Source organism: Actinomycetota bacterium (assembly GCA_035697485.1).
Classification (GTDB): Bacteria; Actinomycetota; UBA4738; order UBA4738; family HRBIN12; genus JAOUEA01.
Genome location: DASSCU010000017.1, coordinates 112,303 through 169,973, shown reverse-complemented (window position 1 = coordinate 169,973; position 57,671 = coordinate 112,303). Strand labels below are relative to the sequence as shown.

Here is a 57,671-nt window from a genome sequence, read left to right as displayed (position 1 = left end):
GGCCGAAGGGCACCGTCGCACCCGGCGGCAGCATGCCGCGGAGCAGGGTCACGTCGCCCCAAAGCCGCGGACCGCTCGGCGCCCCGATCTCCAACAGGTGCATCGCGCCCATCACGACCGCCCACACGCCGAGGAACACCAGCGACGGCCGGAGCAGCCGGTCGAGACGGCTCCGCACGAACGCGCCGCTGTGCTCGCCGCGACGCATGAACGCCTGGTACGCGACGTAGTTTGAGAAGCCGCCCACGAAGAAGAAGACCGGCATCACCTGCAGGAACCAGGTCGCGAGCCAGAGGAACGACGTCGTGCCGACCGCGCTGTGCGTGCCGATCACGCCGTCCTGCCAGTAGATCAGCCCGATCAACCAGTGGCCGACCACGACGGCGATGATGCTGGCAGCACGCAGGAAGTCGACGACGCGGTCGCGCGAGGCGGGCGTCGTCGCGACCAGTTCGTCGATCTGCGCGCCCATCCCGCGATACTGCGATACTCGCCGGGTGAGTTCGAGCAACGACGCGACCGGATCCGGCCCCTGGCCCGAGCCCGACGAGGCCGATGCACGGGCCGAGGCGGAGCGACTCGGCGCCCGTGCGGCGGCGGTCACCGCCGATCTCGACGCGGCCGGCGACCGCGCGGTCGATCATCTCGACGACATCGACGACCACGTCGAGGCCTGGGACCGGCGCACCGACCCCCAGGGCTCCAGGGGTGTCTCTCTCGGGGTGGCGGGTCTGAGCGTCGCGTACCTGCTGATCCTGCCCGTGCTGCTCGCGATCGGCATCTACACCTACGTCACCGTCTACGCGATCGTGAAGGCGGTCGACGCGGGTCCGGACTCGGCCGACGCCGGGGTGGTGCTGCTCGGGGTCGTGGGGCTCGTGACCCTCTTCATCGTGCTGCTCGGCGGCGGCCTGTGGGCGATCGGCCGCGCCGCGGATCCGAAGAAACGCCCGAAGTACTGACACGGCCTTCGACAGAGGAAGGGCCGAGCCGACGGCCCGGCCCTTCCGGTCGTGACGTTCGGTCAGACGGCCACCGGACGACGAGGGACCGGCTCGACCGGCGTCGACGGGGGGATCGTCGGGACGGTCGGAGGCGTCGGTGCCGCCTCGGGCTCGACGAACCGTCCTTCCTTGCAGTCACGCCACTTCATGTACACGTACACCGGGATGCCGAGCATCAAGAGCATGAAGCCCTTGAACACGATGTCTGATCCGGCACCCGCGATCGTCCACACGGAGTAGGCGAACGCCAGCAGCGCGATGCCGCCATCGATCGCGAGCCGACGGCCCGCGAACCGGGCACGGTCGGCGAACAGCAGGTACATCTGCGCGGCCGCCGAGTACGCATACGGGATCAGCGTGGTCAGGGTCGCCAGCAGCAGGATGAACGTGAACTGGTCCACGAGAGACTTCGTGTAGTTCATCAGCATGAGCCCGGTCAACAGCAACGAGCTCACGACCAGTCCGAAGACCGGCGTGCCGGTCCGCCCCGACACCCTCGCGAACCGCTCGGGGAACAGCCCGTCGCGGGCTGCGGCGAGCGGCACACGTCCCGTGAGCAGGATCCAGCCGTTCAGGCACCCGAAGATGCTGACCAGCGCGACCATGGCGACCGCGTCGTCCCAATAGCCGGCACCGCCGAAGATCGCGGTGGCTGCGGCTGCGAACGGGCTCGCCGAATCCTGCAGCGTGGTGACGGGGATCACGCCCATGATCGCGACGGTCGCCAGGATGTAGACGAGGGTAGTCGCGATCGTGCCGATCACGGTCGCCCGCGGGATGTTCCGCTCGGGGTTCGCCACCTCCTCGGCCGGCACGGTGGCCGACTCGAGACCGATGAACGCCCACAGCGTCAGCGTGGCCGCAACCGTCACACCGCCCAGCAGGCCGTCGCCCATGCCCATCCCGTTCGGGGCGAAGGCGGTGTAGTTGCCGCCTTCGACGAAGAAGATCCCGATCAGGCCGATCGCGAGCAGCGGGACGAACTTGAGCACCGTGGTCACGGCCTGCACCCAGCCGGACTCGCGGACGCCTAGGACGTTGACGAGCGTGAGCAACCAGACCAGGCCGATCCCGACGAGCGCGCCGTAGATCGCGGTCTCGGAGAGCGCCGGGAAGAAGAAGGCGAGGTAGCCGACGAAGGCGATCGCGAGTACCGCGTTGCCCGCCCATGCCGCGATCCAGTAGCCCCACGCCGTCTGGAACCCGATGAAGTCACCGAACGCGCGTCTGGCGTAGACGTACGGGCCTCCCGTGCGTGGATACGCCCGGCCGAGGTTCGCGAACACCAACGCCAGAACGATGGCGCCGACCCCCGTGAAGACCCATGCGAGCAGTGAGCCCGCGCCATTCGTCACGCTCACCCCCGCCAACGCGGACGGCAGCGTGAACACCCCTGAACCGATCATGTTCCCGACCACCAGGGCCACGGCCATGAACAATCCCAAGCGGCGGAGTCTCCTCGTTCGACCGGCCGTCGTGACGCCGGTCGGAGCCTGCGTCGTCTGCATCTCCCTCACCCCTTCCGAGCTAGGGAAACCGATCCACCCTCACGCTACGTTCGCCCGAACATCCGGCACTGGGCAGCCGGGCCCGCCGCGTGCGGGACCACCGGACGGCCGCTTCACCCACCGCGGTACGCTGGTTCGATGCGCATCGCCTTCGTCTCCACGTGGCCCTCACGGCGCTGCGGCATCGCCACGTTCACGAGCGACCTGATCGAGGCCGTGCACGCCGCCGACGAGTCGGTCGTCTGCGAGGTCGCGGCGATCGACGAGCGGAACTCCGTGCGTGCCTACGGGCCCGAGGTCCGTTGGCGCATCCGGCAGGGCTCGCCCGACGGCTACGTGGCGGCGGCCCGGGCGATCGGCGGCTCCGACGCCGACGTCGTCTGCGTGCAGCACGAGTTCGGCCTGTACGGGCTCTGGAAGGACGAGGCGTGGGAGGGCGACACGTGGATCGAGGGCACGTACATCGACCACCTCACACCGTTCCTGCAGGAGGTCGGGAAGCCGGTGGTCGTGGCGATGCACACCGTGCTGCCCGAGCCCAGCGACGCGGTGCGCGACGCCGTCCGGTCGATCTCGGCGAACGCCGACCACCTGATCGTGATGGCCGAGACCGCCGTCGACATCCTGCGCGAGGTCTACGGGGTCACGACACCCACGACGGTGATCCAGCACGGTATGCCGCACATCGAGCCGCGCGGCCGGCGCAAACTGAAGGAGAAACTGGGCCTCGCGGGCCGACAGATCGTGGCGACGTTCGGCCTCGTGGGCCCGGGCAAAGGCCTCGAATACGTGGTCGAGGCGATGCCGTGGGTCGTGCAACACCACCCCGACGCGCTCTACCTGATCGCCGGCCAGACCCATCCCGAGCTCCTGCGTCATCACGGCGAGGAGTACCGGAACAAGCTCACGGCGATGATCGAGAGCCTCGGACTCGACGACAACGTGGCGTTCCTGAACCAGTACCTGCGGCAGAAGGACATCATCGAGCTGCTGCTCGCGACCGACATCTACGTCACGCCCTACCTCGATCCGAACCAGATCACGAGCGGCACGCTGAGCTACGCGCTCGGCGCCGGCAAGGCGGTCGTCTCGACTCCGTACCTGCACGCCGAGGAGGCGCTCGCCGACGAGCGCGGACTGCTCGTGGACTTCCGCGATCCCGACCAGCTCTCGACGGCGATCAATTCGATCCTCGACGACCACGAGATGAAGTCGCGGCTCGAGCACAACGCGTACGCCTACGCGAACGAGTTCACCTGGCCCAAGACCGGCGCCCGGTTCATCGAGGTCATGCGCGACGTGGAAGCGTCGACACCGGCGAAGCGTCAGACGCAGGCGAGGCCCGGTGAGTGGGTGGCCGTGCCGATCGGCGCCCGCTTGGCCTCCAACCCGCTGATCACACCCGCCGACGTGACGCCGTCGCAGCCAGGTATGGAGGTGATCTCGACGATCAACGCGGGCGCCGCCCGTGTCGGCGACGAGGTCGTGCTGCTGCTGCGCGTCGCGGAACGCCCGAGCAGCGACGGCGACCTGCCCGACGGCGCTCGACTCGTCGACCTGCGCGGCGATCATCCGACGCTCAAGCCCATGCCCGATGGACTCGACCTCAGCGACCTGATCGGCATGCCGTTCTTCGACACGTCGGGTGATGTTCCGCGCATCGTGCTCGGATACGTGCGCCGCGATGAACCCGGTGTCGACCTCGACGATCCCCGAACGATCCGCTACCGCGATCTCGCCGACGGCCACCTGGGCGACGACGGCACGACCGACTACCTCACGCACACGTCGCACCTGCGGGTCGCCCGCAGTGCCGACGGAGAGCGCTTCGAGGTCGACCCCGCCCCCTCGGTGCTGCCGGTGTCCGAGCTCGAGGCCTACGGCGTCGAGGATCCACGCGTCACCGAGATCGACGGTGTCTTCCACGTCACGTACGTCTCCGTGAGCCGGCTCGGCATCACGACGAGCGCGCTGCGCACCACCGACTTCCGCACGTTCGACCGTCGCGGGGTGATGCTGCTCCCCGATCAGAAGGATGTCGTGCTCTTCCCCGAGCGGGTGCATGATCGCTACCTGGCGTTCACGCGCCCGATGCCCGGATCGTTCAGCCGCGTGTTGGGTATCTGGCTCGCCGAGTCGCCCGACCTCACGCACTGGGGGAAGCATCGCCCGGTCGCATTGCCCAGGCCGGACATGTGGGACGAAGCGAGGATCGGCGCGAGCCTCACGCCGTTCCGCGTCGACGGTGGGTGGCTCGAGGTCTACCACGGGGCTGACCGCACGAACCGGTACGGCATGGGCGCGATGCTGCTCGACGCCGACGACCCTTCGAGGGTCCTGGCTCGCTCGTCGCACCCGTTGCTCGGCCCGGAGCTCGACTACGAGCGCTCGGGGTTCCTGCACGACGTGGTGTTCCCGAGCGGGCATGTGATGCTCGAGGAGGGCCGTATCCGCGTGTACTACGGCGCAGCCGACTCGAGCCTGGCGGCCGCGGACTTCTCGGTGTCCGACATCCTCGCCCACCTCGATCCGTGCTGAGGCAGCTCGCCCGGCTCACCCGCCCGCTGCCGGCGGCCGGGCAAAGTGCATTGGCGCTCGCCGTGTACACCGACCCCGCGGGCGAGCTCGTCGTTGCCAAAGAATCGGGGTTCGAGGGTGTCGCCTGTGTCGACGACGCGGCGCGCGTGCTCGACGTGCTCTGCGACGTCTGGGTGCGCACCCATGACTCCGAGGTGAAACGGTGGGCCCGCGGTCTGCTCGAGTTCGTGCTGTGGATGCAGGGCGACGACGGTCGCTGGTGGAACTTCGTCTACGACTGGTCGGGCACGCGCAACGAGAACGGCGTGACATCGTCGACGGGTGAGAACTTCTGGCACGCGCGGGCCTTGCTTGGCGTCAGCCATGCGTGGCTCACGTTCGGAGATCAGCGGGCGCTCGAGGCGATGCATCGGGGGCTCGACCATGCCGTCACCCTGCCGGCGCCGGCCGACGTCCGTGCGCTGCACGTGCTCGTGGGCCTCCGACTGCTCGAGGAAGGCTCGATCCCTGGCATCGCCCCCGCCCTGCATCGTTGGGCTGAGGAGATCGCCGACCGGCGCGTCGGCGACGTGCTCATGAACAATCCCGACGAACGCGGCGAGCCGCATCTGTGGGCGCACGTGCAGGAGGGGGTGCTCGCCGACGCGGGCCAGGTGCTCGGCGACGAGACGCTGGTCGACGTTGCGCGCGCGAGCGCGAAGGCGTTGCTCGCTCCCATCGTCCGAAGCGGTTTCCACCGTCCGAGCGTGACCCCCTACGACGTCGCGTGCACGGTGTTCTCCCTCGATCGCCTCTCGCGGATCGGCGACGGTGAGTGGTCTGAACTCGCCATGTTGGCTCGCTCCTGGTTCGACCAGGTCGACCGGAGCGGCCGACCCGTGTACGACCGGGAAGCCGGCAGGGTCGCCGACGGCGTGGACGAGGGACGGGTGAGCGAGAACTCCGGCGCCGAGGCCAACCTGGTGGCTGCCGAGGCCCTCTTCGAGGATGCACTCGGGTCCGTGCCGGCGGCCGTCACTCTGCTGCCGCGTCCCGCGAACGGATGATACGTACGTAGTCCTCAAGGACCGGCTACGCAGACGCCGATACGCCGACCATGAACGTGTCCAAGCGGTTCCTCACCCTGCTTCTGTCCGTGATCGTGCTCGCGCTCCTGGCCTCCGTGAGTCTTGCAGGACCCGGCTCGTTCGGAAGAGCAGACGGTGAGCGTGACGACGTCGTCGTCACCGATGACGGAGAGGGTTGCGACGACGGGACCACCGACGAGGGTGACGGGACCACCGACGAGGGTGACGGATGCGAGTCGGACGACGGTGACGACTCCGAGGGAGAGACCGACGCGGGTGAGCATGCGGAGGAGGGCGATGACGAAGCCGCCGAGCGGGAGGCAGCATGCCTCGACGCGGCCGGCATCGACTCATCCGAAGGAACGATCGAGGAGGACGGCGAGGCGAGGGAGGCGCACGGTCTCGACAACGCGATCGAGCACGTCCTCGCGAACTGCCTGAAGAATCCGCAAGCGCCGGGTCTGCTCAACGCTCTCCAGCGGCTCGCCGACAACCGCGAGCGCCACGGGGCGCACGAGGAGTGGAAGGCCGAGCAGCAAGCGGCCAAGGACGCGCGCAAGGCCGAGCAGCAAGCGGCCAAGGACGCGCGCAAGGCCGAGAAGGACGCCAGCACCTCGGGTCACGGCAAGGGGCTCGGCGGTGCCGGCGGGCACGGGAACCCCCACGACGGCGGTTCCCAGGGGAACGGCCACCACTGAGGCCGATCCGGGAACGGCGACGGGCCCCATGCGGGCGCGGCCCGTCGCCGTTCCGTTCTCCTTCCCGAAGGTCGGTCGGTCAGCCCGGCCGGTTCGCGTGTTCCAGGCGGAGCTGACCGCAGGCCGCGTCGATGCGCCGACCGCGCGTGTCGCGCACGGTGACGTTCACACCGCCGGCATCCAGCACGCGCACGAACGACTCGATGCGTCGCGGTCCGCTCGGGCGACTCGGCCAGCCAGGGGTCGGGTTCAAGGGGATCAGGTTCACGTGGGCGCGCAACCGGTACGCGATCGACGCGAGCTTACCGGCCTGTTCGTCGGCATCGTTGACGCCGCCGATCATCGCCCACTCGATCGACGGCCGGCGACGCGTGCGATCGCGCCACGCTGCGATCGCGGCTTCCAGCTGCGCGAGCGGATATAGGCGGTTGGGCGGTACGAGCTCGTTCCGGAGCTCGTCGTCCGCCGCATGCAGGCTCACCGCGAGGCCCACCTGCGGGTGGTCCATGCCCAGACGCTCGATCCCCGGCACGAGCCCTACCGTCGACACCGTGATGTGGCGAGCGCCGAGCCGCATGCCACGCGGCTCCATCAGCCGCGCGACGGCGTTGCGCACCGGCCGATAGTTCGCCATCGGTTCGCCCATGCCCATGAACACCACGTTCGTGAGCCGCTGCGGGGTCGAGTCGGGAAGATGAGCAGCCTCACGCCGGGCCCACACGACCTGCGCCGCGATCTCGCCGGCGGTGAGGTTCGACTCCAGGCCCATCTGCCCGGTCGCGCAGAACCCGCAACCCATCGCACACCCCACCTGCGACGAGACGCACACGGTCACCCGGTCGCGGTAGCCCATCAGCACCGCCTCGATCACGTGCCCGGCGGCACCGAGGCGAAGCAGCGCCTTCCTCGTCGCGCCGCGGTCGGCGGTGCGCTCGTCGAGCACCTCGACGAGGAGCGGAAGCTCGGCGGCCAGGCGCTCCCGGAGCGCGGGCGAGACATCGGTCATCTCGTCGTACCGTGCGGCCCGCTTCCACAGCTGGGAGTACACCTGCGCGCCTCGGAACGCCGGCTCGCCCCACGCGGTGAGACGCTCGGTCAATCCATCGATCGTCAGGTCATAGACGGTCATCCGCCGAGCGTACGGCACCCGCGAGCCGATCCACCCGCGTGTCGAGGGAGGCGTGCTCGACGCGTCCCGGCTAGGCTGCGGCCGTGCCGACCGCGTTGATCCGAGCCTTCCCGATCACCCGGCCCTTGGACCTGCGTCGCACGATGATGCCCCTTCGGCGTGGCACCGGCGACCCGACGATGCGGGTGGGAGAAGACGAGGTCTGGCGAGCGACGCGTATGCCTGAGGGACCCGCCACGCTCCACCTCACGAGGCAGGGCGACCGCCTGATCGCGGAAGCCTGGGGTCCCGGCGCCGACGCCGCCCTCGAGCAGGCGCCCGGCTGGTCGGGACTCCTCGACGACGATCAGGCGTTCCGCGCGCATCACCCGCTGGTCGCGGACCTGCACCGTCGCCTGCGGGGCGTGCGACTCACTCGAACCGCGCACCCGAGCGAGGCGCTGATCCCCGCCGTGCTGGAGCAGAAGGTGACCGGGCTCCAGGCCCGACGCGCCTACCGGCGACTCGCCCTCTCGCTCGGCGCGCCTGCTCCGGGGCCGGCCGATCTCGTGATGCCGCCCGATCCAGACGCGGTCGCGAGCCTCCCGTCGTTCCGCCTCCATCCGTTCGGCGTCGAGCGCCGCCGGGCCGAACGCCTGATCGGGCTCTGTCGCCGGGCGGTGCAGATCGACGCCCTCGTTGCGGTTCCACCCTCGACCGCGCGCGAACACCTCGAGACGTTCCCGGGTATCGGACCCTGGACCGCGGCCGAGGTGGCGCGCCTCGCGCTCGGCGACGCCGACGCCGTCTCGGTCGGCGACTACCACCTCCCCAACGTCGTGACGTGGGCGTTGGCTCGGGAACCGCGTGGCGACGACGCGCGCATGCTGGAGCTGCTCGCGCCGTACGCAGGCCAACGTGGACGGGTGCAGATGCTCCTCGAGGCGGCCGGCATCGAGGCACCGAAGTTCGGACCGCGCTCCGACGTCCGGTCGATCGATCGCATCTGAGCGCGACGATCCCAACGACGTGACTCGACCAGGAGGAGGACTGACCCCGCCGGCCAATCTCCTGCCCGACGTCTCGTGGTGCTATCCGTGTACCGAGCTTCATCGTGAGACCTCGGACGACGCCGGGCGACGGCGCCGCTAGGGTTGGTGGAATGGATGGCAACTCCCTGGTGGCCTTCGTTCGCTACCACGCCTGGGCGAACGATCGGATCCTGACGACCGCCGCCGATCTATCCGACGACGAGCTCCGGAAGGAAGGTGTGCTCGACCACGGGAGCGCCTTTCAGACCATCCGTCATCTCGTCGACGTCGACTGGAGCTGGCGCGAGTTCTGCATCGGCAACGACGTGGGCGAGACGTACGTGTGGGACCATGGGTTCACCCTCGAGGACCTCAGCGCCCTGCACGCGTTCTGCCTCGAGGAGGACGTGCGGCTCCGTAGGTTCGTCGAGTCGCTCGACGACGAAGCGCTGGCCGAGCCCTGGGGCACTGATTCTCGCTTCATGAGGCCACGGTGGCTCGTGGTCGCCCACATCATGAGCCATGGAACGCAGCACCGAAGCGAGCTTGCCCGGTACTTCACCGAATGCGGGCACTCCCCGGGCGATCTCGACAACCTCCTCGACGCGTTCGACCTCCCCTGGCCGGACACCACCGATACGCCGGGCACGTGACCACAGGTGGCGGAGGAACTCCCCATCCTCCCGACGCCGGGGGACGCACCATCGCTCGCGAGCATCTCGCTACCCTCTCACCGTGAGACACGACCGGGAGACGCGGGCTGGGGGGATCGTTGTCAGGCCGACCAGCGAGGCCGACCTCCCAGGCATCATCTCCGGGATCGCTTCGCGGACCCCGGAGCAACACCGCCGACGCCTCGACGACCACGAGCGCGGGACCGGCTTCACTGAGCTGATCGCATGGCGCGACGGGGTCGCCGTGGGCTTCGTGGGCCTCGGCTTCCACGACGACTCGAGCCCCGAGGAATTGATGGAGTCACGCGGGTACGCCCTGGTGACCGACCTCCACGTCGAGGTCCCGCACCGCCGTCAGGGAGCAGGAAGGGCACTGATGCTCACGCTCGAGGACGTCGCGAGAGAAGCGGGCGCCGCCGGCGTGATCCTCGACGCCGCGACGAGCGAGTCATTCGCCGCCGCCCGCGCTCTGTACCGCTCGCTCGGATACGCAGATCAGGGCGGGCCGTACCTCGGCGGATGGAGCGACCCGGACGTCCCGGGCCGACACCTCGTCGATGAGCTCAGGGTCTGGCTGAAGCCATTCTCGGCCGGACACGACCGGCGGGCCGGCGGCACGCGACATCGAGACCGAGGTACTGTCGCCACGTGACCTCAGGCTCCTCCTCGACGTCTCGAGTTCGCGTCGCGAACCAAGTGCGTGGTATGGCCGGACGAGCCTCCCTGAGAATGCTCCCCATGTCACCAGAAGAGAACAAGGCGATGTTGCGTCGCATGATCCACGAGGTCATCGTCGGAGGCGACCTCGAGCTCATGGATCAGTTGGTGGCTCCCGACTTCATCAACCACAACGTGGTGGGCACTGGCGAGACCAGCCAGGCCCTGGGCGTCGAGAACTTCCGACAGGAGATCCTGGCTCTCCGCTCCGCTCTGACAGACCTCGCCATCGATGAGGTACACGTACTCGCGGACGGGGACTACGTCATCGCACATGTTCGAGGTCGAGGACCCCACACCGGGGAGTTCGGGGGCGTCCCTCCGACAGGCAAGTAGATGTGGCGTCGATGTCCATCGTCCGTTTCGAGAACGGGAAGTTCGCGGAGCGTTGGAACCTGGTTGACCGATACGGACTGCTGCAACAATTGGGCGACTTCCCCCCACCGTAGGGGGCTTTCGGGCTGCGTAACGGGAACCGTCCGGGGCAGAGGCTTGTGCGTTCGAGAGAGCCTACGTGCGGAGAGCAGGCCACCCGGAGCCTCGGGAGCAGACCGGCTACGCTGGCCAAAGTGGTTCATCGATTGCTTCTGGACGTCTCGAGCCTCGCCTATCGCGCGTACTTCGCCCTGAAGGATTCCGTGCGCGCGCCCGACGGGCGGCCGATGGGAGCGGTGCACGGGTACCTCGGCATGGTCACGCGGCTGATCGTTTCCCGCAGGCCCGACTCGGTGGTGCACGTCTACGACCACGACTGGCGACCGACGGCGCGCACGCTGCTGTACGAGGGTTACAAGGCCGACCGGCCGCCCGAGCCCGAGGACCTCACGCCTCAGTTCGTGTTGCTTCGCGGAATGCTCGAAGCGACCGGCGCGACGCAGGCCCACTCACCCGACTGGGAAGCCGAGGATGCGATCGGGGCGTTGTGTGCCCGCGGCCGGGAAGCGGACCGGTACGAGATCGTCAGCGGTGACCGCGACCTGCTGCAGCTCGTGCACGATCCCGACGTTCGACTGCTCTACACCCTGAGAGGAGTGAGCGAGCTCCGCGAGTTCGACGAGGAGACGGTCTTGAAGACCTACGGGGTGCCGGCGTCGCGCTACGCGGAGTTCGCGATCCTGCGAGGCGATCCGTCGGACGGGTTGCCGGGCGTGCGAGGGGTGGGCGAGAAGACCGCCCGCGCGCTCGTGCAGGCCTACCCCGACCTCGACGCGATGCTCGCCGACGCGGCGAGTGACCGTCCGGCAGCCGGCCCGTTGAAGGGTTCACCGGCACTGCGTTCCCGCTTGCTTGACGCCGCCGAGTACCTCGATGCGATGCGTCGCCTCGTGCCGATCAAGTCGGATGCTCCGCTCGAGGTGTGGAACGGCGATCGCGACGACGCGGTCGCGAACGAGCTCGCCGAGGTCAACGGTCTGCGCGGTCCCGTGCAACGGCTCCGTGCGGCCCTCGCGGGCCCCGTCGGCGGCGCAGGAGCGACGACGGGACCCACCTGACTCGCGCTCAGGTACCGACGCCTGCGCTCGGGTCCAGCTTGTCGCCCTTCTTCCGCGCCGCTGCGTCGGCCAAGCGGGAGCGCAGGCTGCGCACCGGTGCTGTATCGCCGTCGGCGTTCCCGGCCTCGAACGCCTCGCCGGGCTCGGCGAACGCGACCTCACCGTCGGGGGCGGACACCGATCCCCCATCGAGCTCGGCGGCTCGCCGCTCCGCGTCGCGCATGCGCCCGGCCATCTCGACCTGTGCGCGTCGCAGCTGCTGCACCTCACGCCGCAGGTCGTTGAGCTCGTCCCCGCTCCCCTCGGAGGCCCCGCCCTGCGCCGAGGCGGGGTCCGCGGAACCCTTGGCGCGACGCACGGCGTCCACCGCCTCGGCCCGGGCGCGTTCGATCGCCGCGCGTGCCTCGTCCCTCGCGGCGGCGATCTCGGCGTCGGCCCGCTCCTCGGCCAGCTCCGCCCGCCGGGCGGCGTCCGCGGCCTCGGCCTTGTACGCCTGCGCCGACGCCGTGGCCTCGGCCACGCGGATCTCGAGCTGCTGGAGGGTCTGCTCGACGTCGGAGGCGTGCACGGCGGCCGCGGTCTCCGTCGCGGACTCGGCCGCCCGCTCGGCATCCTGGGCCCGCGCCTCCGCTTCACGCAGGGCCTGCTCCATCTCTTGGGACCGGGCGGCGCTCTGGGAGGCCCGCTCCTCGGCGGCGCGCACGCGCCCTTCGGCCTCGGCGAGGGACGCCTCGAGGTCGGCCAGCCGGGCGCGGATCTCGGCACGGTCGGCCTCCATGCGCTCGCGCGCCTCGGCGGTGGCGGCGTCGATCTCGGCCTGCGCGGCCCGGGTGTCGACCGACGCGGCCTGCGCCTCGATCCTGGCTGCCTGCGCCTCGTTCCGAGCCTCGTCGACCTCGGCCCTCGCGCCCGCGAGGTCGGCGGCAGCCGTCGCGCGGATCTCGTCGATCTCTCGCTGCGCTTGCAGCCGGGCTATGTCGAGCTCGGCTGCGGCCTGTGCCCGCAGCAGCTCATGCTCCGCAGACGCCTGGCTCCGGGCCGCTTCCACGTCGTCGCCGGCCCGCTCATCGGCCGCGGCCAACGCCGCCTCGAGCTCCGCGATGCGACCGCTGCTCGTCGTCAGCTCCTCCTCGAGCTCCTCGCGCCGGCGGTCGTGCGACGCCACGGCGGACGCGGCCTCCTCGCGCTCGGCGACGGCCGAGCGTTCCGCCTCCTCGAGCTGCGCCCGCATCCCCTCGATCTGGCCCGCGAGTTCCTCGTTGCGCGTCTGCTCGCGGTGGACCTCGACCTGGTGCTCGGCGAGCTCGGTCGCGGTAGCCTGCGCCGTCATCTCGGCGTCGGAAGCACGGGCCGCGGCCCAGTCCAGGCGCGACTCGAGGTCGGACACCCGGGCGCGGTCGCGCTCCGCCTCGACACGCGTGGTCTCGAGCTCGGCCTCGAGCTCCGCCACCGACGCTTTGGCGGTGAGGAGCTCGCCCTCGAGCTGGCCGACCAGTCGTTCGGCGTTGCTGCCGCTGGCGACCGCGTGTTCCAGGTGCGCCTCCGTCTTCGCGGCGCGGGCATCGGCCTCCGCCGCGCGAGATTCCGCCTCCGCGACACGCGTCTCGGCTTCGGCCACCCGCGACTCGGCCTCCGCCGCCCGTGACTCGTTCTCGGTCGCCCTCGCCTCGACCTCGCTCGTCCTCGTCTCGGCCTCGAGCGCTCGCGATTCCATGTCGCTCGCCCTCGCCGTCGCCTCGTCGGCGCGCGCTCGCGCCTCCCGCACCGCCGTCGCCGCTTCCTTCGCGGCCCGCTCCCGCTCCGTCGAGGTCTCGCGCTCCGCCAGGAGCTCGGCCTCCAGCACGGCGATGCGTTCGTCCCTGGCTGCCGCATCCCTCGCCGCGCCGGCGAGCCTCTCGTCGGCACCCGCGACACGCTCCTCGGCGTCGGAGAGCCGGGCCGCGAGCTCGGCGACCTTGGTCGTCGCCTCGGCCGCGCGAGCCTCCGCCTCCCGGAGACCCGCCTCGGCCCCGGCGGCCCTCGACTCGATCTCCGTGTGCCCGGTCTCGAGTTCGGCGATCCGACGTTCCCCTTGGTCGGCCAGGCGCCGGGCGTCCTCGAATCGTGCGTCGGCTTCTCGGGCTCGCCGCTCGGCCTCGTCCGCGCGCGTCTCGGCGCCGACGACTTTGGAACGCTCGGTCGCTGCCAGCTCGCGCGCCTCAGCGGCCTCACGCTCAGCCGTCGCCGCGCGCCGTTCGGCATCGGCCACCGCGGACTGATCGACGGACTCGGCCCGGCCCGCGGCGGCGAGCCGTCCCTCCGCGTCGTCCGCGCGTTGCTCGGCGGTCGCGGCCCTGCGTTCGGTAACAGTGATCTCCGCCCGCAGGGCAGCGACCTCACCCTCAGAGGCTCGGCCCTCGTCGGCGCCGGCCTGGGCGAGGCGAAGTCCGTCCGCAAGCTCCGCCGCGCGGGCGTTCGCTTCCTCGGTCGCCCGCCGCGCGTCGGCCAGGGCCTGGCTCCTCGCCCCCAGCTCGCGTTCCAGCGTCTCGAAGCGCTCCCCGGTCGCGCCGTCTGGCACGGCGAGGGAATCGGCGGCCCGCAGTCGGCCACGCAGCTCGTCGACCTCACGCTCCGCCTCCTCGAGACGGCGCGCCGTCTCAGGATCGGGCCTCGGGGCGACGGTCACGGCGGCCCGGGACCGGAGGCGATCCATCTCGGCCTCCGCATTCTCGAGACCGGTCTCCGCCCGCGTGGCCCGTGCCCGCGCCTCACGCTCTCTCGCCTCTGCCTCGCGGGCTCGCTGTTCGATCTCCTGCGCGTGTTGCTCGGCGACCTTCGCACGCTCCTCGGCCCTGTTGACGGTCTCGTCGGCCCTGGCCCTCTGCTTGGCGAGGGCGATCTCCCGGCTCGGCGAGATGAAGCCACCGGTTCGCGATCCCGCGCCCGGCAGCCACGCCACGACGACGAGCAGCAGCGTCACCCCTGCGCCCAGGAGCCCGATCGTGCGCACCAGCGACCAGGGAGAGGCAGCGCTCGTGACGATGCGCTCGTATCCCTGATCCACCTCGACCGCGCCGAGCGCCCCGTCCTGTCCGAAGCGAAGGGGCACGAAGGTCGAGAACACCTGCCCGTCCTCGGTCGTGATCGAGTTGAGCCTCCCGCTCCCGCGGGTGGCGGCGTAGACGGCATCGAGGTCGCTGCTCACGGCGTCCGGCTCGTCGGCCGCGTCGGTCGTGAAGAGCAGATCGCCCGATGGGGACCACACACGCACGCGGAACGCCGTGCCGTCCGCCAGCACTCCGCGCCGGAGCCTGGCGAGCAGGTCGCCGGCGACCGCTCCGTCGACCGTGTCCTCGACGTCCTCGGCAACCAGTACGGACGCGACCCCCGCGTTCGCGAGACCCTTCGCCGTGACCTGGGCCTGCGACTCAGCCTGCTCGAGCGCTCGCGATCCGAAGACCGTGGCGCCCGCCACGAGCGCGAGGCAGACCAACGCGAGGGTGACGAACGTCCGTCGCCCCCTGCGGATCGCATTCAACGTGCGGTCACCACTCACGCTCGGAGAACCTCGCCACCTTCACGCTCGCCAGAACCTGTCCCCCTCCCATCGGCCTACGGCGTCGCACTCCTGAGCACCGGCGGAAGATTCGCCGAAGGACGAGGTTCGTTGCGACGACACCCCCGGCCACCTACGCTCGCCGCGACCCATGACGTCCCCCGCATCCCGACGCCCGCCACGAGCGACGTTCCTCGTCGTGATCGCGGTGCTCGCGCTCGCCGCGTCGTCCTGCCAAGGCCCAGGTCGGTCGGGATCGCCGGTGTGTCGTCGAGGGTCGCCGCGGATCACCGTCTATCAGGGACCGGACGGCGACTGCATCCCTCGCCGCCGCGTGGTGGGCTACCGATGCGAGGGGACCGACCCGGTCGTGGTGTTCGACGCAGGCAGCGCGTCGGAGCGCCGGTTCCTCGGAGGGTCGTTCACGGTGCCGGTCCCCGCGTTGCCCCCCAACGCACAAGTGGTCGGCGTGGGCGACGGCGCGCAGCTGGTCGAGGTACCCGACGACCCGCGTCGGCTCTACACGGTGCGTGGATCGTCGGTCTGGAGATGGCTCGCGTTGCCGGACCGGTCCTCGCTCGGCGTCGCGCCGCAAGCGTTCATGCTCGGCGATTCCCTACTCGACGGGGGCACACCGGCGATGGTGGCCGCCCTGCCCGATTGGTCGCTCGAGATCGACGCCTCGAACGGGCGAGGGTCGGTCTCGGGGGCCGCGATCGCCGAGGCCCGAACCGCCGACGACCAGGTGGTCGTGGTCGAGCTCGGTACGAACGATCGTGGCGTCGATGCGTTCGCCGCCAACGCCGCCCGCATCCTGTCGGCCTTCCGCAGGGTCCCGCTCGTGCTCTGGCAGAACGTGGAAGGCCCTCCCGACGTCGTGCCCGCCGACGAGATCAACGGCGCGATCGAGACCCAGGCCGGGCGCCGCCCGAACGTCGCGATCGCCGACTGGGACGACGACGTGCCCGAGGAGTACCTGTCGGACGGCGTGCACCCAGACGCTGAGCATCAGGACGCGATGGCCACGTTGGTGGCGCCGATGTTGCAGCGGTGGTGGGTCGCGGCGACCGAGCAGCCAGCGTGCGACTGACCTCGCCCGCCTCGGCTAGGTTGGCACCCGTGAGCGAGGCTTCCGACCGCGCGAGCCGACCCGACGCGAACGAGAGCGCGATCTCGCGACATCTCGAACGCGCCCGGGCGGGACTAAAGCGACTGTCTCCCGAGCGAGCCTTCGACGAGATGCGCGGCGGAGCCCTGCTCGTCGACACGCGGACGTTCGAGCAGCGACGTGTGCAGGGGGACGTGCCCGGCGCGCTCCGTATCGATCGCACGGTCTTCGAGTGGCGGCTCGACCCGACCGGCCCATGGTGCCTCCCCGAGGTAGCGGGCGTCGACGCCCGCATCATCGTGATGTGCCGCCAGGGGTTCAGCTCGAGCCTCGCCGCGGCGTCGTTGCAGGCGATCGGCCTCACCCGGGCGACCGACGTCATCGGCGGCTTCGAGGCCTGGCGCGATGCCGGGCTGCCAGTCGTACCGTTCGCGGATCCCGGCGACCCGGACTGACGGTCCCGACGGCAGGCGTCACCCCGCCGGCGGCAGCGTCTCGGGTTCGGGATAGGCGGGCTCGCGTCGCGCCGCACGCACCACGATGAACGCGGTCGCCGACACGACGAGCGCGCCCCCGACGGCGGTGAGCAGGGTGATGCGTTCGTCGAGCAGCACCCACGCCGCCACGGATCCGATCACCGGCTGGGACTGCAGCAGCAGCGAGCCCAGCCACGCCTCGACGTACCGGTGCGACCAGGCGACCGAGAGGTGGCCCATCAGGCCGGGCACGATCGCGATCAGCACGATCCACGCCCAGTCCGACGCATCGGGAGGCCGCAGCGACGTGTTGGTCACGAGCGACGTGAGCGTCACGACGATCGCCGAGACGAGCATCACGTTGGCCATGTAGTCGACGGCGTCGACGGTGACTCGTGCCCGCTTGGAGAAGAGCCAGTAGGCGGTCCAGGTGAGCACGCTGAGCGCGGCGGCCGCGTCGCCGACCGGGCTCCAGCTGGGCGAGCCCGCCGACCCGATCGCCACGAAGGCGACGCCCACGAACGACGAGGCGATCACGAAGGTGTCGCGTCGGTCGAGCCGTTCACCGAACCACCGGACCGCGCCGAGCGTGATGAACACCGGCGCGAGCGCCCCGATGATCGTCGCGTTGGCCACGCTCGTGAGGCGGAATGCCGTGAAGGTCAGCACGATGTCGCCGGCGAAGAAGATTCCGCCGAAGGCACATGCTTTGAGCGAGGCCCAGGACGGGCGCCGGCCGGTCGCGAGGAAGATCACGGCGTACAGCGCGACCCCGATCCACAACCGATAACTCGCGAACGCCAGCGTCGGCATCTCGACCTGCTTCAGCACCAGCGGCACGAGGCCCCACACGACCGTCGTGAACGAGAGCAACGCGATGCCGAGCGTCCGTCGTGACGCCTCGTCCGTGGCCGTCGCGCCCCCAGTCGACACCCCCCGACGCTAGCAGCGGCGATCGATGTATCTCGACCCGCGAAGCGCAGGTGCTCGCCTGCGGACGGCCGGAACCCACGGCCCGTCGACGATGCGTGGGACCATGGCCGCATGGCGCTGGTCCGACCCGACGGCCGCATCGGCCTCGGCTGCATGCCGATGAGCTTCGGCTACGTCGACGCCCCGAGCGAGGACGATCCCTCGGCGGTGATCGAGCGGGCGCTCGACCTCGGCGTCGCGATGTTCGACACCGCCGACGTGTACGGACCGTTCACGAACGAGGAGCTCGTCGGCCGGGCCCTCGAGGGCAGGCGTCACGAGGCGACGATCGCGACGAAGTGGGGTCTCGTCGTCGGCCCAAGCGGCGGGTACCCGCTCGCCCGCGATGCGAGGCCCGAACGGGCCGCCGAGGCCGTGCGGGCCTCGCTCGAGCGGCTCCGCACCGACATGATCGACCTGTACTACCTCCACCGCGTCGACGAGCATGTGCCGCTCGAGGAGTCGTGGGCCGCGATGGCCTCTCTCGTCGCGGAGGGCCTCGTCGGGGCGATCGGGCTCTCGGAGGTCGGCGTCGACGAGCTCGAGCGCGCCCACGCGATCTACCCCGTGGCCGCCGTGCAGTCCGAGCTCAGCCTGTGGACCCGAGACGCGCTCGACGAGGTCGTGCCCTGGTGCGCGAGCCACGGCGCGGCGTTCGTGCCGTTCTCACCGCTGGGGCGCGGCTTCCTCACCGGGGCCATCACCGGTGGTGGGTTCGACGCCAGGGACTTCCGCGCCTCGAACCCACGCTTCACCGACGAGGCGATCGCATCGAACCAGGTGATCGTGAGGGTGGTCCGGCGGGTGGCGGAGCACCACGACGCGACGCCGGCACAGGTGGCCCTCGCGTGGACGCTCGCACAGGGCCCGCACGTGCTGCCGATTCCCGGCACGAAGCGCGCACGCTTCCTCGAGGAGAACACGGCCGCCTCCGGACTCGCGCTCACCGACGACGACCTGGCCGAGCTCGACGGCGCCCCACCGGCCAGCGCCCCTCGATACTGATCGCATGGTCGAGACCCCGGCGACGCGCGCGGTTGCCTCGACGGGCCTCGAGGTCCGCATCGTGGCGACCGAGATCCCGTCCAGCGCCGAGGAGAGCGCCGCACTGCAGGGCATCGACGTCGACCACCTGCTGCGCACGATCGTGGTCAGGCGCGGCCCCGACGACTACGTGTTCGTGCTCGTGCCCGGCGGCCGGCAGATCGACTGGAAGCGGCTCCGGGCCTCCCTCGGCGAGCGGCGACTCTCGCTCCCCGATGCGACCGAGGCCCGAGCGGCAACCGGCTACGAGCGCGGCGCGATCACACCGTTCGGCGCTACCACCGCGTGGCCGGTCGTCGCCGAGGCGTCGATCCGCGGGCTCGGCACGGTCGCGATCGGGGCCGGCGCCCGTGGCGTCAACCTGCACGTCGACGCGGTCGCGCTGCTCGACGCCCTCGGCGCGGCCGAGGCCGATGTGACGACCCCGGCGGTCGATCCGGCGCCGGGCGGAGACGCGCCGAGCGCTTGACCCTCTGCCTCCTGCACGAGAGGCTCACGCATGCCGACCCGGGTGCCACGAGCGTGCGGGGACCTCTCGTGACCGGCGGCGCCCGCCGCGTGGTCGCCGGCGAGGAGGTCGACTCCCTGCTCGATGCGCTCGCGTCGGGAAGCACCGAGCCCGCTTCGGGCGCCTTCGCGGCCCTCGCCGCCGCCTCGGGAGCGGCGCTCGTCACGGCCGTCGCGCGGCGGACGCTCCGTCGCCTCGCCGACGACGACCCGCACGTCGCGCGTCTCACCGAGATCGCCGCGGAGGCCGACGCAGCCCGTCCGACCTTGCTTGCCTCGGCCGACCGCGACGCCGAGCTCCAGCACGAGCTCGGGGTCGCCGCGCGCATGCGCCAGGACTCCGAGAAACGGCGCACCGCGCGCCTCCTGACGCTGCAGTCGGTGCTCGAGGATGCGGTCGACGCGCACCTCGATCTCGCCCGACGATCCGTGCTGCTCGCCGGGCTCGCCGAAGAAGCCACCTCCGTCGCAGACCCGAACGCGGCCGCCGACGGACTCGCGGCCGTCGCGGCGTTGCACGCGGCGGCGGTCACGGCCCTCGCCACCGTCGAACTGAACGCCTTCGCGATCGTCGACCCGGCCCGGCGCGACGAGCTCACGGCGACGTGTGCAGCGCTCGGGGAACGCGCGGCGAGCATGCTCGACGATGCCCGGACGGCCTTCGGCGGCCGCGTGGACCCTGGCCCGGACTGAGCCACTCAAGCGATGGGGGCGAGTCGCGAGTCGACGATCCGGCGCATGCCCCGCAGTACCTCGTCGGGCAGCGGCGGCACCTCGTGGGTCTGCCAGACGTCGAAGACGCGGTCGCGAGCCTTCGTGCGCAGGGTCTTGGCTCCGGCATCGCTCCACTCCTTGCGGCCCTCCCACGACAGCACGTGTGGCGTCCAGAGCTCCCGGAAGTGCTCGAGGGTGTGGTCCTCGCCCAGGAACACCTCCCCGGGACCGACCGCCCGGATCACGTCGAGCGCGATCGTCTCGTCGCTCACTTCGATCGGCTCGACGGCCGCCCGGGTCATGCCGACGAGCTCGTCGCTGATCACGAGCAGCTCGGGCGAGAAGAGCAGGCCGCCCTCGACGCATCCGGCATCGAACACGAGATCGACCCCGCCGAGCACCGTCCCGAACCCGTAGAAGCCAGCCTCGAGGGCCGCCTGCTCGTCGGCATCTTTCGAGTCTCCCCCGAAACTCATGCCGACCGACGGCAGCCCCCACCACCGACAGAGTTGCGCCATCGCGACCATGAAGCGCAGCCCATCGGGTCCACCGGCCGTCACCGTGCCATAACGCATGTCCATCAGGAACGGCACCGTGCCGCTGATGAATGGCGTGCCCGGGTTCCGCAACTGACTCAGCACGAGTCCGATCAGGGTCTCGGCCGCCGACACGACGAGGGTGCCCGCGATCGTCACCGGGCCGGTCGCCCCCACCTGCGGCGCCGCCTGGCAGGACGCCGGCAGGCCGCGATCCGCGGCGAGGAACAGCTTGTCGAGCGTCTCGGGATTGAACAGCAGCGGCGACACCGAGTTGAGGTACGGCATCACGAACGGGCGGCGCCTGAGCTCATCCGCACCCCCGGCGACCAGCTCGGCCATGTCGTAGATGTCGCGGAGCTCGGGCTCCCCGGCGATCAGCACCATCAACGGCTTGGTGGTGTTCGTGACCATGCGGAAGAACTCCTCCTGGTTCACGATCTCGAGCGGCAGGTCCTCGCCCGGGCGCGTAACGCCCGGAGTGGCGACGAAGTCGAGGTTCGGGAGCGCATCGGCGAGCAGGGTCGACTCCGCGGTCGCCTCGAGCGTGAAGTCCTTCACCTGCCGGTCTCGGGGGTCGAGGTAGTTCAGGTTCGTGACGCCGGCGCCCACGTACACGTTCCCCGCGCCGAGGTCGAGCGCAGGCTCCCCCGCGCGATCGAAGATCGTGAACCTCGACGGGGCAGTCTCGAGGGCCCTGGCGACGAGCTCGCCGGGGATCCGCACCAGGTCGTCGCCTTCCTGCGTCGCCCCGTTGCGGACGAGCAGCTCGCGTGCCGGCTCGGTCATGATTCGCGCGCCGGGATCGAGCAGCACCTCCAGCGCAGCGTCGTGCAGACGCTGCAGCTCGGGATCGGTCAACGGGTTCAGTCGTATGGCCGTCATGGGCGAAGTCTGACCTCGCATCCCGAGCGCGGGAACGGCGCAGGACCCGTGCCGCGCGGGGCGTTCGGCCCGCGAGCACGCAAGATAGGTCGATGCCCGCCCGCGAGGACCGCTCCTCGACGACGCTCCACGGTTCCTGGCTCGACCGACCGTGGGGCCGCCTCCGCGTGTGGCGGGCAGGCCACGGTCCGGCAGTGGTGGCGGTGCACGGCCTCGGCGGATCGGGCCGCTACTGGCAGGGCCTCGCCGACCGCATCGGCGGTCGCGCGACGATCGTCGCGCCCGACCTACCGGGCTTCGGCCGCTCGGACGCGCCCGAGGACCCGATCGACCGGGCGCTCCTCCTGGAGGACCTCGACGCTGTCGTCGCGGCCTTCGTCGGCGAGGGGCCGGTGCGCCTGGTCGGTCACTCGCTCGGCGGCGTGCTCGCGGCGCTCTGGACGTCACGGCACCCCGATCTCGTCGTGAAGCTCGCGATGGCAGCATCGCCGTTCCCCGACGGCACCGCGATGGACTTCCGCTCGCAGGCGGACCTGCGGCCGTCATCCACGCGGCGTGCGGCGGCTCGGGTGGCACGCGCCGCGTGGCCGGCGCTCGCGGTGCCGATCGGACTCGCGCGCGGCTATCCCACCGAGGTGGTCGTCGACTTCGGCCGGCAGTCGGTCCGCGCGCGCGCATGGACGATGTGGTCGCTGTGGTCGGATCCCGACCTGGAGCAGGAGATCGAGGGACTCCGGGCCGTCGACGGATCGACGGCCACGTTGCTGATCAACGCCCGCGACGATCGAACGGTGTCGACCCGGGCGCAGGCGGCCTGGGCGCGGGTGCTGCCGCACGCCGAGCGGCGCATGCTCGACGACGGCGGGCACCAGTTCCTGCTGCGTTCGGGGTTCCAGCCGGTCGCGAGCTGGTTCGCTCGGGACGCCGTCGCGGGCTAGGCTGGATGCCATGGCGACCCAGGCTGCGCAGCACCACCTCGTGCTGATCCTCGCGCGCGACTTCGCCTCCCGCCTCGCGACACCGGTCTTCCTCGTCGACGTCCGCGGCACGGTGATCTATTTCAACGAGGCCGCCGAGCGCGTGCTCGGTCGCCGCTACATCGAGGGTGCCGGCATGGCGGCGGAGGAATGGGGCACCTTGTTCGCCCCGTCGGACGACGACGGCAACCCCGTCGGGCTCACCGATCTTCCGCTCGCCGTGGCGATCCGCGAACGCCACCCCGACCATCGCATGATGCGGATCCGCAGCGTCGACGGCACCGAGCGTCGCATCGAGGTGACCGCCTTCCCGCTCTTCGCCCACGAGGACGAATGCCTGGGCTCGATCGCGATCTTCTGGGAGACCCCCGAGGACGCGGAGCGATAGGTGCAGGTGCGCATCTGGGGGTGCCGGGGCTCGATCGCTGCGCCCGGGCCGGAGACGATCCGCTACGGCGGGAACACGTCGTGCGTCGAGGTCCGGGGCGACCACGGCGAAGTGATCGTGCTCGATGCGGGCACCGGCGCACGTCCGCTGGGTGAGTCGCTGATGGGGGACGCCGACCCCACGCGCAGGGTCGACCTGCTTCTCACCCACTTGCACGTCGACCACCTCGAGGGCCTCGGGATGTTCGCGCCGATCTGGTCGCCGGAGATGGAGCTGCACATCTGGGGGCCGCCCTCGCCCATCGCCTCGCTCGACGAGCGCATCGCCACGTACTTCTCGCCGCCGCTGTTCCCCGTGCACCTGACCGAGGTCCCCGCACGGGTGAGCTTCCACGACGCGCCACGCGAGCCGTGGACGATCGGGTCGATCGAGGTCTCGGCGCAGCCGATCCTGCACCCGGGCGCCACCGTCGGGTACCGGCTCGAGTCGGACGGCCGCACGCTCGCGTACGTGACCGATCATGAGCCGGCGCTCGGCACCGATCTCGACGCCGCCGGCACGAGCTGGATCTCGGGATACGCGCTCGCCCACCGCGCCGACCTGTTGATCCACGACTGTCAGTACACGGTGGAGGAGTACGCCGCGCACGTCGGCTGGGGCCATCCGAGCGTCGCCCACGTGGCGGCGTTCGCACGCCGGGCCGAGGTGGACCGTCTCATGATGTTCCACCATCACCCCGACCACGACGACGACCAGCTCGATGCGATGCGCGGCGAGGTGCTGTCCGGGTGGCCCGTCGAGCCCGACCGGTGCATCGTGGCTGCCGAGGGCGCCGAGATCGACGTGTGACACGCCGCGTCAGACCACGGCTGCGTGCATGCCGACCCACGACCGGAGGCTCGCGCGCCACAACGCCCGCTCGTGGTACTCCCCCTCGCGCGAGAGCTCCCCCATCCCCGCTGCACGGAGCAGGGTTCGGAGCAACGGCGCCAGCTGGTGACCGTAGAGCTCCATGCACGCGTGGGGATGCACCCCCGGCCACGAGTAGCACGACACGACCCACCGCCGGTGAGCGCGGTCCACCTCCTCGGGCACGTCGTTCCACGCCGGGTCGTCAGGCCCGAAGGTCCACCGGTCGAGGTTGCCCTGCGGGATGCCCTCGATGCCGCGCACCGTTGGCGGGGATTCGTGCAGGAGGTACGGATCGACCACGAGGTCGCAGACGACGGCGTGCTCGGGCAGGCGGGCGAGCCACGCGTTCGGCACCAGGGGCACGCTCGGGTCGTGCCGCTGGGTCGAGTCGACGAGCACGTCGGTGACGGACAAGCGCTCCTTCATGTACTCCGCGCGCCCCGTGAGGTTGCGGCCGACCGTGGTCACCTCCACCCCAGGAAGGTGCGCCAGACGCTGGGCGCGCTCGAGGCTCCCGTACTTCGTCGCCGCCTCGACGGCGTCCTTGCCGATTGCGCCGGCGCCGAGCACGGTCACCCTGATGGGCCGCCGTGTGGGCTCCGCGAACTCCGGCCACTGGCGCTCCAACACGTCGAACGCGGCCTCGAGCCCGTTCCACGCGACGTCACGGCCGTCGACCACGAGCCGATGGCCGATGTCGTCGGTGAGCAGGTCGAGCGAGATCGCGTCGAGGCCGAGCTCCATGAGCCGCGCGACCCGGCGCGGCCGGGTCGGGAAGTGCAGCATCGACACGAGCACCGCGCCTCGCCGCATCAGGTGCAGCCGGTCCTCGGGAGCACGCAGCACCAGCACCACGTCCTGGGCGAAGGCGTCCTCGTTCGATCCGACCGCCACGTTCGGACCCACGCCCAGGTAGTCCACGTCGGAATAGCCCATGCCCGAGCCGATGCCGCCCTCGACGACGATGCGGCCCCCGAGGTCGACGACCGCGGCGACGAGGCCCGGCAGGAAGTCGCGCCGCTCGCCCGCTTCCTTGTGCATGCGCGGCAGACCGAGGCTCGGCACCGTCACGCGAGCCACCTCCTCAGCTCCGCGTGGGCGACCGCCCGCTCCTGCGGATCGGCGCTTTCGACGTCGAGCCGGTCGACCGGCACACGGAGCGCGACGGCGACCACGGGCTCGATCTGGCGACCGTACACGCGCATGCAGTCCGCCGGCTCGATGCCCGGCCACGCGTAGCACGACAGGGCGAGTCGCCGCTGCCGCGTGTCGATGCCGTGATCCAACTCGTCCCACGCGGGATCGTCGACGGGGAAGACGTACCGGTCGAGGTTCCCGTGGGGGACGCCTTCGATGCCCTTGGTGCGCGGCGGATCCACCGTGAAGTCGTACGGGTCGACGGCGAGGTCCAGGATCACGGCGTCGGCCGGCAGCGCCGCGATCCACGGGTTCGGCACGATCGGCCGGGTCGCGTCGAGACGCTGCGTGGCATCGATCAACAGGTCGGTGACCTCGAGGCGGCCGAGCAGGTAGTCCTCGTGCCGCGTGAGGTCGAAATCGACGACGGTGACCTCCACTCCCGGCACATCGTGCGCGGCCAGCTCGGCCCGCAGCTCCGGATCGCCGTAGCGCGTCGCGGCGCGGACCGCATGGGCGCCGACCGCGCCGGCACCGAGGCATGTCACGCGCAACGGGCGGCGACTGGGATGGGCGAAGTGCGGATGCATCCTCGCGATCTCCACGAACGCGAGGCGCACGCCGTTCCATCCGACCGCCTCCAGGTTCTCCACCTGGCGCCGACCGAGGTCGTCGACGACGCCGTCGAGCGAGATCGCGCGCAGCCCGAGGTTCGCGACCAGCCGGGTGCGGCGCGGTCGCGTGGGGTAGTGCAGCATCGTGATCAGCAGCGCCTCCGGACGCATCGAGCGCAACGCGGCCTCGCCGGGGCAGCGGATCACCGTGACAACGTCGCTCGCCAACACCTCGGCGTAGTCGGCGAACCGCACCTTCGAGGAGGCCGTGAGGTACGCCTCGGGGCCGAACCCCATGCCGCTGCCGTACCCGTGCTCGAGCACGATCTCGCCCGCGCCTGCCCGATCGGCCGCCGCGACGAACTCCGGCAGGAAATCGCGTCGCTCGCCGGCCTCCATGTGCATGCGAGGAAGGCCGACGACGGGCGGCGCGATCCCCTGCGGCGTACCGTCGGTCGAAACCATCGCTCCTCCTCGACTCCCACCCTACGAGGGGGCCACCGCCGGCCGGACCGGACCTCGGACCCGGCGGTCGAGGGGCCTATGGCTCAGCCACCTACACTCGAGCGGTGAGGCCCGACGAGACGACCCCCGCCCCGCCGCCATCGGCGGGCACCGCTCCGTGGCGCGAGGTCTTCCGCGGCCGCCGGGGCCGGCTCACGGCAGGGCTCTTGCTGCTCGAAGCCTTGGTCGCGGTGCAGGTGCTCATCGTTGCGACGATCATGCCCGACGTCCGAGGTGACCTGGGCATGGTGCAGCTCTACGGTCTCGTGTTCACGGCCTCGAGCCTCGCGACGATCGCCTCCATCCCGATCGTGGGCCGGGCGATCGACCGGTTCGGCACGAAGGCCGTGCTCGTCCCCGTGCTCACGATCTTCGCCACCGGCCTGCTCGTGTCGGCGACGGCGCCGACGATGCCGGTGCTTCTCATGGGGCAGTTCCTGCAGGGCGCCGGTGGGGGTGGGCTCTACGCGTTGTCGCTCGGGACGGTCGCGAAGACGTACCCCGACGCGCTGCGACCGAGGGTGCTCGCCCTGCTCGCCACGATGTGGATCCTGCCGGGGCTGGTCGGCCCGCCCGTGGGCGCCACGATCGCCAGCACGGTCGGGTGGCGCTGGGCGTTCGTCGCACCGATCCCCGTGCTGCTTGCGACGTGGGCGATGATCACACCCGTGCTCGATCTGGTACCGCGCCCCGAGTCGAGCGGGCCCGCGATCTCGCTGCGCTGGCCGATCCAACTCATGGTGGGCGCCGGGTTCGTGTTCGCCTCGATCACGGCGTTCGCATGGTGGGTGCCGGTCGCCGTGGCCGTCGGGCTGGCGATCGGGGTGCCAGCGCTCCGCCACATCGCTCCGCGGGGCACGTTCCGGGCCGCTCCGGGACACGGTGCGATCGCGGCGAGCGCGTTCCTGCTGTCGGTGTCGTTCCTCGCGATGGACGCGTTCCTCACCCTGATGCTGACGAGGATCCGAGGGCTCTCGCTCGGCGCGGCCGGGCTCGCGATCACCATCGCGACGGTGACATGGGCGCTGGGCGCCCTCTGGCAGTCGAACCACGCCGGCGACCGCCCGCTCGGATGGCTCGTCGGCGTGGGCACCACGCTGCTGTTCGTCGGACAGGCCGCGGTCGCGAGCACGTTGTGGCTCCAGGTACCGCTCGCGGTCGCCTACCTGGGGTGGGGCGTGGTCGGGGTCGGCATGGGCATCGCGTTCGCCACGATCCCGCTCGCAGCGATGCGGGTCTCGGAGTCGGGGGAGGAGGGCGAGGAGCTCTCCGCCGTGCTGCTGATGGACATGCTGGGCGTTGCGACCGGCGCCGGGCTCGGCGGCGCGGCGATCGCGCTGTCCGACGCGCTCGATGCGCCCCTGCGCGCCGGGCTCGGCGGCGCGTTCGCGCTCGCGCTCGCCGCCGCCCTCGCGCTCCTGGCCATCACCCCCCGCATCCCGTCGGGTCGGACGACCGCGTCCTCGGAGACCGCTTAGGCTCGCACCGTGGCGAGATCGATCCGTGTCGGCGTGCAGCTCCCCGAGGTCGAGCGCGAGGTGCGGTGGCGGGAGTACGTCGCGATGGCCCGGGCGGCCGAGCGGGTCGGGTTCGACTCGGTCTGGGTGGGCGATCACCTGCTCTACCGCGGGGACGGGCGGCCCGAGCGAGGGCCGTGGGAGGCGTGGACGACCCTCGCCGCGATCGCGGCGGCGACCGAGCGGGTGGCGCTCGGTCCCCTGGTCGCGTGCGCGGGGTTCCACGCGCCCGCGATGCTCGCGAAGCAGGCAGCCACCGTCGACGAGATCTCGGGCGGACGGTTCGTGCTCGCGCTCGGCGCTGGATGGAACGAGGTCGAGTTCCGGGCGTTCGGCTTCCCGTTCGACCGGCGAGCCTCGCGGTTCGAGGAATCGTTCGAGGTGATCCGTCGCCTCGTATCGGGGGAGCGGGTCACGATGCGCGGCGAGCACGTGCAGGTCGACGACGCGGTGTTGTTGCCGCAGCCCCTACGCCGGCCCCGGCTGATGATCGGAAGCACGGGCCGCCGGGTGCTCACCGCGGCGCTCCCCCACGTCGACGCGTGGAACACCTGGTTCGACTGGTACGGAAACTCCCCCGACGGGTTCGCGATGCGCAACGCCGAGATCGACGCGATCGCGCGCGACGTGGGCCGCGACCCCGCTGGGATCGAGCGCAGCGTCTGCCTGCTGGTGGCCCTCGACCCGAGCACCCAAGAACGCCCGCTCGACCCGAGCGCTCCGCCGGTCACCGGTCCGCCGGCCGCGATCGCGGAGGCGATCGAGGCGATGGGGCGGGCCGGCGCCGACGAGGTGATCCTCGTCGTCGACCCGATCACGGAGGCCTCGATCGAGACGCTCGGCGGGGCGCTCGGTTCGCTCGGCTGATCGGGCCGGTCAGGCCCGGGCGATCACGCGGGCCGCGACCGGCCGATCGAACGCGATCACGTCGACACCGGCCGGGTGATCGCGATCGAGCCACGCGAACGCGAGGCCCGGACCGCCGGCGCGTCCCCCGCTCGTGACGTAGCCGATCGTGCGGTCGCCCGCGCGCACCGGTTCCCCGCCGCTCACGATGCCGTCCAGTTCAAGCCGCACGAGCACCCGGGAGGCGGCGTCGCCCTCGCTGGCTTCACGAGTGAATCGGGTGAGCCCGGCGGGGCCCGGCGCGTGCTCCGCGGTCACGTCGACGCCCGCTGCCGGATATCCGGCCTCGAGGCGCAACGTCTCGAACGCCCGACGTCCGGCGGCGACGAGGCCGACGCCACGGCCCGCCTCCCACACGAGGTCCCACAGGTGCAGCCCGAGATCCGCGGTCGTCGTGAGCTCCCACCCCGGCTCGCCGACGTAGGAGACCGACTGCGCGGTCACCGGCACCCCGGCCACATCGAGCTCGCGGACCCGGAACCGGCCGAACGCGAGCGAGCCGGCGCCACCGTCCACGAGCGGACCGAGCACGTCGGTGGCCTGCGGGCCCCACAGTCCGAGCGCGCACGTCGCCGTCGTCACGTCCCGCACGTCGACCGACCCGTCGTCGGGAGCCGCGCGCTGCAGCAGCGCCACGTCGGCGGGTGTGCCCAGGCCGACGGTCCACCGATCCGGCGCCAGGCGCGCAACGATCGCGTCGGTGAGCACGGTCCCGCGAGGACCGAGCACGAGCGTGTAGGCGACCGAGCCGGCCGGCCGATCGAGGTCGGCGCTGCTCAACTCCGCCAGCCACGCGAGCGCGCCGTCGCCCGCGACCTCGAGCCGCCGCAGCGGCGTGAGGTCGAACACCCCCACCCCCCGCCGCGTGGCCACATGCTCGGCGACCGCGATCGGCGACCACCATCGCGCGTGCCAGTCGTCGCGGGTGGCGATCTCGAGGCCGAGCCGGCCGGCGAGGTCGGCGTTGGCCTCGTACCACGCCGGTCGCTCCCACCCCTGACCCTCGACGAACACCGCTCTGAGCTCGCGTTGGCGCCCGATCCACGGGCTCACGCGCATCGGCCTCGGACGATGCACCGGCTCGAGCGGATGATGCACGTCGTAGACCTCGTCGTGGTTCGTGATGCTTCGCGGCACGAAGTACGCGGTCGACCGCTGGAACAGCTCGAACCGGTGCACGTCGGCCTCGTGCACGTCGACCTCGGGCTGCCCCTCGACGATCCACTCCGCGAGCGCCCTCGCCACCCCGACCGAATGCGTGATCCAGACGGACTCGGCGACCCAGAAGCCGCGCGCCTCGAGCGACTCGCCGATCAGCGGGTAGCCGTCGGGCGTGAACGAGAACACGCCGTCGAACGCCTCGGCCACGCCGACGGGCCCGATGCGAGGCATCAGCTCGACCGCCGTCTTCCAGGAGCTCTCGAAATCCTCTGGCGTGAACGGCAGCGTCGCGGTCGCCGGTGCTCCGACGAGGGTGTCGGCCGGGTCGATCGGCAGCGCGCGGTGCTGGAACGATCCGATGCCCACCCGGTCGTCGTGCTGACGGAAGTACAGGTCGCCCTCGAGATGGCGCACGATCGGCGTGGCGGCCTCGACGCCGGGCTCGCCGAAACCGTCGACCGGACCGGTCTGCGCGTAGAGATGCGCGAGGGGGAGCATCGGCAGGCGCAGGCCGACCATCGACGCGATCCGAGGGCCCCAGATCCCTGCGCTGCAGACCACCACGTCGGCCGGGAGCCGCTCCCCGTCGGCGGTCCGAACCCCGGTCACCCTGCCCCGCTCCACGTCGACTGCGACCACCTCGCGATCTCCCAGGAACCGAGCGCCCCGCTCCGTCGCACGTCGCGCGCGTGCCTCGGTCGTTCGGGCCGCCTTCGCGAGCCCGTCACCCGGGATGTGGAACCCGCCGACGATGCGCTCCGGATCGATCAGCGGGTGGAGAGCGACACACGTCTCGACGTCGACGATACGAGCCTCGACGCCCCACGACTCGGCCCACCCCCGCTTGCGCCGCAGGTCCTCGAGCCGCTCGTCGGTCGTCGCCACCTCGAGCGCGCCGACCACATCGAAGCACGGTCCGTCGACATGCTCGAGCGAGCGCATCAGGTCGACCGTCTCGATCGCGAACCGCGCCATCATGCGACTCACGCTCGTGCGCGAGACCAGTCCGGGCGCGTGGAACGTCGAACCTCCGCTGTCGAAGAGCGGACCGCGGTCGAGCACGCTCACGTCGGGCCACCCTCGAGCCGTCAGCTCGTCGGCCACCGAGGCACCGACGATGCCGGCGCCGACGACCACGACGTGCGCGACGTTCGCCATCGCGGCGATGCTACCGGGAGTCCGATCCGTTCAGGAAGCGCGATCGCGGACCCCGCGGATCCTCCGCACCGCCGATCTCTCCTTGCCGGGAACGACGCTCCGACGCTACCGTCGTTCCATGCGCCGTCGCGTCCGCCCGCTCATCATGTTGGTGTCCACGGTCGTGGCGCTCTCGCTCGCCGTGCCAGGCGTGGCGTCCGCTCGGAAGTACGCCCTCGGCGATTCGGTCATGCAGGGAGCCACGCGGGAACTCCGTGCTCGGCATTTCGCGGTCGATACCTCGACGAGCCGGCAGTTCGCCGACGCCCCGCAGATCATCCGGCGACTCGCGAGGCGTGACCGGCTTCCTCGCAAGGTCGTGATCCACCTCGGCAACAACGGCTACATCGACCCCGCGGATTGCCGGCGCGCGGTGAACAACGCCGGCAACCGGCAGGTCTTCCTCGTCACGCTGAAGGTGCCGCGTGGCTGGCGACGGACCAACAACGAGCGGCTGCGGACCTGCGCCCGCCGGCACGGCGCCGACATCATCGACTGGTACTCGTTCTCGAGATCGCACGACTCGTGGTTCTACGACGACGGGTTCCACCTCACCTCCGTCGGTCAGCGGAAGTACGCGAGGTTCCTCAGCCGCTCGACGTGAGATCGATCGCGCCACCTACCGGGGTCGCGCGGCAGAGCGTGTACCGTCGTTGATGCGCGTTCGGGTCGATCGGAGCGCGGCCGAGCTTGACGGGGCGCTCGAAGACTGCAAGGGTATGACCTTCCTTTGACCTAGGCCTTTTCGCCTACGCAAGTCGCGTGTTTCCCCCGCGCCCGAGGTGAGGCCGAAGCCGCCCGCAACCCGAGGAGGGCTCATGCTGAAGCGCGTCATCATCACGGCGTTCGTCGTCACCGGCACCATCACCGCGGTGCTCGGATCCGGGACCGCCTCAGCGGCTCGCCGACCGTGCGACGTGCACATCGAGGCGCCGGCGGATCTGAACCAGCGATTCAGGAAGGAACCGGTCGGAGCCGTGATCTGCGTCAGCGGCACGTTCCGGATCGACTCGTCGCTCGAACCTCGTGACGGTCAGGTGATCCGTGGTCACGCAACGATCGTCAACGCCGGCGGGGTGGAAGACGGCTTCTACCTCGCACAGGCCGAGGACGTCAAGATCGCCGGCCTCGAGATCATGGGCTTCAACACCCGCGGCGTGCGATGTGGGGCCGGCACCCGTCTCGTGCGATCGGTCCTCCATCACAACGCGCAGAACGGCGTCGGGTGCAACCTCGACAATCGGGCGGGCTCGCACATCATCATCGCTCACAATCAGGTCTACGCGAACGGCGACCCCTCGATCGAGGGGAACACGTCGGGAGGTATGAAGTTCGTGCGCAGCGGTCTGCCTGGCGCCCGACCCGGCAACTCCGTCTCGGTCCGTCACAACGAGGTCTGGGGCAACATCGGCAACGGCATCTGGTTCGACATCAACTCGGCAGGCGACCTCATCGCCCGCAACGAGGTATGGGACAACACCCGCAGCGGGATCCGCTACGAGATCAGCGCCGGGCCGGGCATGATCCGCCGCAACGTCACGCACGGGAACGCGTGGTACGGCATCTGGATCACGTCCTCGGCCAAAGTGGTCGTGCGTGAGAACATCGCGGTGCGCAACGGCAAGAAGGACATCATCGTCATCTCAGACGAGCGCGCCCGACTCACCTTCCCGGAGCTGGGCGGCACCCACGATGGATACAAGATCGTGAACATCGACGTGGCCGGGAACACCGTGGCGAGGGAAGTGGCGGGCTGCTCCCTCGACGGAGTGAGCTGCTGAGGCGCACGTCGCGCTGAGTCGTCGCATCGCGAACCGGGCGGACTTCCCATTCTCGGGCTCGACAAGGAGCCCGGCCCTCCGACTGGGCTCCTTGCGCCCATCTCGCTGGCGTAGACTGCGGCGCCCGTCGGGATGACGCAGCGAGCCGGGGAGGGGCAGGTGCTGTCGTGGGGATGATCGGGGACCGCTTGATCCGTGGCGCCGCCGGTGTCGCGATGGTGCTCGCGACCCTCGAGGAAGCGAGGAAGGCCGAGGTCCCGCTCTACGAACAGCGGGCGTTCCGGATCGCGAACGACGCGCCCGATGCCATCCGTATCCCGGTCCGCGCGGTGATGCAAGCGGGAACGTTCGTCACGGTGCCGATCGTGGCCCTGGTCGCCGCGGCCACAGGACGGCGGCGCCTCGCCGTCGACCTCGCGGGCGCAGGCACGCTCGCGTGGCTCGGCGCAAAGGCGCTGAAGTCCCTCGCCGGCCGCGGGCGACCCGAGAGCCTGCTGGCCGACGTGCACGTGCGTGAACGGATCGCGGGAGATCTCGGGTGGGTCTCGGGCCACGCGGCTGTCGCCACCACCCTTGCGGCGACAGCATGGCCGGTGCTGCCCCGATCGGCGCGACCCGCCGCGGTCGCCGTCGTGGCGACCACAGCGTTCGGTCGCATGTACGTGGGTGCGCACCTTCCGCTCGACCTCGTCGGCGGCGCCGGCCTCGGCCTCATCCTGTCCACGGTCCTGCCGTGCCGAGACGAGCACCCGCCAGACGAGCGATGACGCGGCACCGAGTGCCCCCGTTCGTCTTAGACGCAGAGTGCCCTCGGGAAGAATCGAACTTCCGACACCCGGTTTAGGAAACCGGTGCTCTATCCACTGAGCTACGAGGGCCCGAGGGCCGAGGGCAGGCTCGAGGGCGGCATCCTGGCGCATCGAGTCTAGCGAGCGAGGATCAGGGACGCGGCAGTCTCTGCGAGCGTGGTGACGGCGGATTCGCGCGGCCTTCGGCCGGCTGCTTGGCAGAACTCGGTGTTCCGGTCTGCTGACAGCTCACCGCGCTTGCGTACCGGGTCCGAATAGGGCACCTTCAACCACCCCGCGAAGGTCGATCCCTCGTCACGCGGCCGGCAAACGACCGGTCTCGGCCGTCAACTGTAGGGGCTCGGCTTCGGGCCGCACGTGGGTGACGCGACCGCTGAATTCACGGGCGACACGGGTCAGCAGATCGGCTCGCAGCCAGAGGGAGATGCGACTGGGCAGGGTCGAGATCATGATCTCGTCGTAGTCACGCTGGCGGATCTCGTCGCGGATCGCTTCCAGCGGGCTGAAGTCGCCAACCATGGCGATCGCGGGGATGCCGTTCGCACGAAGGTGGGCGACCGCCTCGTGCATCCGGCGGCGCGCCTCGCCGCGGGCCGCCCCCTCGTCCCAGGTCCACGCGCGGCGCGCGGGGATCGCGGGCACCAGCAGGGTCACGTCGATCGAGACCTCCGCGGCCCGGGCACGGAGCGCGGCCAGCACGTGTGGATCGGTCGCCGTCCGGGCGGCGACCAGCAGGATCGTGTGCAGCGGCATCGGAATCCCCTCCCGTGGTTTCGGGTCCGTCGCGTCCATCACACCGGGCGGCGGGTAAAGAGGAGGCCAAGAGGAGCTCAGACTCGTGCAAGGCTTCCGAGCGGCCGGGCCGGGGTCTGCCTGGTGTCCGAGCCGCCCCATACTCGTGAGGTGTTCGACCCGCTGCGAAGGTACTTCCGACTAGGCGATGCCGCCAGCGACGAGGTGCAACACGACCGTCACAACCGCAGCCAGCGCGGCAGACAACATCCGTCCAGAGAGGCGCGCGTTGGGAGAGTCATCCCTCTCCTCGTAGGCATGATCGCGGGCGTCAGTTCGTTGTGCACCCTGGCGCCGTCGAAGTCGCCGTCGAGGTATCGTTGCACCGCTTGCGCGGACATGTGAGCGAGATCCGAGTCGACGTAGGAACGTGGCAGGAAACCGACCCGCGATCCCTGTGCCCGTCGAGACGGAGTGTCGCGAGGTCGTCGAGGCAGCCTCCCAGCCGGCGCCCGGCCGGCGCGAGCGCACTGGGATGCGGGCCGGTCACGGCCAGCCGGCATGCGGCACGTCGACGCGTGCGGTCAGGACCTGACCGGTCTTCGCCTGGATCAGCTCATCGATCCGATCAGGACCGAACCACTTCGCAACCACCATGAAGAGGGTCTTGCCGTCCTCGCCTCCGAGCATGCACGCGTAGCAGGACCGATCGAGCTCGATCCGATCGAGGACCTCGCCGCCCTGCCGGACACGAAGGACGACCCCCATCTCGTCAGGTCCGACGTCGCTGCACCAGACGGCCCCGTCGGCGTCGAGGCAGATGCCGTCGCCGGTGACGGCGGCCCAGACGCGCCGGTTCGACAGATCGCCGTCTGCCCCGATGCTGAAGGCCGTGAGCCTGCGAGCGAACGACTCGGCCACGATGAGGGTGCGGTTGTCCGGCGTCACGACCATGCCGTTCGGGAAGGCCAGATCGTCGGCAACCTCGCGGGCATCACCGTCCGGCGTGACGAGCGCGATCTTACCCGGCGTCTCGCCGGCGCCGAGCACGTCCATGAAGTACGCGAAGTCGAAGTTGATCGAGTTCACGTAGATGTGGTCGCGGCCATCGACGGTCATCTCGCTCCATCCGTGTGGGGAGATGGGGCTCAGGTCGGCGTGGCGGACCCGCGTGCCGTCCGGCTCCACGCGCATCAGCTCGGCACCGGTGACGAGCATCCGCCCGTCCGGAAGCCAGTTCACGGCCCAGCCGCTGCCCCCGCCGCCCGAGCCCACCACCTCGGTGTTCCCATCGAGGTCCACAGCGAGGATCTCGTTCGTCCCCCAGTCGGAGAACCAGAGGCGGCCGTCGTGCCATCGCGGCGACTCGCCCATCCCGAGACCGCGTACGAGGCGTCGCGTCTCTCGGACCCGCGGCTCCCCAGACATCACGCCCTCCCTCCGTCGGTCTGAAGCAAAGGTACAGACGACGACGGTGGGCCCGCCGAGCGCGGTTTCGGCTTCTCTCGCGGCGACGCAGTGACCGGCAGCGATCTCGTCAGGGACGATAGCCGCTCTTCGACGATCCTTCGCATCAATGCCGGCGGGAGGATGGGCTCGCTGGGCACCCTTGCGTGAGGCGCCGGAGCGCTCCTACACCTCGAGGATCGCGTCCCCGCGATCCACCAACTGGACGACGACAGCTTCGTGCTCGCCTGGCCGGGCGTCGCCCGGGCGGCGGCCGCACCCTCTGGGTAAGGTGCGCCGATGACGGGAACATTCGACCCCCAGAGCATCGCGAGCATCTTCGACGAGTACGGGGACGCCGAGTGGTCACGTCACGAAGTGAAGGCCTTCGACCGCGTGAGCTTCCACGTTCACCGGCACTACCTCGAGCGCTTCTTGCGCCGCGATGATCGTGTGTTGGAAGTCGGCGCCGGCGCGGGGCGTTTCACGATCGAGCTCGCGCGGCTCGGCGCCCGTGTGGCGGTGATCGACATCTCGCCGGAACAGCTCCGTCTGAACGAAGAGCACGTTGCTGAAGCCCGTCTGGAGGACACGGTCGAGACGCGTCATCTGGCTGACATGCGAGACCTCTCGCAGTTCGATGACGGTTCATTCGACGTGACGGTGTGCTACGGGGGTCCGCTCAGCTGGGTGCTCGAAGATGCGGATCTCGCCCTCAGCGAACTCCTTCGCGTGACCAAGCTCGGCGGCCATGTGCTGTTGAGCGTGATGTCGAGGTTCGGCGCGCTGAAAGCGTTCCTGCCCGGAGCCGCGGACGAGATCGACACGTACGGGCTGGAAGAGATGCAGGCCATCGTCGACACCGGTTATCTGCCTGATAACCATTCAACGCTCGGGCCGGTGCACCTGTACACATGGGCGGAGTTCCGGCAGCTGCTCGGGCGTCACCCATGCACCATCGTCGCGGCGTCGGCCGCGAACTTCCTGTCCGTCGGGAACACCGAGACATGTGAGCGTTGGCTCCGCGACGACCCGGCCGTGTGGGAACGGTTCCTCGAGTGGGAAGTCATCGCCTGCGCGCAGCCCGGTGCGATCGACGGGGGCACCCACGTCATCACGGTCGTCGAAGCTCGCTGAGCCGGGCACGCAGAGGCTGCTGGATCACCCTGTTGGGCCGAAGTCCAGCGACAGATCCGATCGCAGCCCCCTGAGACGTCCCGAAATCGGAGAACTCCCTCCACAGCCATCGCGGCCATTCCTCTGGCCGATGCCCCGGAAGCGCTCGACGAGATCGTCCGGGTCTAGGCTCGTGGGATGAACATCGGCCCGGTTCCGCCGCCATGCGGCGACATCGCGCCGCGCCACGCGTCACGCATCTTGAGCGTCGGTCCGGCGTGGAGGATCGCGCCGGCGTAGACCCGCCCCCCGAACCGCACGAGGCCGGCGACGGCAGCGACGGTGAGGATGACGGCGAGCATCGCTTCCCACCACGTGGACGCACCCATCGCGATGCGGGCGGGCATGGCGAACGGTGCGGTCGCCGGGAAGAGCGAGACCAACTGGGATGCGCCGCTCTGCGGGTCCTGCCCGAGCGCAGCGAACGAGACCCAGTATGCGGCGATCAGGACGGCGATCACCGGTCCGGCAACGCTCTGGCCGTCCTCGGTCTGCGAAGCGAGAGAGCCGAGCGCTCCGTACGCCATGGCGTACAGGGCGTAGCCGAGCAGGAACCACGCGACGACCCACGCCAGCACGATGCCGCGGACCGCCGGGACGTCGACGGCGTCGACCGCGCTGATGACCGCGAAGGCGACCAGGGCAGTCACCACGAACTGCGCGAGCCCGAGCAGACCGATCCCGACGACCTTGCCCGCGAGCAGCGTGCGGGCGGGCATGCGGACGAGCAACACCTCGACGACGCGGCTCGCCCTCTCCTCCACCACACCGGTCAGCACCATGTTCCCGTACGTGCTGATCGCGATCAGCAGCATGACGGTCATCAGCATGGCCGCCATCTCGTCGTCGGGGCTCCCCCCAGGCAGCGCGCCGAGCTCGACGTTCTCGACCCGGACCGGTTCGACGACGGCGAGCAGGTCGTCGGGGCTGATGCCGGCGGCCGCCACTCGCTCGCGGACCGCGACGAGCTGGATGGCCCCGGCAACGACGGCACGGAGTTGCTCGTCGGTCTGGCGTGGCCACTCGAGCCGCCGTGCGTCGACCACGAGCACATCGACGTCGCCCTGGCGCGCCGCCTCCTCGCCGGCTCCGACGCTCTCGTAACGGTGGATCGCCGCCTCCATGCCGGCAGCGTCGCTCTGGGCTCGGATGGCGATGGGCAGTCCGTCGGGGACGGAGCCGGCCAATCCGACGTCGTTCGTCCCGCCGCCGCTCCCGAGCACGGCCGGCACGACGATCACCGCGACCACGATGAGGATCGTCACCACGAAGCCTGCGCGGAAACCACGTGTGCGGCTGCGCTCGCGCATCTCTCGGACGGCGACGAGCCACCCTTGCCGCACGTCGTTCATGCTGCCACCGCCCTGCGGAACAGCTCCGACAGCGTCGGGGGCTGGTAGGCGAACGAGACGATGTCGGTGGTCCGTGGAGCACGGGCCACCACCTCGGCCAGGTCGACGTCACGGTCGACCTGGAGGCGGGCCAGCCCCTCTCCCGATTCGACGAGCGCTACCGCGGCCAGCTCCGACCAGTCGGGTACCGCGCCGTGGAACCGGATGTCCACGAACCGCTGCGGCACCGCTTCCCGCAGTTCGGTCAGCTCGCCGGCGAGGACGATGCGGCCGTGGTCGATGATGACGACGTCTTCGCAGAGGTCCTCGACCAGGTCCAGCTGGTGGCTAGAGAACAGCACCGTGGCACCGGCCGTCGCGACTTCGGTCAGCAACTCGGTCATATCGGCGATCGCGATCGGATCGAGCCCGGAGAACGGCTCATCGAGCACGAGCAACTCGGGCTCGTTGACGAGGGCGGCGATCAGCTGCACCCGCTGCTGGTTGCCGTGGGAGAGGGTGTCGAGAGGGTCGCTCGCCCGGTCGGCCAAGCGGAGCCGCTCGAGCCACGTGTCGACGCAACGGGTTGCGTCCTCGACCGTCCGTCCGCAGAGCCGGCCCAGATACACGAGTTGGTCCCGCACCCGCATGCGCGGATACAGGCCTCGTTCCTCGGGCATGTAGCCGAACCACGCACGGTCCACCGGTGCGATGGGCGTGCCTCGCCATGACACCGTGCCTGCGTCGAGCTCGACGAGCCCGAACACCGCCCGCATCGCTGTGGTCTTGCCGGCGCCGTTGGGACCAAGGAAGCCGGTGAGTCGCCCCGGCCGGGCGGCGAACGTGCACCGGTCGAGAGCCGTCACGGGCCCGAATCGCTTCACGACCGCATCGAACTCAAGCACCCTTCACCCCTATCGCTAGCGTGCCGATCGCGTGACGCCGCGTGCAAGGAGAAGGGCCCGAAGACGGTGGGTCTTCGCGGCCGAGCAGAACCGCCCTCCGATTGGGCCATCGGAGGCCGGCATCGGTATCACTGGCCGATCGCTCCTCCGCGTACTCCTCGCTGGGGTGTGCGGGACCGTGGAACCGGTGCCTCGTTGGACCTCACGACGGGCACGGCGGCGCGAGCGCACCGCAGAGCACCTGATCGTTCTCGGCGGCGACCGAGGCGACGAGGTCGGCACGAGGGGTGAACCCGAGGCCCCCTCCCGGCTCGAACGACGGCACGTTCTGGTCGGTCACGGTCGAGCGGTACGTGACGCATCCGCCGTCCATCGGGATCCGCTCGGTGCCCTCGACCGGAGCCGGGCAGGACCCGGTGAGTGACACGGTCACTGGGTCGAACCCGTCGCCCACACCGACCGTGAAGGTGGCCTGTCCCCCGACGGTTTCCGCGCTGCCGACCTCCCATCCGTAGGGCAGGCTCGTGACACACGGGAGCCGGGTGGCGCTCGGTACTGCTTGGGCCATCAGCTGCATCGCCTGCTCTGTGCCGCACGCCGGCGTCGTCACCGTGCCGCGGGAGGGGAAGAGCAGGGCCACGCCGGTCAGCGCCGAGAGGAGCAGCACCGCGAGCGTCGCGAGGATCAGCGCGACCCGGCGGACGCTCCATCGTTGAACCGAGATCGGCCGACGCTCGGGGGCCATCGCTCGGAACTCGGCGAGCAGGTCGCGTCCATCCTCCTTGAGGTGCTGGCGCAGCTGGGTCGGACTGGCGACACCCCGGGTCGCCGCGAACGCCTCGGCGAGATCGTCGGGTGTGAAGTAGCGCAGGGCGGCGTCGAACACGGTCCGCGCGTCCGACCGCAGAGCCAGCACCAGCATCATGTTCCCGAGGTCGACGGCCTGGCGCCACGGCGTGGGCCGCACCTGCACGAAGAAGACGTCGATCAGCCTCAGCACGCCACGCTGCACCATCAGGTTGGCGGGCTTGATATCACGGTGGGCGAGCCCCAGGTCCCACATCCGGCGGATCATCGCGAGGCCCTCGTCGATCACGCCCGCGTCGATCTCGGCCTCGCCGATCTCGACGGCGTCGTCGAAGAAGTCCATCGCGATCAGGTACTCGCGCTCCGGCGTGATCTCGACGATGCCGAGCGGCGACGGCGTCGGGAACCCGTACTCCCCGAGCATGCGCAGCGTGTAGTCCTCGTACTCCACGAAACGACGCACGGTCTGGAACGGTGTCTCGTCTTCGAGCCGTCCGTAGAGCATCGTGCGGCCGAGCTTGTACCAGCGGTCCGCGCGCACGTGGCTCTTCGCGTAGAGCTTCGCGAAGATCGTCCGGTCGTGGCCTTCCTCGTCGGTCACGCTGAGCTTCAGTGGTGTCGAGCCGCCGGAGCCCTCGAGCCCGACGGGCCGGACGTCGTGCACCGTGAGCCCCAGCTGATCCTGCAACGCGGAACGGATGGCCTCTCCACGGCGACCGGTGATGTCGAGGTGCGCAGCCTTACCGTGCGCGCCGTAGCTCACCGGATAGAGCTCGTTGGGGGCGAAGGCCCGGAAGGCAGCGAGCGGGATCGCGACGCCGACGATCGCGCCGAACACGGCGTCGCTGAAGTGGTCGACGCCGAGGTAGATGCGGAGCACTCCCGTGATCGTGATCGCGCCCGCCGTGACCAGCTTCGTCCAGTACCGGGGCCGGCCGGGAGGCACGAGCATGAATGCCACCCCGATCGACAGGATCGCGATCGCGCCGATCGGGATCGAGGGAGCCGCGTAGCCCTCCCAGCTCGCGAGCTGTTGCACGTCGAACGGCCGCGGCCGCAGCGAGACCAGCTCGAGCCCCTGAAGGATCGCACCGGCGATGCCGAGCGAGATCGCCCAGATCACGAGATGACGCCAGCGGCGGAACCAGGCGGTCGCGAGCACGAGCACCAGTCCGAGCAGCGCGAACCCGACGCGGGAACCGATCGTGTGCGCCTGGCGCGCGAGCGCGTCGAGCCATCCCATGCGCAGCGAGACGACGGCGTCGGTGATCCGAGCGTCGAACCGGTCGAGCGGGACCGGATCGACGCGGAGCCACAGGCAGCCGGTGACGACGACGACGAGCAGCAGGACGAGCCAGATCCACCCCGTGGAGCCGATCTGCTTGGGCAGCGGTGGGGCAGCGCCCGTCGGCCGACGACGTCGGTGGGGAACGACCCCCGTGCCGACGGACGGTCGCACCACCTCGTCTCGCTGATCCACGCTTGCCCCCCGCGAGGATCCTCGCACGATCACCCGGGCGTCGGGGAACCCCCTGGCCCTCGGAGGCCCCCGAGTGACAGAGGGTGTCGATCGATTGGCCCCTGGGCGTCCCCAAGTCGTGGACGGACTTCCTCTTCGACCACCCGCCGTTCTTCGTCGACTCCGCCCGCACGGTGGTCGTGTGCTGGAACGATCTCGGCGCCGTCGAGGGGCCTTGCAGGCCAGAGGTCGCCCTCCTGGTCGCCGAGCGGCACTCACCAACATGGCGAACCGGGGATCTGAGAGTGGGCGGGCGCCGACATCGCCGGTCCGCCGACGCCGCGCTAGGGTTGACCCAAGCGAGATATCTGGAGGTCGAACGATGACGGAGAGTGCGAAGCAGGCATGGAGCGAGGTCGGCGACAAGTTTTCGTCGTTCGGACGTCGGGTTGCCGATCGGTATCGGGAAGCCGGCACGGACGAGACCGCCGAGTCCGAAGCATCCCAGCGCGAGCTGCAACGGGCGGCCAAGGAACTGATCGATGAGCTCGCGCGCGGCTTTACCGCGATCGGCGCCACGATCCGCGACGAGGAGGCCAAGCGGGACCTCGGCGACGCGGTGAGCGCGATCGGCGATGCGATCACGGCGACGGTGAACGAGGCCAGCGAGGGCATCCGCTCGGGGCGGTCCTCGAGCTCCGGTGGCGCCGAGGGCTCGGAAGGATCAGGGAGCGCCGAGGGCTCAGAGAGCCCAAGAGACTCCGGAGCCTCTGAGGGCGGCGACGCTCGCTAGCCGCTCCTTCTCGACCTGATCGTCTTGCTCGTGTCGCCCTTGCAGTCCTCGGCCATGCCCACGCGCGCGGAGCCCTTGCCGAACATCCCCCGTGTTGCCGGTGCTCCACTCGCAGCGGTGACCGTTCAACGCGGCCTTGTCGCTCGCCATGCGCTCGTCCACGCTCGGGCCCTGCTCGGTGCCCACCCGCTTGAGAGCACGACCTTGCGGTCCTCCGCACACTTCCGGGGCCGGAGGCGGCTCACGTATCTCCAGCAGTGCCCGTTCTCGGTCCCGATCGTGATGGGGGTGTCCGCGCGGTCACCGGCACCAGGGGTCACGGTGGACACCGGTCGAGCCACGTTCCTTCAGCGGCAACGGCAGGATCGGGCCGGTCGTGTGGGGCGTCTTCGCGGGAGCGGTGGCCCTGCAGCCAGACGGACGGATCGTGATCGGAGGCGACTACGACATCTGCCTTCGGCCTGGCACGGTTCCGTCGTGACGGGCGCCTGGACCGCTCGTTCGGCGGCGACGGTGTGGTCGAGGAGCTCCAGGGAGCGGAGCAGGCGCGAGCGGCCTGCTGGTCCAACCGAACGGACGGATCGTGGCGACGGGTTCTTCCGGCCCGCATGAGTTCGGCGATCCGACGATCCCGCGGTTCGTGCTGATCCGCCGGCTCGCCGACGGCCACCGAGACACAGCTCCGGGGTCAACGGTGAGGTGACGACCTTCTTCGAGGGCGGCGTTCGGGCACACGGGTCGGCGATCGATGGCGACGGGCGTATCGTCGTGGTCGGCGGGTCCGGTGAGGGAACGATCCGCTCCTTCGCCCTCGCCCGATACATCGTGTGACAGGCTCGGGACCGGTCGACACGAGGAGCCGCGCGATGAAGCGAGCCTGGCAGATCCCCGACGACGTGCGCACCGTGCACCTCGGCGGATTCACGCCCGAACACGGTGTCGAGATCGCGAGCCGGCTCGACGAAGCCGGAGTCGCCTACTGGGCCAAGGCTCCGACGGGCTTCTTCACCAAGCTGTGGGAGCGCGACGTGCACCTGTTCGTCGACCGCACGAAGCTCGAGCGAGCGCGGGAGATCGCTCGACGGGTGATCGACCCGCAAGGGGCGCTCGGCATCGACCCTGACGAGAAGCCGTGAAGTCTCGCTCGGTCACAGCCCTGTACCAGACGGCCGCTCGAGCGTGGCTGACGGCTGCGATCGTCTCGCTCGCGCTGCCCGTCTCGTGGCGGTTCGGTCTCTGGGTGCCGCTCCACCTCGCGCTCGCGGGCGCGATCTCCACCGCGATCTCCGGTGCCATGCAGAACTTCATGCTCGCGATGACGGCCACACCCTCGCCGCCGCAGCGGTCGGTCCGGGCACAATTCGTGCTGGTGACCGCCGGCGCGGGAGCCATCGCCATCGGTGTGCCAACGTCGACGCGCTGGCTCACGGCGACGGGCGGCATCGCGTTCGCGGGCGCGATGGGGATCCTCGCCTGGATGCTGCGGCGAGCATGGCGCCGGGCGCTCAACCGACGCCACGCGATGCCGATCGCCGCCTACGCCTGGGCGATCGGCTTCGTGCTCCTCGGGGCAACGCTCGGTGCATTGCTGGGGTCAGGCGTGGTCGAGGGCGCCTGGTACGCACACCTCAAACGCGCGCACATGACCGTGAACGTGCTGGGCTGGGCATCGCTGACCGTCGTCGGCACGCTGATCACCCTGCTTCCCACGGTGCTGAGGCTCCGCATGCCCTCCTGGCCGGGACGGGGGGTGCTTGCCCTGCTCGTGGGCGGCCTCCTGGCGCAGCTGCTCGGCGCCGACCTCGCATGGACGTGGATGCTCCAAGCCGGCGGGATCGCGTATGCGGCCGGAGCGCTCGGCGTCGTGCTGCTCGTGGTCACGGTCCTGCGGACCGAACGGAACTGGGCGATCCCGGCGGCCGCGTTCCACATGATGGCCGCGGTCGTCTGGTTCGTGGTCGGCTCGTTCGGTCTGGCGATCGCGCTGTTCGACGGGGAGGCCGGCTTCGACCGCTACCGGTCGACGTTCCTCGTCGCATTCGTCGGCGGCTGGCTCGTGCAGGTGCTGCTCGGGGCCTGGTCCTACCTGCTCCCGATGGCGCGGCCCGGGCATCCGAGGGACCGACGCCGGGCGCTCGCGGCCTTCGAGATCGTGGCGCCGCTGCAGTTCGCGCTCCTGAACGGAGGGCTCGCCCTCATGGCGGCCAGAGCCGCCGGATGGGTCGGCGACGAACCCGGACGGCTCGGGGTCGCCGCTGCGATCCTCGGCGCTGCGATCGCACTCGCCAAGGCCTGGTGGTTCGGCACGCTCGCCCGCGGACCCGTGCTGACCGATCGCGCTCGCGCCGTCTGGGGCGAGTGACCTGCCGTTGCCGGAGGCAGCGGCGCGGAGGCTCACCCCGCGTGGTGCGGGGCCGGCCGGACCTCGTGAGCGGGAGGCGATGGCAGCCTCGGCACGTGGCCCGCCGCGGTCTCCATGACGGCCTTCACGATGCCGCCGTACCCGGTGCAGCGGCACAGGTTGCCCGCCAGTGCGAGCCGCACCTCGTCCTCGGTCGGCGTGGGGTTGCGCCGCAGCAGCGCCGTGGCCGACACGAGCATGCCGGGCGTGCAGAAGCCGCATTGCACCCCGCCTTGCTGCAGGAACTCGGCCTGCAGGGCGCCCACCTGCTCCCCGCCGGCGAGCCCCTCCACGGTCATGACCTGCTTCCCGACGGCCTGCATCGCGAGGTACGAGCAGGCGTTCACCGGCCGGCCGTCGAGCAGCATCATGCAGGCGCCGCACTCGGAGTCGTCGCAGCCCTCTTTCGACCCGGTCAAGCCGATCTCGTCCCGCACGGCCTTCAACAGGGAGAGGTGCGGGTCGATCTCGATCGGGTAGTCGGTGCCGTTCACGGTGAGCGTCGCGTCGGTCTTCATGCGTCTCTCGTACTCCTCACGCGCCGTAGAGCGCGTCGCTCGCAGGGATCGGGACGTCGCCGCCGCCGGCCCGCGTGATCGCGGCGGCGATCGCGCGGCGAGCCACGACCTCGGCCATCGCGGTGCGGTAGTCGGCGGAGGCGCGGACGTCGCTGATCGGCGCGGCTCCCTCGGCGGCGGCGCGTGCGGCAGCCCCGACGTCGGCATCGCCTCCGTCGCCGCTCACCAGCGCCCGTTCGGCCTCGGCCACGCGGCGAATCGTCGGGGACAGCGCCGTGATCGCGACCCGCGCGTCGATGATCGCACCGTCGGCCTGGGTGACGACGGCCGTGGCCCCGACCACGGCGATCTCCATCTGGCGCCGGTACTCGAGCCGCACGTACGCGGAGCCCGTGCGGTCGGCCGGGGCCGGAACGTCGATCGAGACGAGCAGCTCGTCGGGAGCGGCCGCGGTGGCGCCGGGACCGGTCCACAGCTCGTCGAGCGCGAGCGAACGCTCGCCTGCCGCCGACCGCAGTGTCGCGGTGGCCCCCAGGCAGAGCAACGGACCGCCGGTATCCATCGCCGGCGACGCGTTCATCACGTTCCCGCCGATCGTGCCGTTCGCGCGCGTGGCGTGGGACCCGACGATCGCGGACGCATCCGCGAGGGCGGTGAACCTCGCTCGCACGGCTTCGCTGGCCACGATGGCCTCGTGCGTGGCGAGTGCCCCGAGCAGGAGGCCGCCACCCGCGTCGTCGAGGTGCCTGAGCGACTCGACGCGGTCGATCGCGACGATCGCGTCGGGCAACGGCGCCTTGCCCTGGCGCGCGCCGACCACGAGGTCGGTGCCGCCGGCGACCGGTCGGGCGCCGGAGCTGAGGGCGGCGACGGCCTCGTCCAGTGTGGCGGCGGAGGTGAACGACCTCGTCACGCCCCCACCTGCCGCTCTGCCTCCCAGACCCGCTCGGGGGTCATCGGCAACCGTCGCACCTGCGTGCCAAGCGCCTTCGTGATCGCGTTCGCGATTGCGGCGGCCGTGGGGACCTGCGGCGGCTCCCCCACCCCCTTCGAGCCCCGGGGGCCGGCGCCCTTGGCCGCGATCTGGACCCAGTCGACCTCGATCTCGGGCGCATCGGCGCACGTGACGAGCTTGTAGTCGAGCAGGGCGGGATTCCTCTGCCGGCCTTCCTCGTCGAGCTGAGTGCCCTCGCTCAACGCGAGGCCGACGCCCATCACGATCCCGCCGGTGACCTGGCCGTCTGCCCCCCTGCGGTTGAGGATCACCCCGGAATCGTGCGCCGCCGCGACCTTGAGGACCCGAACCACGCCGGTGGCGCGATCGACCTTCACATGCGCCGCCTGGGTGATCAGCTGCGGGGCGAGGAACGTCTCGTTGCCGAGCCGGCCCACGCAACCGCCGGTGTCACCGGCGGGCGCGTCGGGCACCTCACCGGAGCCCTTGCCGTGGATCGTCCCGGCCCCCGCGAGATCACCGATCGACACCGAGCGGTCGGGCGAACCCTTGACGCGGACGCTTCCGTCGACGAGCTCCAGGTCCTCGCGATCGGCCTCGAGCTCCTCGGCGGCCGCGTCGAGCAGCTGCTCGCGCACGTCGGCCGCGGCGCCGAGGACCGCGCGGCCGCTGTTGAACGTGGTCTGCGAGCCGCATGAGCCCATGTCCCAGTTCGCGGCGGCCGTGTCCTGGTAGAGGATCGTGAAGTCCTCGGGGTTCATTCCGAGCTCCTCGGCGACGAACATCGGCATCGCCATGACGGCGCCGCTCCCGTTCTCCTGCGCACCGGTCACGATCGTGCCGCTGCCGTCGCCGTTGATGTGGATGTACGCCCCGGACGGAGCCGGCATGCACGGCCACCAGCCGACGGCGACGCCGATCGCCTCGTCCTCGGGCAGCTCCTGGCCGTACCCGATCATCTCGACCGCACGCTCGAGGGTCTGCTTCATGCCGATCTCCTCGAAGACCTGGCGCGTCGGGCCCTCAGCGCCCTGCTCGATCAGCGTGCGGCGGCGCAGCTCGACGGGGTCCATGTCGATCGCGCGCGCCACCTCGTCCATGTGCTGCTCGAGCCCCCAGCACACCTGCGGCGCCGTCGGGGCGCGGACCGAGCCCGAAGGCTGGTTGTTCGTGTAGTTCAGGTGCGCCTCGACGAAGACATGGTCGATCACGTACGGACCGCACGCGTGCATCGCCGCCATCTGCCCGAGGAAGCCTCCTTCGCCGCAGTAGGCGCCCTTGTCGAGCACGAGCGATGCCTTCCGGGCAACCAGGCGCCCGTCGCGCGTCACACCGGTCTCGAACTCCATCACGATGCCTTCGCGCCGCTGCGCGATCGCGACGAACTCCTCGCGGCGGCTGAAGACCAGCTTCACCGGACGCCGCGCCGCCCGGGCCAGCGCGGCGACCTGCGCCTCGAAGTGCAGGTCGCACTTCGCACCGAAGCCGCCGCCGAGCAGCGGCACCACGATGCGGACGTTCGCCTCGGGGAGCTGCAAGGTCTGAGCGACGCCCGACCGAGCCGCGTACGGCACCTGCGTCGAAGACCAGATCGTCACCTCGTCGCCCTGCCATTGCGCGACCACGGCGCGAGGCTCGATCGGCACGCCCTGCGAGGCGTCGGAGACGTACCGGCCCTTCACCACGACGTCGGCCTCGCCCATCGCGGCGTCGGCATCGCCCTTCACGATCGTGGAGTACGCCATCGTGTTGCCGTCGGCGACGACGTTCTCGTCCTTCTCGTAGGTAGCGAGATCGGGATGGATCAGCGGGGCCGAGGGATCCATGGCCGCGACGAAGTCGCTCACCGCGGGCAACGGTTCGTACTCGACCTCGATCAGCCTGGCGGCCTGGACCGCGATGTCTTCGGTGAGCGCGGCGACGCCGGCGACGATCTCCCCCTCGAAGCGCACGATGTCCTTCGCGAAGAGCGTGCGGTCCTGCACGAACCCGCCGAAGCGTACGTCGGGAAGGTGCTCCTGCGTGACCACCGCGACCACGCCCGGTAGCGCCTCGGCCTTCGAGGTGTCGATCGACAGGATGCGGGCGTGCGGGTGGTCGGCGTAGCGGAACTTCGCGAAGGCCTGGCCCGTCAACGTCAGGTCCGCCGTATAGCGGCCGGAGCCGGTGACCTTCTCCTTCCCGTCCTGGCGGACGAACACATCCGGCGTCGGTGCGATGTCGGTGGAGGCCACGGAACTCCCTTCGCGCTCGAGGTTGGCAGGCCATATCGTATGCGGCTGCGGCCCTCGCGACGAACGCGCGACCCCGCCGGCCCGGTCGAGCGGTCTCGGCTAGCGGGCGGGCTCGTCTCCTGGCCCGTCCGAGGAGGATTCGGCCGGGGCCGGTGGCGGGGGCGGAGGCGCGGGGGTCGCCGGCGGCGCGGGCGCGGTGGACGGCAGCGGGGCCGTCACGACGTCCTCAGGCGCACCCGGCGCCGGGCCGGCGTCGGCGCGGTGTCGCCGCATCATGACGAACAGGCCGACGACGGCGCCGACGATCACCAGTCCGAGGATCGCGTACAACCACGCGTTCGCACCGAACCCACCTTCCTCCGTGGCCCCGGCCTGCTCACCCGAGGCCCCCTGGCCGGGCTCGTCGCCGCCTGCGACGTCACCCGACGCGGACGCCACCGCCCGCAGCTCGGTGCGCTCGCCGAACACCGGCTCCCACGTCACCGTGGTTCCGTCGACCTGGCCGTTGGTCTCGAGGACTTCTCCCGGGAACGTGATCGCGATTCGGAGCTCCGCCGTGTCGAACGCCTCGCTGATCTGGTCCTCGAACGGGTTGCCCTGCAGCTCCGCGCTGTCGGTGGTGAGGTCCATCACGCCGTTGACCTCGTACGTGTCGCCCGTGCGTTCGATCGAGAGGGCATCGGGACCGGAGCCTTCCTGGATGTCCTGGAGCGCGACGTCCTCGAACAGCACGCGAGTGCCGACGAAACGATCGTCCTCGTACGGTTCCTGCGTGGCGCCCGGCACGTCGTCGGGCACGGCCGTGTCGCCCAACAGGTCGTCCACGTTCTGCCCCGTCAGCTCGAGCAGCTCCTTGTTGACCGCGAAGACCATCTCGCCGTCGACCGTGTCGTCGGGCGAGATCGTGAGGGCCATGTCGAGCTTGAGGCACCCCGCGAGCAGCAGGGTGAGCCCGGCCAATAGGGCGGCGCTTCGGATCGATGCACGAGCGGTCCTCATCCGGGTCCTCCGATCGGTTCCTCTCGGCCCGAGACTAACGGTCCCTCGTCGCGCACTCACGCATACGGACCGCGCGACACGGATAGACTCGCTGGCCGATGCTCGCCACCCCGCTCACCGTCGGACACATCGAAGTACTCGCTCTGCTCGACGGGGTGGGCGACCTGACGGGACCGATGGCGGACTCGTTCCCCGACGTGCCTCGTGAGGCGCTCGAGTCGTTCCGTGACCGCGCGCCAGGGGTCTACGGAGGGGCGGGCGCCTGGCGCCTACACGTCCGGGCGTGGCTCGTCCGGCACCCCGGGGGGGTAGCGCTGGTCGACACCGGCCTCGGCGCCCGCGGCGCTCCGGGTCCTGAGTGGTTCGGCGCGCCCGGTCAGCTGCTCGATGCGCTCCGGGAGACGGGCACCCCGCCCGACGCGATCGACACGGTCGTGCTCAGCCACGTGCACGACGACCACCTCGGCGGCACGGTGATCTTCCCCGACGGGGACGACATCGAGCCGGTGCCCGCCTTCCCACGCGCGACCTATCTGCTCCAGCGGGCCGACCGCGAGTGGCAGAGCGAGCAGGCGCGCGCGGACGAGGAGGACCGGGTGATCGACATGTTGCTGCTCCGCCCGCTCGAGCGTGCCGGACAGCTGACGTTGCTCGACGGCGACCACGTGATCGCGGACGGGATCGAGGTGCACCTGGCACCAGGACACACGCCCGGGCATCAGATCGTGCGGCTCCGGTCACGCGGCGCACGAGCGATCATCACTGCCGACACGTTCAACCACCCGATCCAGATCCCCCACCCCGACTGGCCTTCCGGAACCGATGTGATCCCGCCGCAGGCGGCCGCGACGCGGCGCGCCGTGCTCGCCGAGCTTCTCTCCCACCCCGCAACCACGCTCTCCCCTACCCATTTCGCCCAGGCGTACGGGCGCGTCGGCGCGGGGAACGACGGCCTGGCGACCTGGCTGCCGATCTGACGCTCGACCCGCGATATTTCTCTAGAAACCGTTTCCTCTGCCGCACAGGAAACCTCGGCCCGAAGTTCCGCTTCAGGGCAACGAAAATGGATGACGAGGTGGGTGGGCCTCGCTAGGGTCGTGCGATCGCATGAGGGGTGCGAAGACCTTCCTAACCAGCATCGTGCTCGCTGCCGTGCTCGTGGCGGCCGTTCCCATGACCTCGGGGGCGACCTCCCCGAAGGAGTTGCGGCGCAAGATGCTCGCGCTCACGAACTCGGCGCGCCGCAACAACGGGCTGCGCCCCCTCGAGCTGAACTGGCGCCTGTCGAAGGGCGCGCAGGGTCATTCTCGTCGCATGGCGGAGCGAAACACCGTCTACCACACCGCGAACCTGTACCGGCTCGTCAGGCGCTGGCATCCCTCGGTCTGGGGCGAGAACGTCGGCATGGCGGGCACGGTGCGCCGCGCGCACAAGCTCTTCATGCGGAGCTCCGGGCACCGCGGCAACATCCTGCGGAGCGGTTTTTCTCACGCAGGGATCGGTGTGGTGAGCCAGGGAGGCCACACCTGGGTCACCGTGATGTTCTACGGCGGCTGAGAGCTCCGGCGCCGCGAGGTGCTCCGAAGGACGAGCCCGCTCAGCCGATCAGCGAACGGATCTGACGCAGCGCCACCGTGAGCTGGGCGAGGTCACCCATGCCGTCGACCGCGAGGCTGCGCATGAATCGCTGCAGCCGCGTGAAGGCGTCGTCGCGCGTCTCCAGGAACTTCTCTACCGCTTCGTCGATCGGCAGACCGCCGCACTCGTCGAGCACCGTCTCGGCGAGGCTCCGGCGCAGCGTGAAGAGGTCGTCCTCCATCGACTGCAGCGCCCACCGCTGCCAGCGGGATCCCCCTGGCATCGCCTCGACCTGCTTCTCGAGCCAGTCGAGCTGCAGCCGCTCACCCAGCAGGAAGAACGCCCGAGCCACCTCGAGCACGGTGCGGCCGGTCGCGTGCGAGACCGTGATGATGTCTGGCCCGTGGACCAGCTCCGCCTGGAACGCGTGGCGGCGGGCGAGCGCCGCAGGCACGCCCTCGGCCTCGAGCCGCCGGGCGGAGTGGTCGTGCTCCTCGCGCCACGCCTCGGGCCCGATCTGGTCGATCACGCCCGACAGCTCCTCGAACGACGCATGCGCATCCTCGACAGCCTCGGCGATATGCCGGCCGGTCGCGTGCACCAGGTACCAGCGTGACGACGTTTCCACCAGCCAGTCGACGCCGGTCATGAGCTCGTTCTGGATCTCGGGGTCGATCACCCCGTCGAGCGCCTCGACGTCGGCCCACCGTTGCACCGCCCCGGTCACGTCGCGCGCGATCCGGAATGCCCGCACGATCTCGGACGGGCTCGCGCCCGTCTCGGTCACCATGCGCGAGACGAACGTGATGCCCTGCGAGTTGACCACATCGTTCGCCGCGATCGTGGCGATCAGCTCGCGGCGGAGCGGATGCTGCTCGACCAGGTGCCCGAACCGCTCGACGATCTCGTCCGGGAAGTACGCCCGCAGATCCTGGGCCAGGTAGGGCGAATCCGGGAGATCAGAGTCGATCAACGCGGCGAAGATCGACCGCTTCGCGTATGCGAGGAGCACGGCGAGCTCCGGGCGCATCAGTCCCTGGCCGGCGGCGCGGCGCTCGATCATCTCCTCGGACGAAGGCAGGAACTCGACGTCACGCTCGAGCTCGCCTTCGCCTGCCTCGAGCTGCTGCATCAGATCCTCGTACGCCTCGACCCGCTGGGCGCTGACCTCGACCTCCTGGGAGAGGATCTGGGCCTGCTGGTAGTTGTCGTAGAGCACGTGGGCGACGACGTCTTCGGCACAGGCCAGCAGCAGCTCGTTGCGCCCGTCGAGCATCAGCTCCCCACGCTGCACGGCGAGGCCCAGCAGGATCTTGATGTTCACCTCGTGGTCCGACGTGTCGACGCCCGCCGAGTTGTCGATGAAGTCGGTGTTGATGCGCCCGCCGGCGGCCGCGTATTCGATCCGTCCACGCTGCGTGAACCCGAGGTTGCCGCCCTCACCCACCACCCGGGCGCGGACCTCGTCACCGTTCGTGCGGACCGGATCGTTGGCGCGGTCGCCGACCTCCGTGTGACCCTCACCCGTCGCCTTGACGTAAGTGCCGATGCCACCGTTCCAGAGAAGGTCGACGGGCGCCTGCAAGGCGTGATGGATCGCCTCGGCGGGCGTCATGTTCGCGGGCATGTCCTCCCCGATCCCGAGCGCCTTCCTGGCCTCGGGCGAGAGGGTGACGCTCTTGGCGCTGCGATCCAGCACGTCGGCGCCGGCGGACATCAGCGTCCGGTCGTAATCGGCCCACGTCGATCCCGGCGTGGTGAACAGGCGCTGACGTTCGGCGAACGAGATCGCGGGGTCGGGGTCTGGATCGATGAAGACGTGACGGTGGTCGAACGCGCAGACGAGCTTGATCTGCGGTGTGTAGAGCATCCCGTTCCCGAAGACGTCGCCCGACATGTCGCCGACGCCGACAACGGTGAAGGGCTCGTTCATCACGTCGATGCCGATCTCGCGGAAGTGCCGCTTCACCGACTCCCAGGCACCGCGGGCGGTGATACCCAGCGCCTTGTGGTCGTACCCCTGCGAGCCACCGCTCGCGAACGCGTCTCCGAGCCAGAACCCGTAGTCGAGGCTGATGGCGTTCGCCGTGTCGCTGAAGGTGGCGGTGCCCTTGTCGGCCGCGACCACGAGATAGGGGTCGTCGCCATCGTGGATGCGGACGTGCTGGGGGTGCACGGCCGTGCCATCGACCAGGTTGTCGGTGATGTCGAGCATGCCCCGCATGAACGTCACGTACTGCGTGGAGACCTCGGCCTTCAGCTCCTCGACCGCCGCCGGGGTTCGGCGCAGGATGAAGCCGCCCTTCGATCCGTCGGGCACGATCACCGCGTTCTTGACCTTCTGCGCCTTCATCAGGCCCAGCACCTCGGTGCGGTAGTCCTCCCTGCGATCGGACCATCGGATGCCGCCCCGCGCGATCATCCCGCCGCGCAGATGGATCGCCTCCATGTGCGGCGAGTACACGAAGATCTCGAACAAGGGATGCGGCTTCGGCATCTCGGGCACGCGAGCGGAGCGCAGCTTGAAGCTCAGGCTCGTGCGCCCCGGCACGTAGGCGTTCGTGCGCACGATCGCCTCGATCGTGCCGAGCAGGCTGCGCAGGATGTTGTCCTGGTCGAGGGAGCGCACATCGCGCAGGTCGGCGTGGATCGACTGCCGGATTTCGTCGATCTCCTCATCGGTCGCGGCCCGGGCGGGATCGAACCTCGCCTCGAACATGCGGACCAGCGCAGCAGAGATGTGCGCATGCTCGGCCATCGCGTCGTTGCGATACTCCTCGGTGTAGCGGGCGGATACACGCATCCGGTACTTGCGGAGCGCGCGCAGGATCTGCACATGGCGCCAGTCGAGGTCGGTGAGCGTGACCAGGCGGTTCAGTGAATCCGACTCAGCCTCGCCGCGCCAGACCGCGGAGATCGTCTCGGCGACGTTGTCGGCTTCCTTACCGAGTTCGAGCACGGCGCCGCGCGAGTCCAATACGCCGAAGTCGTGGATGTAGGTCTTGCCCTCGCCGAGCACATGGGTCGGGATCTCCTCGACCGCCCGCAGACCCAGCGCCTCCAGGATCGGCATGAACGCCGACAGATCGACCTTCCCTCCGTTCTTGTAGAGCTTCACCCGGGTAAGACGTTCGCCCTTCTTCTCGTTGCCGATGCCGACGAGGTATCCGTCTGGGTTCGTCTCGAGCGCCTCGAGCGCGAGCACGTCGTCGACGATCAGGCCCCACTCGTCCGACGCTTTGTAGTAGCTCGGGAAGCGCGGCGAGTACTTCTCGGCGAGGAGCGGACCTCGTTCGGGCCCCACCCGCTCCGTCAGGACGTCGCGCAGGTCGTCGTCCCAGCTCCGCGCGAGCCGCTCGACCTCGGCCTCCAGTTGCTCGTAGGGCACGTCGGGGATCTGAGTGCCCGGAAGCACGTGCACCGTGAAGAAGATGCGAGCCGATTCGGTCTCGCCGAGCGAGAGGTGGTAGTCGACCGTGGTCCCGTTGAACTGCTGCAGGAAGTACTGCTGCAAGCGCTTGCGCAGGGCCGCATTGAAACGGTCGCGCGGCAATGCGACCACGACCGACACGCTGCGGCCGTAGAGGTCGCGCCGGACTAGCACGCGGATGCCCCCGTGCTTCTCGAGCTGCAGCAGGCCGATCACGAGACGACGGAGCTCGTCGGTCGAGGCCTGGAAGAGCTCGTCCTTGGGGAAGGACTCGAAGAGCTCGACGGCTTCCTTGTAATCGTGCGAGCCGGGGATCAGGTCCTCGGCGGCGAGGATCTGCTCGAGCTTGTGATGCAGCAGCGGCGTCTTCGCCGCGGGTTCCATGTACGCCTTCGAGGTGAACAGGCCGATCAGCCTCGCCTCGCCCGTGATCACGCCCTCGGGATTGACGATGCGTACGCCGATGTAGTCCATGCGGGCGCGGCGATGCACCGTGGAGTAGGAGTTCGTCTTCGAGAAGACGAGGAGGTCACCGCCCTCGATGCGAGCTCGCACGACCGCGTCGAGGTCTGCCAACCGAGTGGTGTCGGCGAAGGCCGAGCGCTGCACGTCGCTCAGGATGCCGAGCCCACTGCCGGGCACGGCGCGGATCGCGGCCCGCTCCTCGCCGTCGATGTCGACCAGCTCGTACTCGCGGTAGCCGAGCAGCACGAAGTTCAGCTGCGCCAGCCACTCGAGGAAGTCGATCGCCTCGCCCACCTCCTGCGGCGGGTACCGGACCGCCGCGGTGCGCGCCAGCTCGATCATGTGGCGAACGCGTTCCTGCATCGGCTCGAAGTCGCGCACCACGAGCCGAACGTCGTGCAGGACCGCGGTGACGCGACGTTCGAGGTCGTCGGCTTCATCGGGTGCCAGCTGACGGTCGAGCTCGAAGTGCATCATCGACTCTCGATGGCTCGCGTCCCGCCCCGACATCACGCGCTCGATCCGGCCCTGCTCGTCGCGGATCGTGCCGATCACCGGGTGCAGGAGAAGGCGGACGCCGAGGCCCCTCGCGAGGAGCTCTTCCTGCACGGAATCGACGAGGAACGGCGAGTCGTCGGTGTTCGTCTCGACGACCGAGCCGACGGTTCCGTACCCGTCGGTGGCGGGATCGGGATCGAAGACCCGCACCGCGGAAGGGTGGGCCCCGCGGCGGTCGGCGAATCCGAACGCCGATAGAACGAGTCCCGAGAGACCGTCGACGCCCGATGCCTCGAGCTCGTCGGGCGACATCCGGCGCAGGAACGCCTTCGCGAACGCGGCGATGGCGTCGCGGCGCTCGAGTTCAACGCGCAGATCGATCACCTCGAGCAGCGACTGCATCACGGCGGGTGGCTCACCCGGCGTGGGCACCGCCGCGATCTCGGAGTGCGCGTCCACGAGCCGTCATTCTGGCAGGTCGCCCCACCCCTGGCGACGGCTGCAACGTCCGAGCCGTGACGCTGCGATGCGCCGACTCGGCCTCGCTCACGCCGAGGTCGAGACCAGGCGAGCGGCATGCTCGCCGTAGGAGCTGCGCACGATCGGCAGCAGGCCGGTGATGTAGGCGCCGCCCACGCATCCGCGGCACCAGGCCGACGCGTTGATCGCTCGCGCCGTCACGTCGGCCACGGCGCAGCGCTGGAGCGCTTCGACGATCGCCTCGTACCCGTAGGACCCCGCGCCCAGGAGCAGGGTGTCCCGAGAGGCGTCGAGGCCCTGACGCAACGAGACGTAGTGCTTCACCCCGACCGTGTTCATGTCGGACGCGCCGGCCACGTCCCGCGTCGTCGCCAGCGGATTGAACGCGGCCGAGGTGGACTCAGCGGTCTCCCACGTCACCACGATCAGCAGGTTCTCGCCGCAGGCCGGCGCGCCGAGCCGAGCGAGGAACGCACCCGCCCACCCCTCGAAGGTCATCGGTTCGCCGGGCACGAGTCGGGTGCCACGCTCCTCGGGTCGGTCCTCGTCGGCGGCCGGTGCGGAACGGAGCGCCCGCTCCCGTGCATGGACGAGCTCCGCGAGGTAGGCGCTCCACGTATCGAGCTCGGCCTGCACGTGTCGCGCCCACGGATCCGTGAGTATGCCTCGCAGATCGCGCCTGGCCTCTGGGAGCAGGAACGCGGAAGGCTGCGCCCTGGGCGACGTGTGACCCACGACGAAGCTCGTCCCGGCGCCCGTGAGGCCCTCGGCAGCCGCCTCGAGCCGCTCGACCCGGGCCGATGCGCGATAGATCCGCTGGTACCAGCGCTCGATCCTTCCGTACCAACGGTTCACGCGGGCCTGCGCACGCTCGATCCGTGCCTCGAGCGTCGCGAGGTCGGGCGCAGGGGTCGACCACGCGCCCGTGGCGACCATCGCGTCGGTCGGCAGGATGGCGAGCACAAGCAGAACGAGGATGAGGGCACGGCGACGCATAGACAGGCGAGGGTATCGGCGGCAGTGCCGTCCGGCTTGACCGCCGGTGCGAAGGGGGTTTCCTGATGATGCGACGGCCCGGTACCATCCGCGGATGCCGACCGGCCGGCGCATCGCCTGGACATTCGCTGTGGTGTCGTTGGCCGCGTGCACCTCGGGATCCGGATCCGGCGATCCCTCACCGGCGGCCTCGGCCACGCAGCTGGCCACTCCGACCGAGCAGGTCGAGATCGATGGCCTCACGATCGACGAGCCCGGATGGAAGGCGAGCGGCGCGGACTGGCGGCTGCGCGTTTCGTGGGGGGAGCCGACCGACGTCGTGATCGACCACTACGAGGTGCGACGCGACGGCGTGACGGTCGGCGAAGAGGTCGAGGAGACGACCTTCCTCGACGACGATGTGGAACCGGGGGCCCGCTACCGGTACGAGGTCGTCGGCGTCGACGTCCACGGTGTCGAGACGCTCGGGGCCGCCGTGTCGATCAGGACCGAGGAACCGAAGGTGTCGGACGCGCGCCTCGAGGGCACCTTCTCCGTGCGCATGGTCGTGGAACGTGCCTCGGGAACCAGCGACCCGGTCCGCGGAGGCGCGATCTTCTTCACCTTCGACCCCCGCTGCCGTTCTGGGGCGTGCGACGTCCGCTGGAACGTGCGCAGTGCCCGAACCGAAGGGACGCTCCGACGGACCGATGGCGTCTACGAGGCCACCCTGCGCACCCCGTTGTTCGTCCGCAACTGCTTCGGCGAGGTGGTCGAGGAGGTGCTCGAGGTGCGCCTGCGGGTCAGCAAGGCGGCCCCGTTGGAGGGAAGATGGCGGGCGACGAAGTTCGTCGGCGCGATCGACGAGATCTCATCGTACGGTGGATGCATGACCGCGACGATCGACTGGAGCGTGCAGGGGCTCCTGCAGACCTGATCCTCATGGAAACCGACACCCCGAACCCTCCGTA

General features: G+C 70.4%; 51 protein-coding genes and 1 tRNA gene (1 of these 52 running past the window's edge). 31 read left to right on the top strand and 21 right to left on the bottom strand.

Annotation, left to right across the window (positions count from 1 at the left end; translation table 11 throughout):
• On the bottom strand, nucleotides 1-472 hold the start of the coding sequence (locus tag VFI59_05210) for an acyltransferase (GenBank protein ID HET6713094.1). Its footprint begins 770 nt before the window's first position; the window shows 472 of its 1,242 coding nt (coding positions 1-472); its start codon is at nucleotides 470-472; its stop codon lies beyond the left edge, outside the window.
• A gap of 25 nt (nucleotides 473-497) precedes the next feature.
• Here VFI59_05210 and VFI59_05205 point away from each other — a divergent pair, with 25 nt between their 5' ends.
• Nucleotides 498-962, top strand: coding sequence for a hypothetical protein (locus VFI59_05205; protein HET6713093.1), 465 nt, complete (start codon nucleotides 498-500; stop codon nucleotides 960-962).
• 62 nt (nucleotides 963-1,024) lie between these two features.
• Here the strand turns inward: VFI59_05205 and VFI59_05200 are convergent, their stop codons facing one another.
• A complete protein-coding gene (locus tag VFI59_05200; GenBank protein ID HET6713092.1) occupies nucleotides 1,025-2,512 on the bottom strand; it encodes an amino acid permease in 1,488 nt (495 codons plus the stop codon).
• A gap of 138 nt (nucleotides 2,513-2,650) precedes the next feature.
• Here VFI59_05200 and VFI59_05195 point away from each other — a divergent pair, with 138 nt between their 5' ends.
• The 3 genes from VFI59_05195 to VFI59_05185 are packed head-to-tail and all read left to right on the top strand — an operon-like array spanning nucleotide 2,651 to nucleotide 6,815.
• Nucleotides 2,651-5,050 (top strand): glycosyltransferase, encoded by a 2,400-nt coding sequence (locus VFI59_05195; protein HET6713091.1) that lies wholly within the window; start codon nucleotides 2,651-2,653, stop codon nucleotides 5,048-5,050.
• Entirely contained in the window at nucleotides 5,044-6,096 is a 1,053-nt protein-coding gene (locus tag VFI59_05190; GenBank protein ID HET6713090.1) for a hypothetical protein, read from the top strand. The genes VFI59_05195 and VFI59_05190 overlap by 7 nt, the downstream gene beginning before the upstream one ends.
• A gap of 50 nt (nucleotides 6,097-6,146) precedes the next feature.
• Nucleotides 6,147-6,815: a hypothetical protein gene (locus tag VFI59_05185; protein HET6713089.1), complete on the top strand. Its 669-nt coding sequence runs from the start codon at nucleotides 6,147-6,149 to the stop codon at nucleotides 6,813-6,815.
• Between the two features lie 79 nt (nucleotides 6,816-6,894).
• Here VFI59_05185 and rlmN read toward each other — a convergent pair whose 3' ends face one another.
• Nucleotides 6,895-7,944: a 23S rRNA (adenine(2503)-C(2))-methyltransferase RlmN gene (gene rlmN / locus VFI59_05180; protein ID HET6713088.1), complete on the bottom strand. Its 1,050-nt coding sequence runs from the start codon at nucleotides 7,942-7,944 to the stop codon at nucleotides 6,895-6,897.
• 83 nt (nucleotides 7,945-8,027) lie between these two features.
• Here rlmN and VFI59_05175 point away from each other — a divergent pair, with 83 nt between their 5' ends.
• The 6 genes from VFI59_05175 (at nucleotide 8,028) to VFI59_05150 (ending at nucleotide 11,838) form a co-directional block, all read left to right on the top strand.
• Entirely contained in the window at nucleotides 8,028-8,933 is a 906-nt protein-coding gene (locus VFI59_05175) for a DNA-3-methyladenine glycosylase 2 family protein (protein ID HET6713087.1), read from the top strand.
• Between the two features lie 152 nt (nucleotides 8,934-9,085).
• On the top strand, nucleotides 9,086-9,607 hold the full coding sequence (locus tag VFI59_05170; protein HET6713086.1) for a DinB family protein: 522 nt from the start codon (nucleotides 9,086-9,088) through the stop codon (nucleotides 9,605-9,607).
• A gap of 82 nt (nucleotides 9,608-9,689) precedes the next feature.
• Complete coding sequence (locus VFI59_05165) at nucleotides 9,690-10,280, top strand: GNAT family N-acetyltransferase (protein HET6713085.1); 591 nt, start codon at nucleotides 9,690-9,692, stop codon at nucleotides 10,278-10,280.
• An 86-nt stretch (nucleotides 10,281-10,366) separates the two neighbouring features.
• Nucleotides 10,367-10,681: an ester cyclase gene (locus tag VFI59_05160; protein ID HET6713084.1), complete on the top strand. Its 315-nt coding sequence runs from the start codon at nucleotides 10,367-10,369 to the stop codon at nucleotides 10,679-10,681.
• 11 nt (nucleotides 10,682-10,692) lie between these two features.
• Nucleotides 10,693-10,794: a hypothetical protein gene (locus VFI59_05155; protein HET6713083.1), complete on the top strand. Its 102-nt coding sequence runs from the start codon at nucleotides 10,693-10,695 to the stop codon at nucleotides 10,792-10,794.
• Between the two features lie 120 nt (nucleotides 10,795-10,914).
• On the top strand, nucleotides 10,915-11,838 hold the full coding sequence (locus tag VFI59_05150; GenBank protein ID HET6713082.1) for a 5'-3' exonuclease: 924 nt from the start codon (nucleotides 10,915-10,917) through the stop codon (nucleotides 11,836-11,838).
• 7 nt (nucleotides 11,839-11,845) lie between these two features.
• Here VFI59_05150 and VFI59_05145 read toward each other — a convergent pair whose 3' ends face one another.
• Complete coding sequence (locus VFI59_05145; GenBank protein ID HET6713081.1) at nucleotides 11,846-15,373, bottom strand: hypothetical protein; 3,528 nt, start codon at nucleotides 15,371-15,373, stop codon at nucleotides 11,846-11,848.
• A 151-nt stretch (nucleotides 15,374-15,524) separates the two neighbouring features.
• On the opposite strand from VFI59_05145, the gene VFI59_05140 reads away from it, so the two are divergent.
• Nucleotides 15,525-16,463 (top strand): hypothetical protein, encoded by a 939-nt coding sequence (locus tag VFI59_05140; GenBank protein ID HET6713080.1) that lies wholly within the window; start codon nucleotides 15,525-15,527, stop codon nucleotides 16,461-16,463.
• A gap of 80 nt (nucleotides 16,464-16,543) precedes the next feature.
• Complete coding sequence (locus VFI59_05135) at nucleotides 16,544-16,936, top strand: rhodanese-like domain-containing protein (GenBank protein HET6713079.1); 393 nt, start codon at nucleotides 16,544-16,546, stop codon at nucleotides 16,934-16,936.
• Between the two features lie 18 nt (nucleotides 16,937-16,954).
• Here the strand turns inward: VFI59_05135 and VFI59_05130 are convergent, their stop codons facing one another.
• Complete coding sequence (locus VFI59_05130) at nucleotides 16,955-17,890, bottom strand: DMT family transporter (GenBank protein ID HET6713078.1); 936 nt, start codon at nucleotides 17,888-17,890, stop codon at nucleotides 16,955-16,957.
• A gap of 111 nt (nucleotides 17,891-18,001) precedes the next feature.
• Between VFI59_05130 and VFI59_05125 the strand changes: the two genes are divergently transcribed.
• From VFI59_05125 to VFI59_05115, 3 genes are read left to right on the top strand one after another with little or no spacing between them, the layout of a single operon-like run.
• The gene (locus VFI59_05125) at nucleotides 18,002-18,934 is read left to right on the top strand and encodes an aldo/keto reductase (protein HET6713077.1); all 933 of its coding nucleotides are present in this window, start codon (nucleotides 18,002-18,004) and stop codon (nucleotides 18,932-18,934) included.
• A gap of 4 nt (nucleotides 18,935-18,938) precedes the next feature.
• Complete coding sequence (locus VFI59_05120) at nucleotides 18,939-19,442, top strand: YbaK/EbsC family protein (GenBank protein ID HET6713076.1); 504 nt, start codon at nucleotides 18,939-18,941, stop codon at nucleotides 19,440-19,442.
• Nucleotides 19,439-20,173 (top strand): cyclodeaminase/cyclohydrolase family protein, encoded by a 735-nt coding sequence (locus VFI59_05115; GenBank protein HET6713075.1) that lies wholly within the window; start codon nucleotides 19,439-19,441, stop codon nucleotides 20,171-20,173. The genes VFI59_05120 and VFI59_05115 overlap by 4 nt, the downstream gene beginning before the upstream one ends.
• 5 nt (nucleotides 20,174-20,178) lie before the next feature.
• Here the strand turns inward: VFI59_05115 and VFI59_05110 are convergent, their stop codons facing one another.
• The gene (locus VFI59_05110) at nucleotides 20,179-21,615 is read right to left on the bottom strand and encodes a trimethylamine methyltransferase family protein (protein ID HET6713074.1); all 1,437 of its coding nucleotides are present in this window, start codon (nucleotides 21,613-21,615) and stop codon (nucleotides 20,179-20,181) included.
• A gap of 92 nt (nucleotides 21,616-21,707) precedes the next feature.
• Between VFI59_05110 and VFI59_05105 the strand changes: the two genes are divergently transcribed.
• The 3 genes from VFI59_05105 to VFI59_05095 are packed head-to-tail and all read left to right on the top strand — an operon-like array spanning nucleotide 21,708 to nucleotide 23,829.
• Complete coding sequence (locus VFI59_05105; GenBank protein HET6713073.1) at nucleotides 21,708-22,553, top strand: alpha/beta fold hydrolase; 846 nt, start codon at nucleotides 21,708-21,710, stop codon at nucleotides 22,551-22,553.
• A 10-nt stretch (nucleotides 22,554-22,563) separates the two neighbouring features.
• Nucleotides 22,564-22,980 carry a PAS domain-containing protein gene (locus VFI59_05100; protein ID HET6713072.1) on the top strand — a complete coding sequence of 139 codons (417 nt, stop codon included), beginning with the start codon at nucleotides 22,564-22,566 and terminating at the stop codon, nucleotides 22,978-22,980.
• Complete coding sequence (locus VFI59_05095) at nucleotides 22,981-23,829, top strand: MBL fold metallo-hydrolase (GenBank protein ID HET6713071.1); 849 nt, start codon at nucleotides 22,981-22,983, stop codon at nucleotides 23,827-23,829. It begins immediately after the preceding gene.
• Nucleotides 23,830-23,838: 9 nt separating this feature from the next.
• On the opposite strand, the gene VFI59_05090 is transcribed toward VFI59_05095, so the two are convergent.
• Both VFI59_05090 and VFI59_05085 read right to left on the bottom strand, forming a co-directional pair.
• Nucleotides 23,839-24,963, bottom strand: a complete 1,125-nt coding sequence (locus VFI59_05090; protein HET6713070.1) for an alanine dehydrogenase — start codon at nucleotides 24,961-24,963, stop codon at nucleotides 23,839-23,841.
• The gene (locus VFI59_05085) at nucleotides 24,960-26,108 is read right to left on the bottom strand and encodes a hypothetical protein (GenBank protein ID HET6713069.1); all 1,149 of its coding nucleotides are present in this window, start codon (nucleotides 26,106-26,108) and stop codon (nucleotides 24,960-24,962) included. The genes VFI59_05090 and VFI59_05085 overlap by 4 nt, the downstream gene beginning before the upstream one ends.
• 104 nt (nucleotides 26,109-26,212) lie before the next feature.
• Here VFI59_05085 and VFI59_05080 point away from each other — a divergent pair, with 104 nt between their 5' ends.
• Nucleotides 26,213-27,625, top strand: coding sequence for an MFS transporter (locus tag VFI59_05080; GenBank protein HET6713068.1), 1,413 nt, complete (start codon nucleotides 26,213-26,215; stop codon nucleotides 27,623-27,625).
• A gap of 9 nt (nucleotides 27,626-27,634) precedes the next feature.
• The gene (locus tag VFI59_05075; protein HET6713067.1) at nucleotides 27,635-28,531 is read left to right on the top strand and encodes an LLM class flavin-dependent oxidoreductase; all 897 of its coding nucleotides are present in this window, start codon (nucleotides 27,635-27,637) and stop codon (nucleotides 28,529-28,531) included.
• Nucleotides 28,532-28,540: 9 nt separating this feature from the next.
• Here VFI59_05075 and VFI59_05070 read toward each other — a convergent pair whose 3' ends face one another.
• Nucleotides 28,541-30,889 carry an FAD-dependent oxidoreductase gene (locus VFI59_05070; GenBank protein HET6713066.1) on the bottom strand — a complete coding sequence of 783 codons (2,349 nt, stop codon included), beginning with the start codon at nucleotides 30,887-30,889 and terminating at the stop codon, nucleotides 28,541-28,543.
• 118 nt (nucleotides 30,890-31,007) lie between these two features.
• On the opposite strand from VFI59_05070, the gene VFI59_05065 reads away from it, so the two are divergent.
• The 3 genes from VFI59_05065 (at nucleotide 31,008) to VFI59_05055 (ending at nucleotide 33,476) form a co-directional block, all read left to right on the top strand.
• Nucleotides 31,008-31,532: a hypothetical protein gene (locus tag VFI59_05065; GenBank protein HET6713065.1), complete on the top strand. Its 525-nt coding sequence runs from the start codon at nucleotides 31,008-31,010 to the stop codon at nucleotides 31,530-31,532.
• Nucleotides 31,533-31,746: 214 nt separating this feature from the next.
• Complete coding sequence (locus VFI59_05060) at nucleotides 31,747-32,709, top strand: right-handed parallel beta-helix repeat-containing protein (GenBank protein ID HET6713064.1); 963 nt, start codon at nucleotides 31,747-31,749, stop codon at nucleotides 32,707-32,709.
• Between the two features lie 173 nt (nucleotides 32,710-32,882).
• On the top strand, nucleotides 32,883-33,476 hold the full coding sequence (locus VFI59_05055; protein HET6713063.1) for a phosphatase PAP2 family protein: 594 nt from the start codon (nucleotides 32,883-32,885) through the stop codon (nucleotides 33,474-33,476).
• Between the two features lie 38 nt (nucleotides 33,477-33,514).
• On the opposite strand, the gene VFI59_05050 is transcribed toward VFI59_05055, so the two are convergent.
• The 3 genes from VFI59_05050 to VFI59_05040 form a co-directional block, all read right to left on the bottom strand.
• Nucleotides 33,515-33,587 (bottom strand) — tRNA-Arg (locus VFI59_05050).
• Between the two features lie 225 nt (nucleotides 33,588-33,812).
• Entirely contained in the window at nucleotides 33,813-34,271 is a 459-nt protein-coding gene (locus VFI59_05045) for a hypothetical protein (GenBank protein HET6713062.1), read from the bottom strand.
• A 525-nt stretch (nucleotides 34,272-34,796) separates the two neighbouring features.
• Nucleotides 34,797-35,624 carry an SMP-30/gluconolactonase/LRE family protein gene (locus VFI59_05040; protein ID HET6713061.1) on the bottom strand — a complete coding sequence of 276 codons (828 nt, stop codon included), beginning with the start codon at nucleotides 35,622-35,624 and terminating at the stop codon, nucleotides 34,797-34,799.
• A gap of 372 nt (nucleotides 35,625-35,996) precedes the next feature.
• Here VFI59_05040 and VFI59_05035 point away from each other — a divergent pair, with 372 nt between their 5' ends.
• Complete coding sequence (locus tag VFI59_05035; GenBank protein HET6713060.1) at nucleotides 35,997-36,833, top strand: class I SAM-dependent methyltransferase; 837 nt, start codon at nucleotides 35,997-35,999, stop codon at nucleotides 36,831-36,833.
• A 164-nt stretch (nucleotides 36,834-36,997) separates the two neighbouring features.
• On the opposite strand, the gene VFI59_05030 is transcribed toward VFI59_05035, so the two are convergent.
• The 3 genes from VFI59_05030 to VFI59_05020 all read right to left on the bottom strand — a co-directional run bounded on the left by VFI59_05030 (nucleotide 36,998) and on the right by VFI59_05020 (nucleotide 41,395).
• Nucleotides 36,998-38,224, bottom strand: a complete 1,227-nt coding sequence (locus VFI59_05030) for an ABC transporter permease (protein ID HET6713059.1) — start codon at nucleotides 38,222-38,224, stop codon at nucleotides 36,998-37,000.
• Entirely contained in the window at nucleotides 38,221-39,108 is an 888-nt protein-coding gene (locus VFI59_05025) for an ATP-binding cassette domain-containing protein (protein HET6713058.1), read from the bottom strand. Before VFI59_05025 ends, VFI59_05030 begins: the two co-directional genes overlap by 4 nt.
• Before the next feature lie 202 nt (nucleotides 39,109-39,310).
• Nucleotides 39,311-41,395 carry a hypothetical protein gene (locus tag VFI59_05020; protein ID HET6713057.1) on the bottom strand — a complete coding sequence of 695 codons (2,085 nt, stop codon included), beginning with the start codon at nucleotides 41,393-41,395 and terminating at the stop codon, nucleotides 39,311-39,313.
• A 361-nt stretch (nucleotides 41,396-41,756) separates the two neighbouring features.
• On the opposite strand from VFI59_05020, the gene VFI59_05015 reads away from it, so the two are divergent.
• The 4 genes from VFI59_05015 (at nucleotide 41,757) to VFI59_05000 (ending at nucleotide 44,529) form a co-directional block, all read left to right on the top strand.
• Nucleotides 41,757-42,167, top strand: coding sequence for a hypothetical protein (locus tag VFI59_05015; protein HET6713056.1), 411 nt, complete (start codon nucleotides 41,757-41,759; stop codon nucleotides 42,165-42,167).
• 699 nt (nucleotides 42,168-42,866) lie between these two features.
• Nucleotides 42,867-42,998 (top strand): hypothetical protein, encoded by a 132-nt coding sequence (locus tag VFI59_05010; protein ID HET6713055.1) that lies wholly within the window; start codon nucleotides 42,867-42,869, stop codon nucleotides 42,996-42,998.
• 35 nt (nucleotides 42,999-43,033) lie between these two features.
• Nucleotides 43,034-43,303, top strand: coding sequence for a hypothetical protein (locus VFI59_05005; protein ID HET6713054.1), 270 nt, complete (start codon nucleotides 43,034-43,036; stop codon nucleotides 43,301-43,303).
• On the top strand, nucleotides 43,300-44,529 hold the full coding sequence (locus VFI59_05000; protein ID HET6713053.1) for a hypothetical protein: 1,230 nt from the start codon (nucleotides 43,300-43,302) through the stop codon (nucleotides 44,527-44,529). Before VFI59_05005 ends, VFI59_05000 begins: the two co-directional genes overlap by 4 nt.
• Before the next feature lie 32 nt (nucleotides 44,530-44,561).
• Here VFI59_05000 and VFI59_04995 read toward each other — a convergent pair whose 3' ends face one another.
• The 4 genes from VFI59_04995 to VFI59_04980 form a co-directional block, all read right to left on the bottom strand.
• The gene (locus VFI59_04995) at nucleotides 44,562-45,086 is read right to left on the bottom strand and encodes a (2Fe-2S)-binding protein (protein HET6713052.1); all 525 of its coding nucleotides are present in this window, start codon (nucleotides 45,084-45,086) and stop codon (nucleotides 44,562-44,564) included.
• Between the two features lie 16 nt (nucleotides 45,087-45,102).
• Nucleotides 45,103-45,999, bottom strand: coding sequence for an FAD binding domain-containing protein (locus tag VFI59_04990; GenBank protein HET6713051.1), 897 nt, complete (start codon nucleotides 45,997-45,999; stop codon nucleotides 45,103-45,105).
• Entirely contained in the window at nucleotides 45,996-48,275 is a 2,280-nt protein-coding gene (locus tag VFI59_04985) for a xanthine dehydrogenase family protein molybdopterin-binding subunit (GenBank protein HET6713050.1), read from the bottom strand. The genes VFI59_04990 and VFI59_04985 overlap by 4 nt, the downstream gene beginning before the upstream one ends.
• Before the next feature lie 99 nt (nucleotides 48,276-48,374).
• Nucleotides 48,375-49,274, bottom strand: coding sequence for a hypothetical protein (locus VFI59_04980; protein ID HET6713049.1), 900 nt, complete (start codon nucleotides 49,272-49,274; stop codon nucleotides 48,375-48,377).
• Nucleotides 49,275-49,372: 98 nt separating this feature from the next.
• Here VFI59_04980 and VFI59_04975 point away from each other — a divergent pair, with 98 nt between their 5' ends.
• Nucleotides 49,373-50,251 (top strand): MBL fold metallo-hydrolase, encoded by an 879-nt coding sequence (locus tag VFI59_04975; GenBank protein HET6713048.1) that lies wholly within the window; start codon nucleotides 49,373-49,375, stop codon nucleotides 50,249-50,251.
• Nucleotides 50,252-50,381: 130 nt separating this feature from the next.
• Nucleotides 50,382-50,831 (top strand): CAP domain-containing protein, encoded by a 450-nt coding sequence (locus tag VFI59_04970; protein ID HET6713047.1) that lies wholly within the window; start codon nucleotides 50,382-50,384, stop codon nucleotides 50,829-50,831.
• A gap of 40 nt (nucleotides 50,832-50,871) precedes the next feature.
• Here VFI59_04970 and VFI59_04965 read toward each other — a convergent pair whose 3' ends face one another.
• Both VFI59_04965 and VFI59_04960 read right to left on the bottom strand, forming a co-directional pair.
• The gene (locus VFI59_04965) at nucleotides 50,872-55,704 is read right to left on the bottom strand and encodes an NAD-glutamate dehydrogenase (protein ID HET6713046.1); all 4,833 of its coding nucleotides are present in this window, start codon (nucleotides 55,702-55,704) and stop codon (nucleotides 50,872-50,874) included.
• A gap of 87 nt (nucleotides 55,705-55,791) precedes the next feature.
• Complete coding sequence (locus tag VFI59_04960) at nucleotides 55,792-56,721, bottom strand: hypothetical protein (protein HET6713045.1); 930 nt, start codon at nucleotides 56,719-56,721, stop codon at nucleotides 55,792-55,794.
• A 94-nt stretch (nucleotides 56,722-56,815) separates the two neighbouring features.
• Here VFI59_04960 and VFI59_04955 point away from each other — a divergent pair, with 94 nt between their 5' ends.
• Nucleotides 56,816-57,637: a hypothetical protein gene (locus VFI59_04955; GenBank protein ID HET6713044.1), complete on the top strand. Its 822-nt coding sequence runs from the start codon at nucleotides 56,816-56,818 to the stop codon at nucleotides 57,635-57,637.
• Nucleotides 57,638-57,671 lie beyond the last annotated feature (34 nt).

Bases quoted from the DNA above. Each gene is read 5' to 3' on its own strand.
- VFI59_05200 (HET6713092.1), bottom strand. From the start codon at position 2,512: ATGCAGACGACGCAGGCTCCGACCGGCGTCACGACGGCCGGTCGAACG.
- VFI59_05195 (HET6713091.1), top strand. From the start codon at position 2,651: ATGCGCATCGCCTTCGTCTCCACGTGGCCCTCACGGCGCTGCGGCATC.
- VFI59_05185 (HET6713089.1), top strand. From the start codon at position 6,147: ATGAACGTGTCCAAGCGGTTCCTCACCCTGCTTCTGTCCGTGATCGTG.
- rlmN (HET6713088.1), bottom strand. From the start codon at position 7,944: ATGACCGTCTATGACCTGACGATCGATGGATTGACCGAGCGTCTCACC.
- VFI59_05170 (HET6713086.1), top strand. From the start codon at position 9,086: ATGGATGGCAACTCCCTGGTGGCCTTCGTTCGCTACCACGCCTGGGCG.
- VFI59_05160 (HET6713084.1), top strand. From the start codon at position 10,367: ATGTCACCAGAAGAGAACAAGGCGATGTTGCGTCGCATGATCCACGAG.
- VFI59_05155 (HET6713083.1), top strand. From the start codon at position 10,693: ATGTCCATCGTCCGTTTCGAGAACGGGAAGTTCGCGGAGCGTTGGAAC.
- VFI59_05140 (HET6713080.1), top strand. From the start codon at position 15,525: ATGACGTCCCCCGCATCCCGACGCCCGCCACGAGCGACGTTCCTCGTC.
- VFI59_05125 (HET6713077.1), top strand. From the start codon at position 18,002: ATGGCGCTGGTCCGACCCGACGGCCGCATCGGCCTCGGCTGCATGCCG.
- VFI59_05120 (HET6713076.1), top strand. From the start codon at position 18,939: ATGGTCGAGACCCCGGCGACGCGCGCGGTTGCCTCGACGGGCCTCGAG.
- VFI59_05110 (HET6713074.1), bottom strand. From the start codon at position 21,615: ATGACGGCCATACGACTGAACCCGTTGACCGATCCCGAGCTGCAGCGT.
- VFI59_05105 (HET6713073.1), top strand. From the start codon at position 21,708: ATGCCCGCCCGCGAGGACCGCTCCTCGACGACGCTCCACGGTTCCTGG.
- VFI59_05100 (HET6713072.1), top strand. From the start codon at position 22,564: ATGGCGACCCAGGCTGCGCAGCACCACCTCGTGCTGATCCTCGCGCGC.
- VFI59_05085 (HET6713069.1), bottom strand. From the start codon at position 26,108: ATGGTTTCGACCGACGGTACGCCGCAGGGGATCGCGCCGCCCGTCGTC.
- VFI59_05070 (HET6713066.1), bottom strand. From the start codon at position 30,889: ATGGCGAACGTCGCGCACGTCGTGGTCGTCGGCGCCGGCATCGTCGGT.
- VFI59_05065 (HET6713065.1), top strand. From the start codon at position 31,008: ATGCGCCGTCGCGTCCGCCCGCTCATCATGTTGGTGTCCACGGTCGTG.
- VFI59_05060 (HET6713064.1), top strand. From the start codon at position 31,747: ATGCTGAAGCGCGTCATCATCACGGCGTTCGTCGTCACCGGCACCATC.
- VFI59_05055 (HET6713063.1), top strand. From the start codon at position 32,883: ATGATCGGGGACCGCTTGATCCGTGGCGCCGCCGGTGTCGCGATGGTG.
- VFI59_05045 (HET6713062.1), bottom strand. From the start codon at position 34,271: ATGCCGCTGCACACGATCCTGCTGGTCGCCGCCCGGACGGCGACCGAT.
- VFI59_05040 (HET6713061.1), bottom strand. From the start codon at position 35,624: ATGGGCGAGTCGCCGCGATGGCACGACGGCCGCCTCTGGTTCTCCGAC.
- VFI59_05035 (HET6713060.1), top strand. From the start codon at position 35,997: ATGACGGGAACATTCGACCCCCAGAGCATCGCGAGCATCTTCGACGAG.
- VFI59_05030 (HET6713059.1), bottom strand. From the start codon at position 38,224: ATGAACGACGTGCGGCAAGGGTGGCTCGTCGCCGTCCGAGAGATGCGC.
- VFI59_05015 (HET6713056.1), top strand. From the start codon at position 41,757: ATGACGGAGAGTGCGAAGCAGGCATGGAGCGAGGTCGGCGACAAGTTT.
- VFI59_05005 (HET6713054.1), top strand. From the start codon at position 43,034: ATGAAGCGAGCCTGGCAGATCCCCGACGACGTGCGCACCGTGCACCTC.
- VFI59_04995 (HET6713052.1), bottom strand. From the start codon at position 45,086: ATGAAGACCGACGCGACGCTCACCGTGAACGGCACCGACTACCCGATC.
- VFI59_04980 (HET6713049.1), bottom strand. From the start codon at position 49,274: ATGAGGACCGCTCGTGCATCGATCCGAAGCGCCGCCCTATTGGCCGGG.
- VFI59_04975 (HET6713048.1), top strand. From the start codon at position 49,373: ATGCTCGCCACCCCGCTCACCGTCGGACACATCGAAGTACTCGCTCTG.
- VFI59_04970 (HET6713047.1), top strand. From the start codon at position 50,382: ATGAGGGGTGCGAAGACCTTCCTAACCAGCATCGTGCTCGCTGCCGTG.
- VFI59_04960 (HET6713045.1), bottom strand. From the start codon at position 56,721: ATGCGTCGCCGTGCCCTCATCCTCGTTCTGCTTGTGCTCGCCATCCTG.
- VFI59_04955 (HET6713044.1), top strand. From the start codon at position 56,816: ATGCCGACCGGCCGGCGCATCGCCTGGACATTCGCTGTGGTGTCGTTG.